Source organism: Paraburkholderia sp. JHI869, from assembly GCF_038900775.1.
Taxonomy (GTDB): domain Bacteria; phylum Pseudomonadota; class Gammaproteobacteria; order Burkholderiales; family Burkholderiaceae; genus Paraburkholderia.
The window spans coordinates 113,599-171,269 of the sequence record NZ_JAYMSC010000008.1; the positions used below are offsets into that span (position 1 = coordinate 113,599).

The 57,671-nt window shown below is 63.4% G+C and carries 50 protein-coding genes, 1 tRNA gene and 2 pseudogenes (1 of these 53 running past the window's edge); 31 read left to right on the forward strand and 22 right to left on the reverse strand.

Annotation, left to right across the window (positions count from 1 at the left end):
• The 3 genes in view from leuD to VSR72_RS16145 are tightly spaced (at most 35 nt apart) and all read right to left on the reverse strand, a layout consistent with a single transcriptional unit that may run on beyond the window.
• Positions 1-533: the 5' portion of a 3-isopropylmalate dehydratase small subunit gene (gene leuD / locus VSR72_RS16135; protein WP_342953339.1), read on the reverse strand. The gene continues 106 nt to the left of window position 1, outside the view; the window shows 533 of its 639 coding nt (coding positions 1-533); its start codon is at positions 531-533; its stop codon lies beyond the left edge, outside the window.
• Complete coding sequence (leuC, locus tag VSR72_RS16140) at positions 526-1,944, reverse strand: 3-isopropylmalate dehydratase large subunit (protein WP_342953340.1); 1,419 nt, start codon at positions 1,942-1,944, stop codon at positions 526-528. Before leuC ends, leuD begins: the two co-directional genes overlap by 8 nt.
• Positions 1,945-1,979: 35 nt before the next feature.
• A complete protein-coding gene (locus VSR72_RS16145) occupies positions 1,980-2,858 on the reverse strand; it encodes an alpha/beta hydrolase (RefSeq protein ID WP_342953341.1) in 879 nt (292 codons plus the stop codon).
• 116 nt (positions 2,859-2,974) lie between these two features.
• Between VSR72_RS16145 and VSR72_RS16150 the strand changes: the two genes are divergently transcribed.
• The 3 genes from VSR72_RS16150 (at position 2,975) to VSR72_RS16160 (ending at position 6,564) form a co-directional block, all read left to right on the forward strand.
• A complete protein-coding gene (locus VSR72_RS16150; protein ID WP_342953342.1) occupies positions 2,975-3,883 on the forward strand; it encodes a LysR family transcriptional regulator in 909 nt (302 codons plus the stop codon).
• A gap of 266 nt (positions 3,884-4,149) precedes the next feature.
• A complete protein-coding gene (locus VSR72_RS16155; RefSeq protein ID WP_342953343.1) occupies positions 4,150-4,974 on the forward strand; it encodes an alpha/beta hydrolase in 825 nt (274 codons plus the stop codon).
• A gap of 291 nt (positions 4,975-5,265) precedes the next feature.
• The gene (locus VSR72_RS16160) at positions 5,266-6,564 is read left to right on the forward strand and encodes a TAXI family TRAP transporter solute-binding subunit (protein WP_342953487.1); all 1,299 of its coding nucleotides are present in this window, start codon (positions 5,266-5,268) and stop codon (positions 6,562-6,564) included.
• Between the two features lie 15 nt (positions 6,565-6,579).
• Here the strand turns inward: VSR72_RS16160 and VSR72_RS16165 are convergent, their stop codons facing one another.
• Both VSR72_RS16165 and VSR72_RS16170 read right to left on the reverse strand, forming a co-directional pair.
• Complete coding sequence (locus tag VSR72_RS16165) at positions 6,580-6,828, reverse strand: hypothetical protein (RefSeq protein WP_342953344.1); 249 nt, start codon at positions 6,826-6,828, stop codon at positions 6,580-6,582.
• A 61-nt stretch (positions 6,829-6,889) separates the two neighbouring features.
• Entirely contained in the window at positions 6,890-7,306 is a 417-nt protein-coding gene (locus VSR72_RS16170) for a MarR family winged helix-turn-helix transcriptional regulator (RefSeq protein WP_342953345.1), read from the reverse strand.
• 432 nt (positions 7,307-7,738) lie between these two features.
• Here VSR72_RS16170 and VSR72_RS16175 point away from each other — a divergent pair, with 432 nt between their 5' ends.
• Complete coding sequence (locus VSR72_RS16175) at positions 7,739-9,982, forward strand: NADP-dependent isocitrate dehydrogenase (protein ID WP_342953346.1); 2,244 nt, start codon at positions 7,739-7,741, stop codon at positions 9,980-9,982.
• Positions 9,983-10,117: 135 nt separating this feature from the next.
• Here the strand turns inward: VSR72_RS16175 and ilvD are convergent, their stop codons facing one another.
• Positions 10,118-11,977, reverse strand: a complete 1,860-nt coding sequence (gene ilvD / locus VSR72_RS16180) for a dihydroxy-acid dehydratase (protein WP_342953347.1) — start codon at positions 11,975-11,977, stop codon at positions 10,118-10,120.
• Positions 11,978-12,251: 274 nt separating this feature from the next.
• On the opposite strand from ilvD, the gene VSR72_RS16185 reads away from it, so the two are divergent.
• Positions 12,252-12,470, forward strand: coding sequence for a hypothetical protein (locus VSR72_RS16185; protein ID WP_342953348.1), 219 nt, complete (start codon positions 12,252-12,254; stop codon positions 12,468-12,470).
• A gap of 102 nt (positions 12,471-12,572) precedes the next feature.
• Entirely contained in the window at positions 12,573-13,961 is a 1,389-nt protein-coding gene (locus tag VSR72_RS16190) for an alkaline phosphatase family protein (RefSeq protein ID WP_342953349.1), read from the forward strand.
• 15 nt (positions 13,962-13,976) lie between these two features.
• Here the strand turns inward: VSR72_RS16190 and cynR are convergent, their stop codons facing one another.
• Positions 13,977-14,873 (reverse strand): transcriptional regulator CynR, encoded by an 897-nt coding sequence (gene cynR / locus VSR72_RS16195; protein ID WP_342953350.1) that lies wholly within the window; start codon positions 14,871-14,873, stop codon positions 13,977-13,979.
• A 192-nt stretch (positions 14,874-15,065) separates the two neighbouring features.
• Here cynR and VSR72_RS16200 point away from each other — a divergent pair, with 192 nt between their 5' ends.
• On the forward strand, positions 15,066-15,365 hold the full coding sequence (locus VSR72_RS16200; RefSeq protein WP_342953351.1) for a hypothetical protein: 300 nt from the start codon (positions 15,066-15,068) through the stop codon (positions 15,363-15,365).
• Here the strand turns inward: VSR72_RS16200 and VSR72_RS16205 are convergent.
• From VSR72_RS16205 to nirB, 3 genes are all read right to left on the reverse strand, one after another.
• Positions 15,319-19,515: a bifunctional nitrate reductase/sulfite reductase flavoprotein subunit alpha gene (locus tag VSR72_RS16205; RefSeq protein WP_342953352.1), complete on the reverse strand. Its 4,197-nt coding sequence runs from the start codon at positions 19,513-19,515 to the stop codon at positions 15,319-15,321. The genes VSR72_RS16200 and VSR72_RS16205 overlap by 47 nt on opposite strands.
• A gap of 72 nt (positions 19,516-19,587) precedes the next feature.
• The gene (gene nirD / locus VSR72_RS16210) at positions 19,588-19,935 is read right to left on the reverse strand and encodes a nitrite reductase small subunit NirD (RefSeq protein ID WP_342953353.1); all 348 of its coding nucleotides are present in this window, start codon (positions 19,933-19,935) and stop codon (positions 19,588-19,590) included.
• A gap of 29 nt (positions 19,936-19,964) precedes the next feature.
• The gene (gene nirB / locus VSR72_RS16215) at positions 19,965-22,529 is read right to left on the reverse strand and encodes a nitrite reductase large subunit NirB (RefSeq protein WP_342953488.1); all 2,565 of its coding nucleotides are present in this window, start codon (positions 22,527-22,529) and stop codon (positions 19,965-19,967) included.
• Between the two features lie 656 nt (positions 22,530-23,185).
• Between nirB and cobA the strand changes: the two genes are divergently transcribed.
• The 3 genes from cobA (at position 23,186) to VSR72_RS16230 (ending at position 26,254) form a co-directional block, all read left to right on the forward strand.
• Positions 23,186-23,983: a uroporphyrinogen-III C-methyltransferase gene (cobA, locus tag VSR72_RS16220; RefSeq protein ID WP_342953354.1), complete on the forward strand. Its 798-nt coding sequence runs from the start codon at positions 23,186-23,188 to the stop codon at positions 23,981-23,983.
• Between the two features lie 513 nt (positions 23,984-24,496).
• Positions 24,497-25,219 carry a response regulator gene (locus tag VSR72_RS16225; RefSeq protein WP_342953355.1) on the forward strand — a complete coding sequence of 241 codons (723 nt, stop codon included), beginning with the start codon at positions 24,497-24,499 and terminating at the stop codon, positions 25,217-25,219.
• 51 nt (positions 25,220-25,270) lie between these two features.
• Complete coding sequence (locus tag VSR72_RS16230; RefSeq protein ID WP_342953356.1) at positions 25,271-26,254, forward strand: zinc-binding dehydrogenase; 984 nt, start codon at positions 25,271-25,273, stop codon at positions 26,252-26,254.
• A 33-nt stretch (positions 26,255-26,287) separates the two neighbouring features.
• Here the strand turns inward: VSR72_RS16230 and VSR72_RS16235 are convergent, their stop codons facing one another.
• Both VSR72_RS16235 and VSR72_RS16240 read right to left on the reverse strand, forming a co-directional pair.
• Positions 26,288-27,682 (reverse strand): MFS transporter, encoded by a 1,395-nt coding sequence (locus VSR72_RS16235; RefSeq protein ID WP_342953357.1) that lies wholly within the window; start codon positions 27,680-27,682, stop codon positions 26,288-26,290.
• 23 nt (positions 27,683-27,705) lie between these two features.
• Positions 27,706-28,455 carry a type IV pili methyl-accepting chemotaxis transducer N-terminal domain-containing protein gene (locus VSR72_RS16240; protein WP_342953358.1) on the reverse strand — a complete coding sequence of 250 codons (750 nt, stop codon included), beginning with the start codon at positions 28,453-28,455 and terminating at the stop codon, positions 27,706-27,708.
• Between the two features lie 493 nt (positions 28,456-28,948).
• Between VSR72_RS16240 and VSR72_RS16245 the strand changes: the two genes are divergently transcribed.
• From VSR72_RS16245 to VSR72_RS16275, 7 genes are all read left to right on the forward strand, one after another.
• On the forward strand, positions 28,949-29,317 hold the full coding sequence (locus tag VSR72_RS16245) for a hypothetical protein (protein WP_342953359.1): 369 nt from the start codon (positions 28,949-28,951) through the stop codon (positions 29,315-29,317).
• Between the two features lie 339 nt (positions 29,318-29,656).
• Entirely contained in the window at positions 29,657-30,760 is a 1,104-nt protein-coding gene (locus VSR72_RS16250; RefSeq protein WP_342953489.1) for an AI-2E family transporter, read from the forward strand.
• Positions 30,761-30,824: 64 nt separating this feature from the next.
• Positions 30,825-32,354, forward strand: a complete 1,530-nt coding sequence (locus VSR72_RS16255; protein WP_342953360.1) for a TolC family protein — start codon at positions 30,825-30,827, stop codon at positions 32,352-32,354.
• On the forward strand, positions 32,351-33,469 hold the full coding sequence (locus tag VSR72_RS16260; RefSeq protein ID WP_342953361.1) for an HlyD family secretion protein: 1,119 nt from the start codon (positions 32,351-32,353) through the stop codon (positions 33,467-33,469). Before VSR72_RS16255 ends, VSR72_RS16260 begins: the two co-directional genes overlap by 4 nt.
• 9 nt (positions 33,470-33,478) lie before the next feature.
• A complete protein-coding gene (locus VSR72_RS16265; RefSeq protein ID WP_342953362.1) occupies positions 33,479-34,525 on the forward strand; it encodes a DUF2955 domain-containing protein in 1,047 nt (348 codons plus the stop codon).
• Between the two features lie 162 nt (positions 34,526-34,687).
• Positions 34,688-35,620, forward strand: coding sequence for a hypothetical protein (locus VSR72_RS16270; RefSeq protein ID WP_342953490.1), 933 nt, complete (start codon positions 34,688-34,690; stop codon positions 35,618-35,620).
• A 36-nt stretch (positions 35,621-35,656) separates the two neighbouring features.
• The gene (locus VSR72_RS16275) at positions 35,657-36,046 is read left to right on the forward strand and encodes a hypothetical protein (RefSeq protein WP_342953363.1); all 390 of its coding nucleotides are present in this window, start codon (positions 35,657-35,659) and stop codon (positions 36,044-36,046) included.
• A 50-nt stretch (positions 36,047-36,096) separates the two neighbouring features.
• On the opposite strand, the gene VSR72_RS16280 is transcribed toward VSR72_RS16275, so the two are convergent.
• Positions 36,097-36,873 (reverse strand): NAD(P)H-dependent oxidoreductase, encoded by a 777-nt coding sequence (locus VSR72_RS16280; RefSeq protein ID WP_342953364.1) that lies wholly within the window; start codon positions 36,871-36,873, stop codon positions 36,097-36,099.
• A gap of 84 nt (positions 36,874-36,957) precedes the next feature.
• Between VSR72_RS16280 and VSR72_RS16285 the strand changes: the two genes are divergently transcribed.
• From VSR72_RS16285 to VSR72_RS16295, 3 genes are all read left to right on the forward strand, one after another.
• Entirely contained in the window at positions 36,958-37,854 is an 897-nt protein-coding gene (locus VSR72_RS16285) for a LysR family transcriptional regulator (RefSeq protein WP_342953365.1), read from the forward strand.
• A gap of 97 nt (positions 37,855-37,951) precedes the next feature.
• Positions 37,952-38,773, forward strand: coding sequence for an AraC family transcriptional regulator (locus VSR72_RS16290; protein ID WP_342953366.1), 822 nt, complete (start codon positions 37,952-37,954; stop codon positions 38,771-38,773).
• Positions 38,774-38,873: 100 nt separating this feature from the next.
• Complete coding sequence (locus tag VSR72_RS16295) at positions 38,874-39,296, forward strand: cupin domain-containing protein (protein ID WP_342953367.1); 423 nt, start codon at positions 38,874-38,876, stop codon at positions 39,294-39,296.
• Between the two features lie 269 nt (positions 39,297-39,565).
• Here VSR72_RS16295 and VSR72_RS16300 read toward each other — a convergent pair whose 3' ends face one another.
• On the reverse strand, positions 39,566-40,078 hold the full coding sequence (locus tag VSR72_RS16300) for a hypothetical protein (protein ID WP_342953368.1): 513 nt from the start codon (positions 40,076-40,078) through the stop codon (positions 39,566-39,568).
• Between the two features lie 222 nt (positions 40,079-40,300).
• Between VSR72_RS16300 and VSR72_RS16305 the strand changes: the two genes are divergently transcribed.
• From VSR72_RS16305 to VSR72_RS16320, 4 genes and pseudogenes are all read left to right on the forward strand, one after another.
• Positions 40,301-41,203, forward strand: coding sequence for a DMT family transporter (locus tag VSR72_RS16305; protein WP_342953369.1), 903 nt, complete (start codon positions 40,301-40,303; stop codon positions 41,201-41,203).
• Positions 41,204-41,358: 155 nt separating this feature from the next.
• Positions 41,359-42,081: a YafY family protein gene (locus tag VSR72_RS16310; RefSeq protein ID WP_342953370.1), complete on the forward strand. Its 723-nt coding sequence runs from the start codon at positions 41,359-41,361 to the stop codon at positions 42,079-42,081.
• 32 nt (positions 42,082-42,113) lie between these two features.
• Complete coding sequence (locus tag VSR72_RS16315) at positions 42,114-42,488, forward strand: VOC family protein (protein WP_342953371.1); 375 nt, start codon at positions 42,114-42,116, stop codon at positions 42,486-42,488.
• 172 nt (positions 42,489-42,660) lie between these two features.
• Positions 42,661-43,092 (forward strand): annotated as a pseudogene (locus VSR72_RS16320) (YSC84-related protein); the annotation flags it as partial.
• A 315-nt stretch (positions 43,093-43,407) separates the two neighbouring features.
• Here the strand turns inward: VSR72_RS16320 and VSR72_RS16325 are convergent.
• The 3 genes from VSR72_RS16325 to VSR72_RS16335 form a co-directional block, all read right to left on the reverse strand.
• Entirely contained in the window at positions 43,408-43,734 is a 327-nt protein-coding gene (locus tag VSR72_RS16325) for a DUF3303 family protein (RefSeq protein WP_342953372.1), read from the reverse strand.
• Between the two features lie 791 nt (positions 43,735-44,525).
• Entirely contained in the window at positions 44,526-44,882 is a 357-nt protein-coding gene (locus tag VSR72_RS16330) for a hypothetical protein (RefSeq protein ID WP_342953373.1), read from the reverse strand.
• 52 nt (positions 44,883-44,934) lie between these two features.
• Positions 44,935-46,728: a radical SAM protein gene (locus tag VSR72_RS16335; protein ID WP_342953374.1), complete on the reverse strand. Its 1,794-nt coding sequence runs from the start codon at positions 46,726-46,728 to the stop codon at positions 44,935-44,937.
• 858 nt (positions 46,729-47,586) lie between these two features.
• Between VSR72_RS16335 and VSR72_RS16340 the strand changes: the two genes are divergently transcribed.
• The 4 genes from VSR72_RS16340 (at position 47,587) to rpsU (ending at position 49,392) form a co-directional block, all read left to right on the forward strand.
• A complete protein-coding gene (locus tag VSR72_RS16340) occupies positions 47,587-47,790 on the forward strand; it encodes a cold-shock protein (RefSeq protein WP_133186543.1) in 204 nt (67 codons plus the stop codon).
• Positions 47,791-48,068: 278 nt separating this feature from the next.
• On the forward strand, positions 48,069-48,293 hold the full coding sequence (locus tag VSR72_RS16345) for a hypothetical protein (RefSeq protein ID WP_342953375.1): 225 nt from the start codon (positions 48,069-48,071) through the stop codon (positions 48,291-48,293).
• Positions 48,294-48,800: 507 nt separating this feature from the next.
• Entirely contained in the window at positions 48,801-49,070 is a 270-nt protein-coding gene (gene infA, locus VSR72_RS16350) for a translation initiation factor IF-1 (protein ID WP_342953376.1), read from the forward strand.
• Between the two features lie 109 nt (positions 49,071-49,179).
• On the forward strand, positions 49,180-49,392 hold the full coding sequence (rpsU, locus tag VSR72_RS16355; protein WP_133186547.1) for a 30S ribosomal protein S21: 213 nt from the start codon (positions 49,180-49,182) through the stop codon (positions 49,390-49,392).
• A gap of 322 nt (positions 49,393-49,714) precedes the next feature.
• Here the strand turns inward: rpsU and VSR72_RS16360 are convergent.
• Positions 49,715-49,984, reverse strand: a pseudogene (locus VSR72_RS16360) (SDR family NAD(P)-dependent oxidoreductase); the annotation flags it as partial.
• A gap of 254 nt (positions 49,985-50,238) precedes the next feature.
• Here VSR72_RS16360 and VSR72_RS16365 point away from each other — a divergent pair.
• The 3 genes from VSR72_RS16365 to VSR72_RS16375 all read left to right on the forward strand — a co-directional run bounded on the left by VSR72_RS16365 (position 50,239) and on the right by VSR72_RS16375 (position 53,168).
• Positions 50,239-50,315, forward strand: a tRNA-Met gene (locus VSR72_RS16365).
• A 194-nt stretch (positions 50,316-50,509) separates the two neighbouring features.
• Complete coding sequence (locus tag VSR72_RS16370) at positions 50,510-50,791, forward strand: hypothetical protein (protein WP_342953377.1); 282 nt, start codon at positions 50,510-50,512, stop codon at positions 50,789-50,791.
• Between the two features lie 163 nt (positions 50,792-50,954).
• Positions 50,955-53,168, forward strand: a complete 2,214-nt coding sequence (locus tag VSR72_RS16375) for a transglycosylase domain-containing protein (protein ID WP_342953378.1) — start codon at positions 50,955-50,957, stop codon at positions 53,166-53,168.
• A gap of 41 nt (positions 53,169-53,209) precedes the next feature.
• Here VSR72_RS16375 and VSR72_RS16380 read toward each other — a convergent pair whose 3' ends face one another.
• From VSR72_RS16380 to VSR72_RS16395, 4 genes are all read right to left on the reverse strand, one after another.
• On the reverse strand, positions 53,210-53,551 hold the full coding sequence (locus tag VSR72_RS16380) for a carboxymuconolactone decarboxylase family protein (protein WP_342953379.1): 342 nt from the start codon (positions 53,549-53,551) through the stop codon (positions 53,210-53,212).
• Positions 53,535-53,978, reverse strand: coding sequence for a MerR family transcriptional regulator (locus VSR72_RS16385; protein ID WP_342953380.1), 444 nt, complete (start codon positions 53,976-53,978; stop codon positions 53,535-53,537). Before VSR72_RS16385 ends, VSR72_RS16380 begins: the two co-directional genes overlap by 17 nt.
• 211 nt (positions 53,979-54,189) lie before the next feature.
• Positions 54,190-55,689 (reverse strand): SulP family inorganic anion transporter, encoded by a 1,500-nt coding sequence (locus VSR72_RS16390; RefSeq protein ID WP_342953381.1) that lies wholly within the window; start codon positions 55,687-55,689, stop codon positions 54,190-54,192.
• Between the two features lie 257 nt (positions 55,690-55,946).
• Complete coding sequence (locus VSR72_RS16395) at positions 55,947-57,341, reverse strand: MFS transporter (protein WP_342953382.1); 1,395 nt, start codon at positions 57,339-57,341, stop codon at positions 55,947-55,949.
• Positions 57,342-57,671 lie beyond the last annotated feature (330 nt).

Genomic DNA, 57,671 nt, shown 5'->3' on the forward strand with positions numbered 1-57,671 from the left:
CCAATCATGTCGAGCCCTTCCACGAACATCTGCTTCTGTCGCGCCGGCAGCGAGAACGCATAGCGCTGTCCAGAAGGCGCGATCACGACTTCGTTTTCGACATCGATCGACACGTGCTTGTCGTCGCCGCTTGCGATCTCCGCGACCAGCGCTTCGACCTGTTCCGGCGGCAACGTGACGAGCAGCAGCCGGTTGTTCGTCGAATTGAAATAGAAAATCTCGCCGTAACTCGGCGCGATGACCGCTTCATAACCCGCCTGCTGCAGGCCCCACACAGCGTGCTCGCGGCTCGATCCGCAGCCGAAGTTCGAGCCGCCGATCAGCACCTTCGCGCCACGATATTCCGGGCGATTCAGCACGAAAGCCTCACGCGCGCGGCCATCGGCATCGAAACGCAAGTCGTATAGCAGCCCGCGCGCGAGCCCCGATTTATCGATGCCGAGCAAAAACTGCTTGGGCATGATCTGATCGGTATCGAGGTTGTTGACCGGCAGCGGCGCGGCGATGCCCGAGATCATGTACGGCTTAGCCATGTGCAAGCTCCTTGCGAATGTCGACGATGCGGCCCGCAATCGCCGCGGCGGCGGCCATCGCGGGGCTCATCAAATGCGTTTTGCTGTCGCGCCCCTGGCGCCCTTCGAAATTGCGATTCGTGGTCGAGGCGCAGCGCTCGCCCGGCGCGAGCACGTCGTCGTTCATCGCCAGGCACATCGAGCAGCCCGGCTGACGCCACTCGAAGCCCGCGTCGATCAGCAGTTGCGCAATGCCTTCACGTTCGGCCTGGTCGCGCACCATGCCCGAACCCGGCACGACCATCGCGCGTACGGTCGCCGCCACCTTGCGGCCGCGCACGACCTGGGCGACGGCGCGCAGATCCTCGATGCGCGCATTCGTGCAGGAGCCGATGAACACACGGTCGATAGGCGTGCCCTCGATCGGCGCGCCGCCGGGCAAGCCGATGTAATCGAGCGCCTTGTGCAGCGTCGCGGCGTCGAGACCCGCGCCATCCGCCGCTTCGGGAATGCGGCCGTCCACGGGCACCGCCTGGTCCGGACTCGTGCCCCATGTCACGTAAGGCGCGACGCGCGCGGCGTCGAAGCGATGCTCCACTTCGAAATGCGCGTCGTCGTCGGAGCGCAGTTTCGACCATGCATGGCACGCGGCGTCGAGCGTTTTTGCATCGAGGTCGCGCACTTTGCTGGCCACGTAGTCGAGCGTCGTGCGGTCCGGCGCGATCAGCGCGGCGCGCGCGCCGGCTTCCACAGTCATGTTGCACAGGGTCATGCGCGCCTCGGCGGAAAGCCCGGCGATCGCTTCGCCCGCGTATTCGACGGCGTAGCCGCGCGCGCCCTGCGCGCCGATCTTCGCAATGATGTGCAGCACGAGATCCTTCGAAGTCGTTCCCGGCGGCAGCGCGCCGTCCACGACGATGCGCATGTCCTTCGCCACGCGATAAACGAGCGTCTGCGTCGCCAGGACGTGCTCGACTTCCGAGGTGCCGATGCCGAACCCAAGTGCGCCCAGTGCACCGTAGGTCGTTGTGTGGCTGTCGCCGCACAGCACGACCATGCCGGGGCGAGTCAACCCGATCTCGGGCGCGACCACGTGCTCGATGCCCTGCATGGGGTCGTGGATATCGAACAGATGAATGCCCTGCTCCACGCAGTTGCGCGTGAAATTTGCGGCCTGCTTCGCGGCGTCGACGATCTCGATCGTGCGCGCGGCCACGGGCATCGGCTTGCTCGGAATCACGTGATCGACCACGCCCATCTGCTGGCGCGGACGCCGCACGCGCAGGCCCTTCTCACGCAGGCCCGCGAAGGCTTGCGGGCTCGTGTATTCGTTCATGATGTGCAGATCGGCGTAGAGCAGAACGTGCTCGGCGTCGATGATCGATACGGTGTGCGAATCAACCAGTTTCCGGTAAAACGTGTGTGAGGACATGATGAAGCCCGACTGAAAAATGACTAACGAACGAATCAGCGCTGAAGGAATGGCAGCACGCGTTCGAGGAGCAACTGGGGCGCTTCTTCCGCGAGGTAGTGACCGCACGGCAGCGCCTCGCCGCTCACGCTGGCGCTCCAGCTACGCCATTCCGCCAGCGGATCGAAGCACTGGCCCACCGTGCCGTGCGCACCCCACAACGCGAGGAACGGACACTGAATGCGCTTGCCCGCCGCCAGATCCGCGCGGTCGTGTTCGAGGTCGATGGTGATCGACGCCCGGTAGTCCTCGCAGATTCCGTGTGCCGTCGCCGGGTCCGAGAGGCAGCGCAAATATTCCGCGTAGGCCTCGGGCGCGAACGGCGCAAGCCCCGCACTGCGTGCGCCCATGGTCTGCTTCAGATACAGATCGGGGTCGGCGCGGATCAGCGTTTCCGGAAACGGCGCCGGGCGCACGAGAAAGAACCAGTGCCAGTAAGCGCGCGCGAATTCGAACGACGTCTGCTCGTACATCGCGACGGTTGGCGCGACGTCGAGCGTGATGAGCTGCGTGAGCGCGTCGGGATGATCGATCGCCATGCGCGCGGCGACGCGTCCGCCCCGGTCGTGGCCCATGACGGCGAACGACGTGAAGCCGAGGCCGCGCATGAGCGCAACCTGATCGAGCGCCATGCGGCGCTTCGCGTAGTTGGCGTGGTCGGGAGTGCCCTGCGGTTTGCCGCTGTCGCCGTAGCCGCGCAGGTCGGCGGCGACCACCGTGAAGTGCTCGGCCAGCGTGGGCGCGACCTTGTGCCAGATGGCGTGCGTTTGCGGATGGCCGTGCAGGAGCAGGAGCGCGGGGCCGCGTCCGCCCTGGATTGCGTGAATGCGAACGCCTTCGATGTCTGCCGAAGCGTCCTTGAAACCGTCGAACATGCTTGCCTCCCGAGGTTGCATGCAGTCTAATTGATGCCCTGGGCGATTGGGTTTCCGCAAAAGCAATCCGGTCGTAACTTTCAGGAACGAATCGCGCAAGACACCGGGGCGGCGCCATGGATGCTTTTTCCGATCTGAATCTCTTTGCGCTCGTGGCGCGCAACCGCAATCTGGCGGCAGCCGCGCGCGAGCTGGGGGTCACGCCGCCTGCCGTGAGCAAGCGGCTCGCGCAACTGGAGCAGCGCCTGGGCGTGCGGCTCGTGAACCGCACCACACGGCGCCTTTCGCTTACGCCGGAAGGCGAGCTCTATCTCGCGAACGGTTCGCGCATCCTCGACGAACTCTCGGAACTGGAACAACTCGTCACCCGTAGCCGCGGCGAACCGGCCGGGCTGCTGCGCGTGAACGCGTCGTTCGGTTTCGGCCGCGCCCATGTCGCGCCCGCGGTGTCGGCTTACGTCGAGCGTTTTCCGTCGATGAAGATTCAGCTGCAATTGACAGAGCGGCCGCTCAGCCTGCAGGAAGAAGGCTTCGATCTCGGCATCCGCTTCGGCGAGGTGCCAGACGCGCGCATCAATGCGCGTTTGCTGCTGAAGAACCGGCGCGTCGTGTGCGCATCGCCCGCGTATTTGAAGCGGCACGGCAAGCCAGCAGCGCCGCACGATCTGACGCGCCACGCGTGCATCGTGCTGCGCGAAAACGACTCGGCATACGGCACGTGGCACTTTTCGCGGGGCAAGCGCGTGGAAACCGTGAAGGTCGACGGCGCGCTCTCGAGCAACGACGGCAGCGCCGTGCTGCGCTGGGCACTCGACGCTCGCGGCATCGTCGTGCGCTCGCAGTGGGAAATCGGCGAGCATATCGAGCGTGGCGAGCTCGTGCCGCTGCTCACGGACTGGGCGCTGCCGAACGCCGATATTCATGCGATCTATCTCGAGCGCAACAAGCTCTCGGCGAAGCTGCGCAGTTTCGTCGACTTTCTCGGCGATTATTTGCGCGATGCGGTCGGCGCGGAAACGGCTTAGCCGTGCACATGCACAGAAGTTCAGGAGCCGTCTGCAAACATCCGCAGCGCAGGGCCGCACACCCTCGCGTCATCGCTCAAGCGTTCTCTCTATACTGAGCCACGTGTCTCCTGCCTCGTTCCATGACGCGCAGGTTCCGGCACGTTCCACACGCAATGCCCATCCCTGGACGCCGCCATCATCCGCCGCACGAAGCGCGACTGTGCGCGAATGCGCCGGCGTCCGTCTGCTTCGTGATGCTGTAGATAGAAACTGGAGCGTTTCCTATGAGCACCCTCACCACCCGCGATGGCACGTCGATCTACTACAAGGACTGGGGCAGCGGCAAGCCCGTCGTTTTCTCCCACGGCTGGCCGCTCACCGCCGACGCGTGGGACGCCCAAATGCTCTTTCTCGTGCAAAACGGCTTTCGCACGATCGCACACGACCGCCGTGGCCACGGCCGCTCCGATCAGCCCGCCAAGGGCAACGACATGGACACCTGGGCCGACGACCTCGCCGACCTGCTCGACAAGCTCGACGTGAAGGACGCCACGCTCGTTGGCCACTCCACCGGCGGCGGCGAAGTCGCGCGCTACATTGGCCGCCACGGCACGAAGCGCGTGTCGGGCGCGGTGTTGATCGGCGCGGTGCCGCCCATCATGATCAAGAGCGAGAAGAATCCGGGCGGCCTGCCCAAGGACGTGTTCGACGGCATCCGCAAGGGCGTGATCGACGACCGCTCGCAGTTTTTCAAGGACCTCGCCACGCCGTTCTACGGCTACAACCGCAGCGGCGCGAAGGTCTCGCAAGGCGTGATCGATTCGTTCTGGCAGCAGGGCATGTGGGGCGGCATTCTCGCGCTGCACGACTGCGTGCATGAATTCTCCGAAGTCGATTACACCGAAGACCTCAAGAAGTTCGACGTGCCCACGCTGATCCTGCACGGCGACGACGACCAGATCGTGCCGATCGACGACGCGGGCAAGCTCTCCGCCAAGATCGTGAAAGACGCGACACTCAAGATCTACCCCGGCGGCCCGCACGGCATGTGCACGACGATGGCCGACCAGGTCAACGCCGATCTGCTTGCGTTCCTGAACCGCGCTTGAGCGTGAGGTTACGCGTGGCGCCTGGCGCGGGCTTTCGCTCAGCGCCTCGGCCACGCGTGCCGGCACCCGATCATCCGTTGATCTTCGACGCGCTTCGTCTTTCGCGGATTTCCGTTGTGCGCACAATCATCTGGCGTTCCAGCGTGATAAGGGCAGCCACGGCGCCTGCGCTTGCGCCACCACCCAGTTCGATTCGTTGGTATCGTAAGCGCATCTACTACGGCGAACCTGGAGGCGTGGGTCACGATGCCCAGACACAATCCAGCGCTGCACCGCAGCCAGAAAGCGCCCATGTCGAGGGCGAGGCGGCGCCTTGCGATCATCGGCGTAATCGTTCTGTTAGCTGCCGCTGGCTGGCTGCTGACTATCGTGGTCGAACCGGCGTTCCAGCGCACCATCGTCATGACGAGCGGTGCGGACAACGGCATCTATCGCGGCTTTGCCGATCGCTATGCGCCTATCCTGAAGCGCGCGGGCATCAAACTCGTCATCCGCAGCTCGTCCGGCTCGGTGGAAAATTATGAGCGCCTGAGAGACCCGAACAGCGCCTACGAAGTCGGCTTCATCCAGTCGGGCACCACCACCCCGAAGGATACAGACAATCTCCAGACCATCGCCGCCGTCTCGTATGAACCGATCTGGGTGTTCTATCGCGGCGACGCCACGGTCGACCGGTTATCGCAACTCCGCGGCAAGAAGATTTCGATAGGCGTGCCAGGCAGTGGCCTGCTTAACGTTGCACAGGTATTGCTCAGCTATAGCGGCATCACGAGCCAGAACTCCACATTGCTGCAAATGGATGCCCCCGCGGCGTATCAGGGGCTCGAAAGCGGCCGGATCGACGCAGCGTTCTTCATCGGCAGGCCCGACGCCGACATGCAGAAGACACTGCTGAACAGCCCGCTCAAGTTGATGAGTTTTGCGCAGGCCGATGCGCTGGTTCAAAAATTCCCGTCACTTTCGAAGATCGTCCTGCCGCGTGCGTCGACAAGTGTCGCTGAAGATCTGCCGCGCACCGACGTCACGCTGCTCGCGGCAACGGCGCTGCTCGTATCGAAGAACACGATGCATCCCGCGCTCGTCTATCTGCTGCTCGACGCGGCCCATACGGTTCACGGTGGCGAAGACTACTTCACGCCGCTCGGCACATTCCCCAATCTGAAGACGGAAGAATTCCCGATTTCCGATGAAAGCGTGCGCTACTTCAAGTCAGGCCAGCCATTCCTTTACCGCTATCTGCCGTTCTGGCTCGCGAGTCTGATCGAACGGCGGCTGCTGATCCTCGTGCCGTTCGCAGCGCTCCTGATCGGCCTGATTCAGGCATTGCCACGCCTCGTCGAAGCGCGGACGAAAAAACGACTCGTAGTCTGGTACCGCGAAATCAAGGCGCTCGAAGACGAAGTCTGGCAGAACCGCGAGCCGCCCCAGTCGCAGATCGCGCAATGGATCGACGAGATCGAAAACATCGACGCGAGCGCGAGCCAGATACGGATCCCGTATCGCTATTTTCAGGACGTATACGCGCTCAAGCAGGCGATTGGCGTCGTGCGGGACCGGATAGAGCATGTCGCGCAGCGAGCGAAGGGATAGCGGCGGCGCGCCCGTTTAGCGCGAGCACGCCGTAAGCGCCTCGACGTAGTGCGCCTGCCACGCCGGGTCTTGCGCGAACGCGGCGAGATCCGCGTGCAGATCGTTGGCGTAAGCCGTGACGCACGCGCGGTTGTTCGCCTCCATGGCACGCGGCATCGCGAAAATTGCCGCAACCACGCCGCCCACCGCCAGCGCGGCGATCGCCACACCGATCGCCCAACGCCAGGTTTCTCCGCCCGTCCCTTTTAGCGCCGCTTCGTTCATCGCTGCTCTCCTTTTTGATTAGCAAGGCAACCATTTGATCTTAAAAAAAGGCGCGAACGCCTTACGCGAGTCCCTTGCGTATCTTGCGCATGCCGGTCACCGTCGACTCGAACAGGTCCGGGCCCACCTGCGCGCGCAGGCGGCGCGCCACGTCGGCGCTCGCGCCGTTGATCGGTCCGTCGAGCGCCGCGCCGCTCGCCGTGGGAAAGAGCCCCCATTCGCGGCCGTCGGCCTCGCCCTGGCGGCGCTCGAGCAAGTCCTTCTCGCACAGGTTGTCCACCAGCCGCGTCGCCGTGGGCCGAGCGATGCCGAGCGTTTGCGCGACGTCGCTCGCGAGGCACCCAGGCTTCGCAAGCACGACGCGCAGCACGAAGCCTTGCGCGGGCGTCAGGCCGAACGGCGCATAGGCGGCGCTCCACTCGCGCTCGACCAGGCGGGCGAGCGCCGACGAATTGAAGTAAAGGCAGTGATCGAACATGAGGGAATGAGACCACGAATTGATTAGCAAGGCAACCGTTATTGCGGACTTCGGAGGACCTTGAGGAGCAAAATTCTTATATAAGACTCCCCGATTCACTTCTCTTTTCACAAGGGTCTTTACCAGCTTGACAGCCAATCAAGGGTGCGATCAATAAAACCTCGGAGTGGGGGTCATATTGGCCGCCACGCCCCGCAAAGCCTTATACAAAGGGCCTCCGGCGCGGAAACGTTTTCAGCGCACGGCCGGCCGATCAAGGCAAACGCGCCGATTTTCTTGTCAATTAACATTGCGCAAGCGCTTTCCACGATGTGAAATACATGCACGGTTGGCCCCCGGCCCGCTGCAAATTGAGGCAAAATCCAGGTGTTTCGCCGACTGCGCGCAGCCGGTGGTGTTATCACCCCGTTTTTGAACCCCGCCAAGAAGCCGATGAGTACCCAGCAACCCACCATCATCTATACCCTGACCGATGAAGCGCCGCTGCTCGCCACCAGCGCGTTTCTGCCGATCATCCGCACCTTCGCTGCGCCGGCCGGCGTGAACGTCGAGACCAGCGATATCTCCGTTGCGGGCCGTATCCTCGGCGAGTTCCCGGAATTCCTCACGGAAGACCAACGCGTGCCGGACAATCTGGCCGAACTGGGCCGTCTCACGCAGTCGCCGGAAACGAACATCATCAAGCTGCCGAACATCAGCGCATCGGTGCCGCAGCTCGTCGCCGCGATCAAGGAACTTCAGGGCAAGGGCTACAAGGTCCCTGACTTCCCCGAAGATCCGAAGACCGACGAAGAAAAGGCTATCCAGAAGCGCTATTCGAAGTGCCTCGGTTCGGCCGTGAACCCGGTGCTGCGCGAAGGCAACTCGGACCGCCGCGCACCGCTCGCAGTCAAGAACTACGCGAAGAAGCACCCGCACAGCATGGGCGAGTGGAGCATGGCTTCGCGCACCCACGTCGCGCACATGAAGCACGGCGACTTCTACCACGGCGAAAAGTCGATCACGAACGACAAGGACCGCGAAGTCCGCATGGAACTCGTGACGAAGAGCGGCGAAACCATCGTCCTCAAGCCGAAGGTCAAGCTGCAAGCCGGCGAAATCGTCGACAGCATGTTCATGAGCAAGAAGCACCTGCTCGCGTTCTACGAAGACCAGATGGAAGACGCGCGCAAGACCGGCGTCATGCTCTCGCTGCACGTGAAGGCGACCATGATGAAGGTCTCGCACCCCATCGTGTTCGGCCACGCCGTGCGCACGTTCTACAAGGATGCGTTCGCGAAGCACGCCAAGCTGTTCGAGCAACTGGGCGTGAACGTCAACAACGGCCTCGTCGATCTCTACACGAAGATCGAAACGCTGCCGGAATCGCAGCGCGAAGAAGTCATCCGCGACATGCACGCCTGCCACGAGCACCGTCCGGCGCTCGCCATGGTCGACTCGGCCAAGGGCATCTCGAACCTGCACGCACCGAACGACGTGATCGTCGACGCTTCGATGCCGGCCATGATCCGCGCAGGCGGCAAGATGTGGGGCGCCGACGGCCGTCCGGCCGACACGAAGTGCCTGATTCCGGAAAGCACGTTCGCGCGCATCTACCAGGAAATCATCAACTTCTGCAAGACCAACGGCGCATTCGACCCGCGCACGATGGGCACGGTGCCGAACGTCGGCCTGATGGCGCAGAAGGCTGAAGAGTACGGTTCGCACGACAAGACGTTCGAGGTCACGCAGGACGGCACGGCGCGCATCGTCGACAACGCCACGGGCGAAGTGCTCGAAGCGCTCACGCAGCCGGTCGAGCAAGGCGACATCTGGCGTATGTGCCTCGTGAAGGACGCGCCGATCCGCGACTGGGTCAAGCTCGCCGTCACGCGCGCGAAGAACTCGAACACGCCTGCCGTGTTCTGGCTCGACCCGTACCGTCCGCACGAAAACGAAGTGATCAAGAAGGTCGAAGAGTACCTGAAGGATTACGACACGAAGGGTCTCGACATCCAGATCATGTCGCAAGTGCGCGCCATGCGTTACACGCTCGAGCGCGTGATCCGCGGTCTGGACACGATCTCGGTCACGGGCAACATCCTGCGCGACTACCTCACCGACCTGTTCCCGATCATGGAACTGGGCACCTCGGCGAAGATGCTCTCGATCGTTCCGCTGATGGCGGGCGGCGGCATGTACGAAACGGGCGCGGGCGGTTCGGCTCCGAAGCACGTTCAGCAGCTGGTTCAGGAAGACCACCTGCGCTGGGACTCGCTCGGCGAATTCCTCGCGCTGGCCGTGTCGCTGGAAGACCTCGGCATCAAGACGAGCAACGCGCGCGCCAAGCTGCTCGCGAAGACGCTCGACGCCGCCACCGGCAAGCTGCTCGACAACAACAAGGGCCCGTCGCCGAAGACCGGCGAGCTGGACAACCGCGGCAGCCAGTTCTACCTCTCGATGTTCTGGGCGCAGGAACTGGCCGCGCAGAAGGACGACGCGGAACTCGCCGCTCACTTCGCGCCGCTCGCGAAGGCGCTGGCCGAAAACGAGCAGAAGATCGTGGGCGAGCTGGCCGCTGTTCAGGGCAAGCCGGTCGACATCGGCGGCTACTACAAGCCGGACTTCGCGAAGCTCGCTGAAGTCATGCGCCCGAGCGCGACGTTCAACGCCGCACTCGCAGCCGCTGCGAAGTAAGTGATGGAAACCGCCCCCGTGCGTTGCGCGGGGGACGTGCACCACAAATGAATCGAGCCTCCCATGGGAGGCTCGATTTTTTTTCGCCCTGCTTCTGAGAGGCGAGCCGCGCGGCCCGCGTCTTACCTAAAAGGCTCAGTCGTCCAGCAGCGAGAGATCGCGCACGGCGCCCTTGTCTGCCGACATCACGAGCTTGGCGTAGGCCTTCAGCGCCGCCGACACCTTGCGCGGACGCGCTTTCGCCGGCTTCCAGCCCTTCGCGTTCTGCTCTTCGCGGCGGCGCGCCAGTTCCTCATCGGACACCAGCACGTTGATCGTGCGATTCGGAATGTCGATGCGGATCTTGTCGCCGTCGCGCACGAGGCCGATTGCGCCGCCCGCCGCCGCTTCCGGCGAGCAGTGGCCGATCGAGAGGCCCGAAGTGCCGCCCGAGAAACGGCCGTCGGTCAGCAGCGCGCACGCCTTGCCGAGGCCCTTCGACTTGATGTAGCTGGTCGGGTAGAGCATTTCCTGCATGCCGGGGCCGCCCTTCGGGCCTTCGTAGCGCACAATCACCACGTCGCCGGCCTTGACCTTGTCGGCGAGGATATTTTCGACCGCTTCGTCCTGCGACTCGGTCACGTGAGCCGTGCCTTCGAACACGAGAATGCTGTCGTCCACGCCTGCGGTCTTCACCACGCAGCCGTCGAGCGCGATGTTGCCCGTCAGCACGGCGAGGCCGCCTTCCTTCGAAAACGCGTGCTCATACGAGCGGATGCAACCCTCGGCGCGGTCCGAATCCAGGCTCGGCCAGCGCGTGTTCTGGCTGAACGCCACCTGCGACGGAACGCCTGCGGGGCCGGCCATGTAGAACGTCTTGACCGCTTCGTCCTGCGTGCGCTTGATATCCCATTGCTCGAGCGCGTCGCCGAGCGTCGGCGTGTGCACGGTCGGCACGTCGGTGTGCAGCTTGCCCGCACGCTCCAGCTCGCCGAGGATCGCCATGATGCCGCCGGCGCGGTGCACATCTTCGATGTGGTACTTGTTCGTGTTCGGCGCGACCTTGCACAGCTGCGGCACGACGCGCGAAAGGCGGTCGATGTCGGTCATGCCGAAGTCGATGCCCGCTTCCTGTGCGATGGCCAGCAGGTGGAGGATGGTGTTGGTCGAGCCGCCCATGGCGATGTCGAGCGTCATGGCGTTTTCGAATGCCTTGAAGCCCACCGAGCGCGGCAGCACGCGCTCGTCTTCCTGCTCGTAGTACTGGCGCGCGAGTTCGACGATACGGCTGCCAGCGCGCTTGAAGAGCTGTTCGCGGTCCGCGTGCGTGGCGACCACGGTGCCGTTACCCGGCAGCGAGAGACCGAGCGCCTCGGTCAGGCAGTTCATGGAGTTGGCCGTGAACATGCCCGAGCACGAACCGCAGGTCGGGCAGGCGGAGCGCTCGACTTCGGCCACTTCGGCGTCGGAGTACTTGGTGTCGGCCGCGATCACCATGGCGTCGATCAGGTCGAGCTTCTTGACCTCGATGGCCTTGGTCACGGGATTCGCGAGGCGCGTCTTGCCCGCTTCCATCGGGCCGCCCGAGACGAAGATCACGGGGATGTTCAGGCGCATGGCGGCCATGAGCATGCCCGGGGTGATCTTGTCGCAGTTCGAGATGCAGACCATGGCGTCGGCGCAGTGCGCGTTGACCATGTATTCGACCGAATCCGCGATGATGTCGCGGCTCGGCAGCGAATACAGCATGCCGTCGTGGCCCATGGCGATGCCGTCGTCGACGGCGATCGTGTTGAATTCCTTGGCCACGCCGCCCGCGGCTTCGATTTCGCGCGCAACGAGCTGGCCGAGGTCTTTCAGGTGCACGTGGCCGGGCACGAACTGGGTGAACGAGTTGACGACGGCGATGATCGGCTTGGAAAAATCTTCGTCTTTCATGCCGGTGGCGCGCCAGAGGGAACGCGCACCTGCCATGTTGCGGCCGGCGGTGGAGGTTTTGGAACGGTATGCGGGCATTGTGGCTGTAGAAGAAAAATCGCAGAAAGTAAGCGGGCCACGGGAATAAAGGCCCCACGCACGCCCTTGCGAACAACCTCTTGAGCTGTGCTCTGGGCAGAACTTGTAATTATCCCACAGGCATGGGCGCCCCGCTGCCCACGGCGGTTTCATGCGCGTTTGCATGCGCCACCGGCTCCACATTATTGACGGCAGATGTCGCGGGAAATCTGGCGGCGTATCGTGCCCCTATGGCGCCTCGTACGGGCGCCAAGGCAAACACAGCGGGGGCATTATGAAGAATGGACAGCGCTCGTGGCGCCACACGAACCTGGCGATCATCGGCCTCACAATCGGGCTCGTCGCGACAGGAGCCAGCGTGCGCCTGTGGCTGCGCGCCCTGGGAGGCAATGCGGGCTCGGGGTACGAGTCGGCTGCGGTCGTGGCGATGTTGTTCGGCGTTTTTGTGGCGACTTGCGCCGCCCACGAAATCTGGCGCGCGAGGGTGCGGTAGGCGCGCCAGAAGCATCGGCAGGTTCTCTCAGGGTTCCCGCACCTTGCCGAAAGCGTGCGGCTGCACCAATACTCTGCGTCAGCCCCCGAGACGGAGAAACCCATGTCCCTGCAGAACATCAAACACGTTGTTGTCGTGATGTTCGAGAACCGTTCGTTTGACACGATGCTTGGCGGCTTGTACACGAACGGCAGCAGCCCCGCGCATTTCCTGCCCGCCGCCAGCGCGGAACAGCCATTCGATGGACTCAAGGCGGGCCTGAGCAACCCAACGAAGGCAGGCGGCACCATCGCCGCCACCACACCCGCCTCCACAGCCACGCTGCCCGACCCCGATCCGCAGGAGACGTTCGCAAACGTGCGCGTTCAGCTACTCGGCAACGCAGCCGGGGCATCGCCCATGTCCGGCTTCGTACAAGACTACGAAACGACCACGACGACGGACGCAAGCCAGGTCATGCAATGCCACAGCCCCGACCAGTTGAAGGTGCTCGCGACGCTCGCGCGCGAATACGCCGTCTCGGACGCCTGGTTCGCGAGCGTGCCGAGCCAGACCTGGCCGAATCGCGCGTTCGCCCACGCGGGCACCTCGAACGGTCACGTGGACAACGGCTCGCCGCCCGATCCTTTCGACTGGCAGGTGCGCACCATCTTCAACGTGCTGGGCGACGCAGGCGCGAGCTGGGCCGTGTACAGCGCCGCGCTCGTCGCGCCTTCGCTCACGCTCACGATGTTCCCGACGTTATGGGATGCGAAATATAAGGCGAACTTCCAGCGCTTCAGCAACTTCGTCTCGGACTGCCAGAACAACACGCTGCCGCAGTATTCGTTCATCGAGCCGCGCTTCCTGCTCGACCCCAACGACCAGCATCCGCCGCACGACGTCTATGCGGGGGAAAGCTTTCTCTACGACATCTGGCACGCACTGAGCACATCGCCTGCGTGGCCCGAAACGCTGCTCGTGATCACCTACGACGAGCACGGCGGCACCTACGACCACGTGCTGCCGCCCGCGAACGCCGTGGCGCCCGATGCCGCAAGCAGTCCGGGCGACCAGAACTTCGCCTTCGACAGCTTTGGCGTGCGTGTGCCGGCGGTCGTCGTTTCGCCATATATCGCACGCGGCACCGTGTTCCGCTCGCCCACCGACACGCCCTACGATCACACGTCGATTCTCGCCACGCTGCGCGACTGTCTCGCCATCGCGCCTGCCGACATGCTCACGAGCAAGCGCGTGGCAGCGGCGCCCACGCTCGCTCCGTTACTCACGCTCGATACGCCGCGCGCCGACCTGCCAGCCATCGCAGCACCGCCCGCCTCTGGCTTTATCGCGACGAATCTCGCGCGCCCGCTCAACGACCTGCAACAAAGCCTCGTGAGCGGCACGGCACGACGCACGGGGCTCGATCCGGCGGCCACGCTCGGGGCGATGCCGACCCGCCAGCACGCGGTGGACTTCTTTCACAACCTGCTTTCGTCCGATCAACCCTGAGGGCCGCGAGGCGCCTCAAACTTCGCCCAACCCTTCCCGCGAAATCAACTCGAGCAGCAGATCCGAAAACGCATTGGCGGCGAGCGTGCTCGACGCATGCCGCCGCTTGAGTAGCGCGACGGTACGCTGTGGCAACGCGGGAACGACGGGCAGCGTGACGAGCCCGCGATGCTCGCGCAGCACCGCCGACGGCAGCAGCGTGGCGAGCGTGCCCTCCTTCACGAGCTTGAGCACCGTGCCCACCGAGTTGGCCTGCAGCATCACGCGCGGAATCAACTGGTGCGCGCGGAAATAGGCATCGGCGAAACGCCGCACCACGAAGTCGGGGCTCAGCAGCGCAAGCGGCATCGCGGCGAGCTGGTCCGCCGTGACCTCCGCGCGGCGCCGCGCGAGCGGATGGCGCGTGGCCACGAGCAGCGCCATATGCTCGGCGAAGAGCGGCCGCACTTCGATTTCGTCGGAGCGCACATCGGTAAAGCCAATGCCGAGATCGAGTTCATCGCGCTCGAGTCCGCCTTCGATATCTTCCAGCGGCCGCTCGCTCACGTCGAGCGCGATTGCCGGATGCGCTTCGCGAAAGCTGCGCAGCGCGGGGCCGATCAGATACTCGGCGAACGTGGGCGTATAAGCGAGCCGCAGCAGGCCGCGCGTGAGGTCGCGCACCTCGTGCAGCGCGCGCTTGCCGGCGTCGAGATGCGCGAGCGCCTGGCGCGCGTGTTCGATGTACACGCGCCCGAATTCGGTGAGGCTGATGGCGCGTCCGCTGCGGTCGAACAGCGCGCCGCCAAGATCGTTTTCCAGTTGGCGGATCTGCTGTGAGAGCGCCGGCTGCGAGACGTGCAGCACTTCAGCCGCGCGCGTGAAATTCTTCAACTCCGCCACGGTGAGCACGTAGCGTATCGAGCGAAGCATCAAGATGGCTGCCTCCCGAATGTCCCCGGATTGTCTCCGGATTTTTTCATAAGGCGCGCTTATCGTGACGATCCGAATATCGTCTTGGACGTGGGCGCGCGCCCTGCGCAAAATGGATTGCGATGGCGGCGACGCGGTGCGCAGTGCGCGCGGCGTCGGCCGCCGGACACCATTCTAACGGGGAGCAAGCGGATGTTCGAGTCGATCTCGATGAGCGTGGTGGCGGTGTTCGCAGGCGCGTGCCTGACGTTTCTGATCGCCATCCTGCTGCCCGAACCCGTCGTGGCCAAAGGCGCCGAGGGCGGCCTTTATGCCGGGCTCGGCAATGAAGATGAAAGTCTGGCGCGGGCGGACCAGGCGCGCACGCGGCGCTTTCGTGCGCTGAAAACATGGCGCGCAGGCGGGCGGCCTTCGCAGAGCCGGCCCGAAGTCGCGCCGCGCCCCATCAATAGACGTCGCGCACGTAGCGTTTGTCCCGTCCGAGTGCACTGACGTAGTCGTGCGCGGCCTCGGCGCTCATGCCGCCATGGCCCGCCACCACGTCCCTGAGCGCCGCATCCACGTCCTTCGCCATGCGGCTCGCATCGCCGCACACGTAGAGGTGCGCCCCTTCCTGCAGCCACGCCCATAGCTGCGCGCCCTGCTCGAGCATACGGTCCTGCACGTAGACCTTCTCGCTCTGGTCGCGCGAGAACGCGAGATCGAGCCGGTCGAGGTGGCCGTCCTTGCGCATTTGCTCCAGTTCGTCGCGATAGTAGAAGTCGGTGGCCGCATGCTGCTCGCCGAAGAACAGCCAGTTGCGGCCCGTGTCGCCGCGCGCCTGGCGCTCGTGCAGGAAGGCGCGAAAGGGGGCGACGCCCGTGCCGGGGCCGACCATGATCATCGGCGCGTCGCCATTGCGCGGCGGCCGGAAATGCGTGCTCTTCTGCACGAACACGGGCACGCTGCCCTCCTGCGCGCGGTCGGCGAGGAAGGTGGAGGCCACGCCCTTGCGCTCGCGGCGGCCGTTGGTGTAACGCACGGCCGAAACGGTCAGATGCACCTCGCCCGCATGCGCCTTCGGGCTCGACGAAATCGAATAGAGCCGCGGCTGCAGGCGTTTGAGCATGCCGAGCAGTTCGGGCGCGTTCATGTCGACGGGATATTCGTGGAGCACGTCGGCGAGCTGCTGGCCCCAGAGCCAGTTGCGCAGATCGCCTTTGCGCGTTTCGTCGAGCATTTCCGCGAGGCCCCGCGAGCGCGTGCGGGACGCAATGAACGCAAGCGCATCGGGGTTCGGGCGCGCGATCTCGTAGTGCTTGCTGAGCGCCTCGCCAAGGCGCATCTCGCCGTGACCGCTCACGGCAACCGGTGTGTCGGCCGCGAGACGTGTGAGCCCGAGCAATTCGTCCACGAGCGCGGGACAGTTGGTGGGCCACACACCGAGCGCGTCGCCCGCTTCGTAGTCGAGGCCCGCTTCGCCTGTGGCGAGCGAGAAGTAGCGCGTGTCTTTCGTCGCGCCCTTCATGTTCAGGCGCACGTTCTTCAAGAGCTTCGAGACGGCCGGGCGCGCCTTGGTCGCCGCGCAGCCGGGCAGCACCTCGGGAATGGAACCGTCGGCGGGCACCGCGTGCAGTGCCGCATCTTCCTGCTTGATGCGCACGACGATGCGATCGAGCCACGCGTCGGCCGCGCTCTGGTATTCGCTGTCGCAATCCACGCGCTCCATGAGGCGCGTCGCACCCAGCGCTTCGAGGCGCGCGTCGAGCTTGCGGCCGTGGCCGCAGAACGCGTCGTAGTTGCGGTCGCCGAAGGCGAGCACCGAGAAGCGCAGCGAGGCGAGACGCGGCGCGTTTTCTGCTGCCAACGCGCCCCAGAACGCTGCGCCGTTGTCGGGCGCGTCGCCGTCGCCGAAGGTGCTCGTCATCAGAAGGACGTACTGCGCCTTTGCGAGGTTCGTGAGCGAATAATCCGCCATGGAAGCCGTGCGAATCTCGAAGCCCGATTCCATCAGCTGCGTCGCGTATTGCTCGACGAGCGACTCGACGTTGCCCGTTTGCGAGGCCCACAGCAGCACGACCTTCGGCCGCGTATGCGCGATGCGCACGCCGTGCGGCTTTTCCTCAGGCGCGCCCGGCACGGCGAGTGCAGCCGTACGCGCGACGGGCTCGCCGCGGCTGAACAGGCCCGCCAGCAGGCCGTCGAGCCAGACGCGCGTGTCTGCGGGAAACGGCGCGTGCGCGGGCAGCATGGGCACGCCGACGGGCTCGGCCGCCCTCAGCGAGCGCAGGCCGCCAACAAAGCCCGCGAGGTACTGACGCTCGGCGTCACCCAGTTGCGGCGCGGCGACGTCGTCGAGACCGAGTAGCGTCGAGAAGGCATCGATACGGGACATGTCGAGTTCCTGAGACGGGTTGACGGCTTGCTGCGCGCTGGCGTCGAACGTGGCCGAAGCGGCAAAGGCATCGGCGGCGTCCGGCGTGCGCGTGGTCTCGCGCGGCGCAGATTGCGGGGCGACGCGCGAAAGCGCCACCGCGCAGAATTTCAATTCGGGCTGCTGGGATATCGGGTCGACCGCATCGCTCGTGACGGCGTTCACGCAAAGTTCTTCGCCATACACGTCGTTCCAGTGCATGGGCGCGAAGCAATTGCCGGGGCGCACGCGCTCGGTCACCACGGCGGGCAGCACCACGCGCCCGCGGCGCGAGCGCACCTCCACGCGATCCTTCGCGGCGATACCGAGCGCAGCGGCGTCCTCGGGATGAATCTCGACGAAGGGGCCCGGATTGAGCTTGTTGAGCATCGGCACCTTGCCGGTCTTCGTCATGGTGTGCCACTGGTGCTGCAAGCGACCCGTGTTGAACACGATCGGGAACGTGCCGTCGGGCAGCTCGGCGGGCGCGACGTGTGGTCGCGCGAAGAACACGCCCTTGCCGTGCGCCGTGGCGAAAACGATGCGCGGGCGCGTGCCATCCGCGTTTTCCTTGAGGGACTGGCTCACGCCGTCGTTCACATAACGCAGCGGATTGCGATCGCTCGCGGCATCCGGCGCGATGGGCCATTGCAGCGGCGTTTCGCGCAGCTTCGCATGGCTCGCGCCGCGCAGGTCGTAGCCCGTCTTCGGGTTCGCGAAGCGCGTGATTTCGTCGAACACTTCGGCGGCGCTTGTGTAGCTGAACGCCTCAGCAAAACCCATCTCACAAGCCACGCGCGCGATGATCTGCCAGTCGGGCAGCGCCTCGCCCGGCGGCTCGACGGCCTGCTGCGTGAGCGTCATGTTGCGCTCGGAGTTGATCATCACGCCCTCGGCCTCGGCCCAGAGCGCGCCGGGCAGGAGCACGTCGGCGTACTGATTCGTTTCGGTGTCCAGAAAAGCGTCCTGCGAGATCACCAGCTCGGCGGCCCTCAGGCCCGCCACCACCGTTTGCCGGTTCGCGACGCTTGCCACCGGGTTCGTGCAGATGATCCAGCACGCCTTGATCTCGCCCGCCGCCATGCGCGAGAACATGTCGATGGTGCCGCCGCCCACTGTCACGGGCAACGTGCCGGGCGCGACGCCCCACGCCGCTTCCACGAACGCGCGGTCGTCCTCGGCGAGCACCGTGCGCTGGCCGGGCAGGCCCGGTCCCATGTAGCCCATCTCGCGCCCACCCATTGCGTTGGGCTGCCCCGTGAGTGAGAACGGCCCGCTGCCGGGGCGGCAGATCTTGCCCGTCGCAAGATGCAGGTTGCAGATCGCGTTCGTGCTCCACGTGCCGTGCGTGCTCTGGTTCAGGCCCATCGTCCAGCAGCTCATCCACTCGGGCGCGTCGCCTATCATCTGCGCGGCGCTGCGAATGTCCTCGACGGCCAGGCCCGTGATCTCAGCGACCTTTTCCGGCGTGTAATCTTCGAGGAACGCCGGCATCGCGTCCCATCCTTCGGTGTACTGTGCAATGAAGGCTGGGTCGGTGTGGCCATTCTTGTGCAGCAGGTGCAGCAGGCCGTTGAGCAGCGCGAGATCGGTACCCGGCGCGATCTGCAGAAAGAGCGACGCCTTCTCCGCCGTCGTCGTGCGGCGCGGGTCCACCACGATGAGCTTCGCGCCCGCCTTCACGCGGTCCATCATGCGCAGGAACAGGATCGGATGGCAGTCCGCCATGTTCGCGCCGATCACGAAGAACAGGTCCGCCTTATCGAAGTCCTGATAGGAACCCGGCGGGCCGTCCGCACCGAGCGAAAGCTTGTAGCCGCTGCCCGCGCTCGCCATGCACAGACGCGAGTTCGACTCGATGTTGTTGGTGCGCACGAAGCCCTTGGCGAGCTTGTTCACGAGGTACTGCGCCTCGATCGACATCTGCCCGGATACGTAGAACGACAGCGCGTCGGGGCCGTGCGCGTCGAGCGTCGCGCGCAGACGGCGCGCCGTATCCGCAATCGCCTGCGCGAGCGGCAGCGGCGCCGGGTCCTCGTCGCGCGCATGGCGCACGAAGGCGCGCTCGAGGCGCCCCGATTTGCGCAGCGCCACGTGCGCCGACGAACCCTTCGTGCAGAGGCGGCCGAAGTTGGTCGGATGCTCGGCGTCGCCGGAGATCTTCGCGACCTGGCCGTCCTCGACGTGCAGGATCATCCCGCAGCCTACGCCGCAGTACGGGCAAACGCTCTTTACGGTCTCGCTGCTCATGCGGTCGATCGATATCAGATTGAAACGGATTCATTGCGCGCGGCGCTTCATGCTCGCCGCGCCTTCGTCATGTCAGGCGGCAACCCAGACCTGACCGTTTTCCACGCGCGTCTGGAACGCGTTGACCGAATGCTGCGGCGCTTCGATGCACTCGCCGGTGGAGAGATCGAAGTGATGCTTGTAGATGGGCGAGGCCACCACGATGCGCTCACCGAAGCTGCCCACGAGCCCGCGCGAAAGCACCGCCGCGTGCGAGTTCGGGTCGTAGTTGCCGATGGCATACACGCGCGCGTCGCCGTCATCTACATGGAACACGGCGACCTGTTCGCCCTTCACGAGTGCGCACACGCCGGTGTTCGGCACGATGTCGCTGAGCGTGCAGACGGGAATCCAGTTGCCTTGATTGCGTTCGTTGCTCATTTCGTACTCCTCGGTTCGATGAAAGGGAATCAGACGGTTTCGACGACTACGGGAATTTCGCTCAGTGCTTCATAACGCGCCGCTTGCGGAACCTGCGTGCGCTCTTCGGGCGTGGCCGGGCGAATCTGGCCGCGCTCCTCGATGAAGGTCACGTGCTGGTCGCCCGCGTCGCTATTGACGAAGTGGCGGAAGCGGCGGCGCGTTTCAGGATCCGTCACGGCCTTCTTCCATTCGCATTCGTAGGTGTCCACCACGAGCTGCATTTCCGCTTCGAGTTCGGCGCCAAGGCCCAGCTTGTCGTGCACGATCACGTCGATCAGATAGTCGAGGCCGCCTTCGAGGTTGTCGCGCCACACGCTCGTGCGCTGCAGGCGGTCGGCCGTGCGCACGTAGAACATGAGGAAGCGGTCGACGTAACGCACGAGCGTGGCCTGATCGAGATCGGAAGCGAGCAGTTCCGCATGGCGAGGCTTCATGCCGCCGTTGCCGCACACGTAGAGATTCCAGCCCTTTTCGGTCGCGATGATGCCGACGTCCTTGCCCTGCGCTTCCGCACATTCGCGGGTGCAGCCCGAGACGCCGAACTTGATCTTGTGCGGCGCGCGCAGGCCCTTGTAGCGGTTTTCGAGTTCGATCGCGAAGCCCACCGAGTCGCCCACGCCGTAACGGCACCACGTGGAGCCCACGCACGACTTCACCGTGCGCAGTGCCTTGCCGTAGGCATGCCCCGATTCGAAGCCCGCTGCGATCAGCTCTTCCCAGACGAAGGGCAGTTGCTCGACGCGCGCACCAAAGAGGTCCACGCGCTGGCCGCCCGTGATCTTCGTGTAAAGGCCGTACTTCTTCGCCACCTGCCCCACGGCGATCAGCCCTTCCGGCGTGACCTCGCCGCCCGGCATGCGCGGCACCACCGAATACGTGCCGTCGCGCTGAATGTTGGCGAGGTAGTAGTCGTTCGAATCCTGCAGGCTCGCGTGCTCCTTCTTCAGCACGAATTCGTTCCAGCAGGAAGCCAGAATCCCGCCCACGGCCGGCTTGCAGATATCGCAGCCCAGTCCCTTGCCATGCTTCGCGAGCAGTTCGCCGAAGGTCTTGATGCCTTCCACGCGCACAATGTGATAAAGCTCCTGACGCGAATAATGGAAGTGCTCGCACAGGTGATTGTTGACGGCGAGCCCCTGGCGCTTCATTTCCGACTTCATGACCTGCGTGACGAGCGGCACGCAGCCGCCGCACGACGTGCCGGCTCCGCACGCGCCTTTCACCGCGGCGATGGTCGTCGCGCCTTCACGCACGGACGCGCAAATTTCGGCCTTCGAAACGTTGTTGCACGAGCAGATCTGCGCGGCGTCGGGCAGCGCTTCCACGCCGAGCGCAGGCTTGGCCTTGCCGTCGGCCTGCGGCAGGATCATGAATTCAGGCGACTCAGGCAGCTCGATCCCGTTGAGCATCATTTGCAGCAGCGTGCCGTATTCGCTCGCGTCGCCCACCATCACCGCGCCGAGCAGTTTCTTGCCGCAATCGGACACCACGATCTTCTTGTAGACCTGGCGGCGTTCGTCGGCGTAGCGATACGAGCGGCTGCCGGGCGTCTTGCCGTGCGCGTCGCCAATGCTCGCCACGTCCACGCCCATCAGCTTGAGCTTGGTGCTCATGTCGGCGCCCGCGAAGGTCGACGCCTCGCCCGCCAGCGCCTTGGCGGCAATGCGCGCCATGTCGTAGCCCGGCGCGACGAGGCCGAAGATCTGCCCTTGCCAGAGCGCGCATTCGCCGATGGCGTAGATGTTCGCGTCGCTCGTGCGGCATTGATCGTCGATCACGATGCCGCCGCGCGCGCCGATGTCGAGGCCGCAGGCGCGTGCAACTTCGTCGCGCGGGCGAATGCCGGCCGAGAAAACGATCATGTCGGCGTCGAGATGGGTGCCGTCGGCGAACTGCATGCGGTTGGCAGCCGTTTCGCCATCCACGATCGCCTGGGTGTTCTTCTGCGTGTGAACAGTCACGCCGAGTTCTTCGATCTTGCCGCGCAACATGCGGCCGCCGTCGTCGTCCACCTGCACCGCCATGAGGCGAGGCGCGAATTCCACCACGTGTGTGACGAGGCCCAGATCGCGCAGCGCTTTGGCGCATTCGAGCCCGAGCAGGCCGCCGCCCACCACCACGCCCGACTTCGCGTGCGCGCCGCGCGCCTGCATCGCCTCGAGGTCGGCAATGGTTCGGTAGACGAAGCAATCGGCGCGGTCGTTCCCCGCAATCGGCGGCACGAACGCCGAGGAGCCGGTGGCGAGGACGAGCTTGTCATACGAAAGCGTCTCGCCGTTGGACACCGCGATGGTGCGCGCTTCGCGATCGATCGACACCGCCTTGGCGTTCAGCACGAGACGAACGTTCTCGCGATCGAAGAAGCCGGGCGCCACGAGCGAGAGGTCGTCCGCAGACTTGCCCGCAAAGAATTCGGAGAGGTGCACGCGGTCGTAAGCGGGACGCGGCTCTTCGCAAAGCACGGTCACGCGCGCGTTGGGCGCGCCGTCCGCGAGGATGCATTCGAGAAATTTGTGACCCACCATGCCGTGGCCGACGACGACGATCTCCATCGCGGCCGTGCTGTTCACTGCGTTCGTTGCTTGCACCATGCTGAGCCCCTGCCAATAAAAAAGGCGTCCCGCGATTCCAGCCTTCGTGAAGAAGCCAGATTCGGGGGACGCCGTTGCCCTGAATACGAAACCCTTGTGCGCTGCGTTACCGCTTGCAGCCGAATCCCCATTGATCCGCTGTGGCACTTGCTGCGACCTACTATGCAAGCACTGTGCCAATTTGCGCGCATCCCGCGCAACGCCCCGACCGGCGGACTTCCGCGGCTTGCGTGCCGGGCGTGCCGCACCGCGCCTGCGCGCGCATCGTGATGCAGGCCAGCACAAGATTGGTGCCGTGCAGCACATTCGCTGTGCGCTATGGATGTGCACATTGCGATGTTGTCAATTGGGGCGACCGGCTAGAGGCGCCCGGCAAGGGCCGGGCGGCGCGAGCGAGCGCGCGTTGGTCTGGAACTTGCGTGAGCCTGAGCGTCCGGCAACGATGCCGGGCAATGCAACCTGGGGCCGCGCGTTGGCTTACCTCGCGCGCACCTCGAATCGAGCAAACCGGACAATGGCGTCCCCTCGTCGCAAGCGGCGAGCGGACGCCTTTTGTTTTATGGCGCTCCCCGCGCGGGTAGGCGCACTATGAGAGCGAAAGCTAAAGGAAGACGACGATGACGACGGGCAACGAAGGCAAGGTCACACTGGTGAGCGCAGGTCCGGGCGATCTCGACCTCCTCACGCTGAAGGCGGCGAAAGTGCTCGCGAGCGCCGACGTCGTGCTGCTCGACGATCTGGTGAACCCGGAAATCATCACGCTCGCGCCCCAGGCCCGGGTGATCCGCGTGGGCAAGCGAGGCGGCTGCCGCTCCACGCCGCAAGCCTTCATCGAACGCCTGATGCAGCGTTACGCGCGCCGCGGCCTGCACGTGGTGCGCGTGAAAGGCGGCGACGCGCTGCTGTTCGGCCGCGCCGGCGAGGAACTCGCGGCATTGCGCGAGGCAGGCGTGACGGTGGAGATCGTGAATGGCGTTTCTTCGGCGTTCGCAGCGGCGGCGGGGCTCGGCGTCTCGCTCACGCACCGCGACCATTGCCAGGGCGTGATCTTCGTGACGGCGCATCTGCGCGACCACAGCGAGCCCGACTGGCAGGCGCTCGCCGCGACGGGCATGACGCTCGCCATTTATATGGGCATGAGCCGCATCGAGTCGTTGTGCGCAACGCTCGCCAACGCGCTCCCGACTGCGACCCCAGCCGCAGTCGTGCAGTGGGCTGGCAGTGCGAACGAGCGCCGCGTAACGCGTACGCTCGGCACGATCGCGGCGCACGCTCGCGCAGCAGGCCTTGGCAGCCCTGCCATCATCCTCGTGGGCAACGCGATTGGCGAGGCGGCTTCATTCGCCATTTCACCGGCGTCTTTTGGTGTGCATTCGCACGACGCGGCAATCGAGGCACAACGGCTAAGTGCGTGAGCACGTCGATCACAATCTGAAGATCGCGCTTTACCGCAATGACGGAAAGCGCGCATCGCTTATTTTGAGATACACAAGCGGATATACGCGAATAGATTCGATGCGCGGAAATTTAACAATTCACAACGTTCTACCGACAGAATCCCTCTCCATTCCCTGCCGCCTTCTCTCTATCACCATTCTTTCATTTTCATGTGCCAATAGAAAAATAATAAGAAAAACAGGCGCATATCTATGTACTAAATAGTTCTGACGTTCTCCCTACTTCACTCCTACATTCCTCATGGAAATCCCCGATTAATTGGCGCGAGTCATGAAAGCGCCAGGAAGGGTTGCGTTCGCTAGAATTTACCCATCAACTGTCAGACAGCTCTGAAAAAGTAATTGAGACGTTGCTGACACTTCCCATCCAGACATTCTTTCAAGACATGACGCCACTACCTGCTTCGGCATGAGCATAGGACTCCTCTCGAAAGCAACGATAATCACAGGGCGCAGGTAAGGAACTAGAAGATGAAGTTGTTGCTTGTCGAGGAAAACACTGGGCTTTCCCAAAGGCTCGCCGACCTGCTGCGCGCCGAAAAATTCACCGTGGATTGCGTGGCCGATGGCGAAGCCGCAGATCTCGTACTGAAGTCGGAACGCTACGCCCTCGTGCTGCTCGAAATGCATTTGCCGCGTTTAAGCGGCATGAGCGTGCTGATGCGTTTGCGGCGCCGGCGCGACAACCTCCCCGTGCTGATGCTCGCGGCACATGGCTCGATCGACGACAAGGTGGCATGCTTCAGCGCCGGCGCCGACGACTACCTCATCAAGCCATTCGACACCCGCGAACTGCTCGCGCGCGTCAAGGCGCTGATCCGCCGCCAGTCGAGCGACAGGACAGAGCGCCTGACCTGCGGCGACCTGCACTATCGCACAGACACACGCGCCTTCTACCACAACGATACGCCGTTCAATTTGCGTCGCCGCGAGCACTCCATTCTCGAGACGCTCATGCTGCACCAAGGCAGGACCGTTTCGAAGCACACGCTCATGGAAAGCCTGTTCGGCCTCGACGAAGCACAGAGCCGGGATGCCATCGATATCTACATCCACCGCCTGCGCAAACACCTCGCGAACTCGAACGCACAGATCCTGACCTTGCGCGGTCTCGGGTACATCCTGCGAGTGAAGGACGCCACGCTGCCCAAACCGGATACAGACGAGCCATGCCTCCAGACAGAGACCAAGTGACTCATTCCGCAGCCGTTGTGCGCGCAGCCTGCCACTCACGCGAGACCGAACATGAAAGCCTACGTCATCGAACAACCCGGCGGCCCCGAGGTCCTGCAAATGCGCGATATTGCGCCGACCCCGCCCGGCGCGGACGAAGTACGCATTCGCGTGCACGCGTTCGGCATCAACCGCGCCGAAGCCGATCTGCGCGCAGGACGCCTCGGGCCGCTGACCGGACCAGTCGTGCCGGGGATCGAGGCCGTGGGTGTCGTCGTGGAGGACCCTTCGAAAACGCTCAGGATAGGAGAGCGCGTTGCCACTGCCATGGGCGGCCTGCAGGTCGCGCGCAACGGCAGCTACGCGGAGGAGGTCACGGTCCTGCGGCGCAACGTCGTCACGCTCGGCGCGACCAGCTTGCCGTGGGAGGAACTGGCGACGTTGCCGCTTGCGTATCTCACGGCGTGGGGCGCGGTCGCGGCGAGCCTGGAAGCCAAGGCCGGGCAGACGCTTCTCGTGCGGGGCGGAACCTCCAGCGTGGGCCTCGCTGCGATTGCCTACGCGAATGCGTTCGGGCTCAACGTGCTGGCCACGACGCGTTCTGCAGCGCACGTCGAACGCCTTTATCATGCCGGTGCGCACGAAGTGCTGATCGATTCCGGAGAAATCGCGGCCGCGGTCGCGCGTGAGTGCCTGCACGTCGATGCCGCGCTCGAGATTGTGAGCGCGGCCAACGTGATCGACACCGCGAAAATGGTGCGGCCGTTTGGCAGCGTGACCGTAGTCGGCACGCTGGCCGGGCCGCCGCTTCTCGCATCGTTCGATATGGCGCGCGATCTTCCGCCCGCGGTGCGGCTGAGCTTCTTTACGAGCGATCTGCTCGGCGCGAAAGCGCTGCCGCTCGACTATGCCCCGCTGGGCTTCATCGCTTCAGGCATCGCCGGCCGGCGCATCGCTTCACTGCACGCTTGCACCTTCGAGTTCGACGACGTCAGGAAAGCGCATTACCTGCTGGAAAGCAATCGCGCACCGGGGAAGATCGTCGTGCGGTTATAGCGGCCCGTCACTCGCGCGCGGGCCGCTACGCGCTCAATTGCTTGCGCTCGCTTGAGCACCCTGCACGACAGCCGGGGCCATCGCCGACTCCTGGGGCAGCGCCCATTCGAGCCAGCGTGCGCGATGCAGCACCACGAGTCCGAACGCGGCTGCGGCGATCACGCCGAACGTCGCGAAGCCCATCTGGTAGCTGCCGGTGCTCTCCTTGGCAATGCCCATGATGACCGGGAGATAGAAGCCGCCAATGCCCCCTGCCGCGCCGATGATGCCCGACATCAGCCCGGTGCGGCCCTGCCAGCGGCGCGGGACGAGCTGGAACGTCGCGCCGTTGCCGAGACCGAAGCACACGTAGGTGAACGCAAGCAGCGCAATGCCGGCGGCGAACGGCGGCATCCAGAGCGCGAACGCGAAGTCGCACGCCGAGATCGCGGCCAGCAGCACCACGAGCGCGCGCACGCCGGAAATGCGGTCCGCGATCAGACCGCCGAGCGGGCGCACCATCGCTCCCGTCAGCGCGAGCAGCGACATCACCACGCCGGCTTCGAGTTTCGGTACCTGGTAGAGCGAAATAAGCAGCGTCGAGATATAGGACGACATGCCGACGAAGCCGCCGAACGTAATGCTGTACACGAGCATCACGACCCAAGTGTCGCCTTCGGTGAGCACCGCGCGATAGTGGCGCGGCAGCACGGCAATGGCGAGCAGTGCGCCGAACACCGGCAGCAGCAGCACGCCGGTCTTGCCTGCGCCGAACACGCCGGCATGCACGGCAAGCACGAGCGCGATCAGGCCGGCGAGCGTGATGCCGAACGAGCGCAGTGCCTGCAGCGCACTGCCGGACTTCTGACCGAGATCGCGGGCCCAGAACGTCACGGCCATCGCGGCGAGCGCGAGCAGCGGCAGCGCCGCGCCGGTGGCGTGCGCCCAGCCGTAGTGGCTGGCGAGGCCCGGAAAGAGGAAGCCGTCGAGCACGGCGCCAATGTTGCCGGCTGCCGCGAGGCCGAGCACGAGGCCCTGCACCTTCGGCGGATAGTTGCTGCCTGCCATCGGCAGCGCCACGGCGAAGCTCGCGCCGCCCACGCCGAGCAGCACACCCAGCACGAGCAGCAAGGTATAGGACGGGGTGCCCGGCATCAACAACAGCACGGCGGCGGGTATGGCGGAGAGCGCAATGCCCATCAGCGCAACACGGCGGCCATCGTAAGCCTGATACAGATTGCCGAGCGTCACGCGCAGGATCGCCGCGCCGAGCACGGGCACCGCCACGAGCAGGCCCAGTTCGGCCGGCGTCATCGCAATGTCCTTCTGGATGAAGGGCGCAAGCGGGCCGAACATCACCCACACCGTGAAGCCGGTGTCGAAATACAGGAAGCACGCGATCAGCGCGCGCCAGTTACCGCTCTTGAGCGAACTTACCAGGTCTTTCACGAGGTTCTCCCCAATAGTGGATCTCAACCCGCAGCGCGGGCATGCATCCGTTGATTTCGGAATCCAGAATGTCTTTCGGGCGTGCTGTCATGCGTGTCGGGCTTGCCAACGGGTCTACCGACTACGCCCTGCACGAGCCGGTCCATCTCGCCAATCACGTGCGCGAGCTCCGCCGTGATGACCGCGAATTCGCGGCCGTACTGGCCGGCGCGGGCGGCCGCCACCCGTGCATTGAGCGCGACGATATTTGCGCGCAGGGAAATGGAGGCGAGTTCGTCGACGATGCCCGCCTGGCGCTTCGCCGCCGCAGCTTCTACGCTGCGCAACTCGTCCTGGTACGCCTGGGTCAGCGCTTGCAGCAGTTCGAGCAGCGGCGTGGCGGCGGCGGTGAGTTCCGTGACGGCCGCCTCGCACTCGCTGTCGGCTGTCGTTGACTCGCCCGGCGAGCGCTCGAGACACGCGCACGCGTGTGCAGCGAGCTTCATGAACGCGCGAATGCGCTCGTCGGCCTTGCGCGCGCCGAAATAGAGTTCGCGCAATGCAGTTGAGAACACGCCGGGAAAGTGGTCGTCACCGTCTACGAGCCTTGCGTGCGACGCCATGAAGGTGTCGAGGCATTCGCGTGCGACGACGAGCGCAGCGGCGTCGCCGCGCAAACCGAGCAGCGCGTGCAGGACGACGCGCTGCGAGAGCATGCGCTGGCGCCCGGCCAGATTGATGAGCTCGCCGACGATTTCCGCAGAGATGCCAGGTGTCGTTTCCCGCATGTTCATCTTTAGTAGTGCAAATCGCGTCGCCAAGGGTTTGCCGGACCGGGGCGCTTGCGCGAAGCGCAAAAAAAAACGTCCCGAAGCGCACCCGCCACGCACGCTGTGCCGTGGGGTGCTGCTTCGGGACGCCGTTGCCCCGCATGATCGAATATCCCGCGCACGGCGGGACGATGATGCAATTCATTGGAGCCTTCATTGGCCCCGGCAGTGTTAAAGCAATAGGTGTGCCACTGCGCCTCCCAAGCGGCGCGCGCGCCGGCGGACCGCCCGGCTGGCGCGGCTTTCGCCGTTCCGCAAGCGCGCGCGGCGCGGGCGGCCCAGACCAACTGCGCGCCACCAATGATGTGCTTCAGTTGACTGCTGCTGGTGCACTGCAGCGTAACCTCGCACCATCGCCGGGCACCGTCTTGCCCTTCCCGGCGGCCGCACTAAGCTGTCAATATGGATTGGAGGCCGCGCTTGCGCGTCTGCGCAAAGCCGGCGAGGGAGGTGCGTCATGAAACCCGCCGCAATCGCCCTTGCGCTCGCATGGGCAGGCGTCTGCCCTGGCTGCATCGCGTTCTCATCTGCGGCGCCCGCCTCGAACGCAGCAACGATCGCCATCGTCGCCGGCACGTTCGGCAGCAACTGCGGTGCACCGCACGGCAATGTCACGCGAGATCTGGCCGAGCACTGCGATGGTTTGCGAACCTGCAGCTATCCGGTGTCGATGATCGCCGCGCAATCGGGCGGCTGTCGCAGCGACTATCTCGCCGAGTGGCGCTGCGGCGGCCATGAATTCCACAACGCGGCACTCGCTGCCGGTGCAGGCAACGGCGATCGGCTCATTCTCAGTTGCGTGCCATCGAGCGGCCCAGGGCATTGAGGCGCGCGAATAAGAATCAGAATCGACACCCGTGCGAGACGCCATTTTCAGTGCGCTGCTAACCGGACTCCTCGCAGGCCCAAAGTAGGCCGCACGTTCATTGTCCCTTTTCACAGCGTGTAATAGACTCAACTCGACGACGCGCCCCGCACAACTCGCAAGTGATTGCAAACATCGTGCAGTTGTGCTCCCGGCCACGGGGTCGTGCTGGGAATGAGCGCAACGTCGGCGGACAGTTTCTCGTACTACCTGGGGTTCTGGCGGTCCTCGTCAGAACAAGATAGGAGCCACTGCGTGTCTATGTGATGCGCCCTGGCCAGCGAGGAGAGACAGACGATGCTGCTGCCCACACCATCAACGCAAAAAGCGCAGTCCCGGGATTTGCTCGACGTCCTGATCCGCGCCGCGCTGATTGCCATCCTGGCGATGTTTTGCTTTCGCATCTTCGCCCCATTCCTCGACCTCATGGTCTGGTCCGTGATTCTCGCGGTCACGCTTTATCCGCTGCAAACGAAACTGCTGCGCAGTTTCCCGCAGAAGGATGGCCTCATCGCCACGCTCATCATTCTCGTGGGGTTCGCGGTGATCCTCGCGCCCACCTGGCTGCTCGGCGTCGCCGTGGCGGATTCCATCGAGCGTGCGATGGCGGTGGCGAAGAGCGGAACGTTTCATATCCCGCCTCCCGCCGACTCGATCGCCCACTGGCCGATCGTCGGTCAGCGCGTGTACGACTTCTGGATGCAGGCGTCGACCGACATCACCGGTGTCGTGCAACGCTTCGCGCCGCAACTGAAGGCGGCCGGTCTCGCACTGCTCGGCACGGTCACCGGGCTCGGTGCGGCGCTGCTCATTTTCTTCGTAGCCCTGATCATTGCGGGAATCTTGATGGCACACGGCGACAAGGGCCATCGCAGCACGGTGCTGATCGCTTCGCGCATTTCCGGCCCGGAAAACGGCCAGCAGATCGCCGAGCTTTGCACGGCCACGATTCGCGCGGTCGCCCAGGGCGTGGTGGGCATCGCGTTCATCCAGATGGTGCTGATCGGGGTTGGCTTCATCGTGATGGGCATTCCCGGCGCGGGACTGCTGGCGCTGGCCGTGCTGCTGATCGGCATCATGCAGTTGCCCGCCACGCTCATCACCGTGCCCGTCATTATCTTCGTGATCATGACGCAAGGCGTGAGCACGGCGACGATCGTCTTTTCCGTCTACGAGTTCGTGGCAGGCCTCGCCGACAACGTGCTCAAGCCGCTGCTGCTGGGCCGCGGCGTGGCGGTGCCCATGCCCGTGGTGCTGATCGGCGCGATTGGCGGCATGGTCACGGGCGGCGTGATCGGCCTTTTCATCGGCCCGGTGATGCTCGCCGTTGGCTATCAACTATTCTGGCGCTGGGTGAAAGACCAGCCTCAACCCGAACGCACACGAGAAGAACAGCAGGCTTGATCCGCGAGGCCGCCCTGTGTCGCTCTGCGAGCGCCCTCATTGGCTCCCGTTCGGCGCGTGCTGCTTGAGCACGCTACTGGGCACGCTGCTGAGCGCATGCATGCGCGTGGGCCCCGACTTTCAGCCGCAACGCGAGAGCTGGAGCGAGCATTGGAGCAGTGCGTCGATCGAGCAGGTCACGTTGATCGACACACAACCTGACGCACGCCAATGGTGGCACGTATTCGGCGACGAGAATCTCGAGCAGCTGATTGCCGCGGCCGATGCGAACAACGGCGACCTGAAGATCGCCGCATTGCGCGTGATCGAAGCACGTGCCCAGCTCGGCATTGCGCTCGCCGGGCGCTACCCGCAGGTGCAGCAAGCCAACGCCGACGTGCTGGCCTCGGCGCGCAAACGCCACGATGGTTTCAACACGCATTCGGGCGCGTACGTTCAATACGGTCTTGGCGTGAGCATCGGCTGGGAACTGGACTTCTGGGGGCGCTTCAGCCGAGCGATCGAATCGGCCGATGCCTCGTTCTTCGCCGCGCAGGACAACCGCGAGGACGCGCTCGTGCTCGTTCACGCGCAGGTCGCCGACACTTATTTCACGTTGCGCACGACCGAAGCGCGCCTGCGTATTGCACGCGAAAACGCGCAGCTGCAAAAACGCAGCTACGACATCACGCAAAAGCTCTTCAAGAGCGGCGAGACCGACGAGCTCGATCTCCAGCAGGCGAAAACGCAGTATCTCGGCACGCTGAGCAGCATCCCCGTATTCGAGAGCCAGATCGCAATCGCGCGTCACGCGCTGTGCGTGCTGCTCGGGCGCCCGCCCGGCCCGCTTCCGGAACTCGACGTACAGCCGGCCAAGGCAGGGTTCGTGCCGCTCATCAATCGTGCCGTGCTTCAGGATGTGCCCGCCAATCTGCTGGTGCGCCGGCCGGACGTACGCGCGGCGGAGCAGCAGATGGCCGCGCAATCCGCGCTGATCGGCGTAGCGAAGGCCGATCTGTACCCATCCATTTCGCTGGTCGGCTCGCTCGTGTGGAGCGCCAGTTCGCTGACTGGCGCGCCTAGCACGCTTGCCGCGGTGGCTGGCCCGAGCATCACATGGAACATCTTCGATCACGGCCGCATCACGAACAACGTGCGCGTGCAGGACGCCCGCCTGCAGCAGTTGATCGTCGCCTACCAGGAGACCGTACGCGAAGCGGCGCGCGAGGCCGACGACGCCGCAACCGCGCTCAACGCGGCGCTGCAGCGCGACACGATCCTGAACGACGCGCAAGGCGCGGCGCAGCGCTCGCTCACGCTCGCCAACACGATCTACCGCGAAGGGTATTCGGACTTCCAGCGCGTGCTCGACGCACAGCGCGCGCTTTCCGCGCAGCAGGACGCGTTCGTCGTCAATCGCGGCAACGCGGCGAGCAGCCTGATTGCGCTGTACAAGGCCGTGGACGGCGGCTGGGAACCGGCGCAGCCGCTCATCGATCCCGCCACGCGCGCGCAGATGCAGCGACGCACCGACTGGGGCGACCTGCTCGACGAGCCGGCATCGTCCGCTGTTCCCCATAGTCCTGGCAATCAACCGGAAGGGCCGACACAATGAGCGCGTCCGAACCTTCGAGCCCGCGCGAGACGCCGCCGCCGGCCTCCGACTCCTCCGGCCACGCGACCAAGTGGATCGTCATCCTGATCGCCGTGAGCCTGATCTGGTATCTGCTTGCCGATCGCTTCACACCCTATACGCAGCAGGCGCGCGTAGCGGCCTATGTGGTGCCCGTTGCTGCGGAAGTGTCGGGACGCGTGACACGCGTGCTCGTGCGCAACAACCAGGAGGTCAAAGCGGGCGACGTGCTGTTCGAGATCGACAGCGAGCAATTCCGCATTGCCGCCGACCGCGCGCGCGCCGACCTCGAAACCACGCGCCGGCAGATCGGCGCGAGCACCGCCGGTATCGAATCGGCGCAAGCCTCGTTGCGCGCGGCGCTCGCCAACGAGGTCAAGGCGCGCCAGGACAGCGACCGGCTGGAACGGCTGTACCGCGAAGACGAGGGCACGGTCTCGCTGCGGCGGCTCGAAGTCGCACGCGCCACGCACGAGCAGGCGCAAAGCCAGGTCGAGGCCGCCCGCGCCGAAATCGAACGCGCGCGCGAGCAGCAAGGCGGCAACGAGGCGGAGAACGCGCAGTTGCGCAGCGCAGCTGGCGCGCTCGAAAAAGCCGAACTCGATCTCGCCAATACGCACATTCGCGCGCGCTCGGCCGGCGTCATCACCGACCTGCGCACCGAAGTGGGCCAGTTCGCGGCGGCGGGCAATCCGGTCATGACGCTCATCGCCATTCACGATGTCTGGGTGAGCGCCGACATGACGGAGAACAATCTGGGCCACCTCCAGGCGGGCACGCCCGTCGCCATTGCACTGGACGCGCTGCCGGGCGAAGTGTTCGCGGGACGCATCCGCAGCATCGGCTATGGCGTGAGCGTTGGCCAGAGCACGCCGCCCGGCACCCTGCCCACCGTGCAAAACAGCCGCGACTGGCTGCGGCCCGCCCAGCGCTTTCCCGTCATCGTCGAATTCGACAGCGACGAGCGCGCGCGGCTGCGCAATGTTCGCGTGGGCGGGCAAGCCGAAGTGATGGCCTTTCCGGGCGCGGGCAACCCGCTCAATCCGCTCGGCCGCGTGTTCCTGCGCGTGATGAGCTGGCTGTCGTACCTCTACTGAACGGCGCCTATGCAAACGCGCCCATCGCTTCCCGGCCTCCGTGCACTGCGCCTCGCCACTGGCACGGCGCTCACGCTTGCCATCAGCTTCGCGCTCGACTTGCCCATTCCTGTCATCGCACCGGTGCTCGCCGTCTTTCTGCTCGCCACGCAGAACCGGCCGCTTTCGCTCAAGACGGCACTCGCTCTCGCGCTGGTCGTTGCGGGCACAACGGGCAGCGGCCTGTTGCTCGTGCCCGTGCTGCGCTATTACCCGTTCGCTGGCGTGCTGCTCGTCGGCCTTTCCCTCTTTCTCGCGTTTCGCGCCGGACTGCGCGGCGGCAACAACCTGGTGGCGACGTTCCTCGCGGCAGGCCTCACGATGATTTCCGCGGCAGGCGTGGCCGACCAGCAACTGGCCGCCACGGTCGTCGGCGCACTCGTAAAAGGACTGCTGCTCGCGGTGGCCGTCTCGATCGTCAGCCACGCGATCTTTCCCGAGCCCGGGGCTGCGGCCGCCGGCGGCAAGCCCGCCGCGCGCGTCATGCCGCAATGGATGGCATCGCGCATCGCCTTGCAGGCCGCACTCGTGGTCCTGCCCGCGTGGCTGCTGGCGATGAACGACCCCGCGAGCTACATGCCCATCATCATGAAGTCCGTGAGCCTCGGCAGGCAAAGCTGCACGACGTCGGCACGCGGCGCGGCGCGCGAGCTCCTCGGCTCCACGGCGCTAGGCGGGCTGCTCGCCGTCGCGTTCTGGTTTGCACTCAGGCTCTTTGTGAATATCTGGATGTTCTACCTCTGGATGCTGCTGTTCGGCCTGCTTGTGGCGCGCAAGCTCCTTCGCATCGTCCCTACGCGCTACTCGCCCGGCTTCTGGCTGAACACGCTCGTCACCATGATCATTTTGCTGGGTCAGTCAGTGCAGGACAGCGTGGCGGGCAAGGACGTCTACCGCGCATTCGCGGTGCGCATGGCACTCTTTTTTGCCGTCACCGCCTACGCTTGCCTGATGCTGCAGATATTCGAGCGATTCACACAGCGTGGCGCAGCGGCGCTCGAGGGGAATACGCCATGAACCCGCGCTAGCGGGCTTAACCACGCATAGGCAGGCACAAGCAGCCATAAGCAGGCATAAGCAGGCCCAATCGGGCATCGGGGCCCGACAGGATCGAACATGACGAATACCACCATCCGTTGGCTGCAACTACGCCGCGCGCTAATGAAAACGTGCGCGGCGATGCTCGTGGCAGCGTTGCCCTTGCAGACGCACGCGCAAACCATAACGAACCAGTTGTCGAACCGCACAGTGATAGGCGGCAACATCAAGCAACATGCGGACGCCGTGCTGTCCATCATGTCCTACACCACGGTTCCGGATGTGACCACCAGTTCGCTTTCGATCAACAACGGCGCCACCGGCAACCCGGGCTTCGGCCAGACACAGCTGGGCGGCGGCTTCACGCTGAGCCGGACGTTTCCCCTGTACATGGAAGGCACGCTCGCCTATAGCCGCTACGACCCGACGTTCATCGCGAGCGATGGCGCAGAACAGCGGGCGTTGCCCACGAGGTGGAATACGTTCAGCGGCACGGTGGGGCTTGGCTGGGACTTCCGCATCACCAACGAACTCGTGTTCCGCCCGATCATCAACGGCACGATCGGACGTGTCTCCAGCGATCTGCGGGTCGGACAAACGTTGTTCAACCATGTCACGGACAGCAATCTACAGTTTCTCAACAACGGCTATCTGAATGCGTACGGCTACGGCGGCTCGCTGATGCTCGACTACGAGCACTACCGCGAAAATTACGAGATCGACGCCGAGTTGCGCGCGACCGATATCTACCTGCGCAGCTTTGGCGGCAGTGCAGAAGCCGTTCAGGGTTCCGCCACGGCGCAACAGCTGAGCCTCTGGACGCGCTGGCGCGCGCCAACGGGCTGGCACGCGCTGGACAAACCCGTGCGCTACGTGCTGGAGCTCGCCTACTCGCACTACTTCGGCGATAGCGCCGGGGTGCTCGGCTTCAACGATCTCACGTCGCTGGGCGTGGGGCTCGAACTCGACAGCAGCACGTATCCCATCATCATCACCCGCACACGGGCAATGGTGCGCTACGTGTTTGGCCACAACGTGCGCGGCGTTTCGTTCGGCCTGGCTGTGAGCTTTTAGGATGACGAATGATTCTCGGAAACAAGGAGAGCGGAGATGAGACTACGGGGTGAGCGTCAATTTGCGTCGACAGCAGGTTCCGTCGTGAGGCGTCTCCTGCTCGCAGGCGTTTGTGTCTGCCTGCTGCCACTGGCCGGATGTCCCTACTATGCCGTGCCTCCCGGCACGGTGGTCATGACGCCCGCCAGCTACGACCGGTCATTTGCCGCCGCGGCGGGCGCCATGCGCGACGAGGGACTCGCGATTACCGTGCAGGACCCCGGCACAGGCACGATTGCCGGGACGCTGGACGGCGGTACCGTGACCGCGAACGTGCACCAGCAACCCGACGGCAGCGTAGTCGTGAAGTTCGATACGACCGACGCGCGCGACCCAACGTTGATTCACCGGGTGGTGAGCAGCTACGACCGGCGCATGGGGCGCTAGGCGGCTCATTTGCGGCTCGCGCCGGGGTCCGCAAGCGCTGCCAAATCCGCTTATGCTACGTGCACGGCGAACCCCGTGCGTTCCGGCGCAACGTCTTCACGCAGCGTGAGCGCCGGGATTTCATACGCACCGCCGTTCTGCTTGCGGAACGCAATGGGGGCGGTGTGCGCCAGCGCATCGAGACGGGCGCCGAGCGCGTCGCGCGTCTGCGCATAGCGCGTCTCGTCCATGCGCCCCGTGCGATACACGAGAAACGGCGGCAGCACGTCGTAGCCGGGGTAATAGAGCACGCCGTGGTGAATCGGAAAAAGAAGGTCGTCGATCGGCCCGTTCACGCCGCGCGGCCCGTAGTGCGACGCCCAGCCGCCCATCGTCACGACGAGCATCGCGCGCTTGCCAGCCAGCGTGCCTTCGCCGTAGCGGTCTCCCCAGCGCGCTTCTGAGTGCTCGCCCACGCCATAGGCGAAACCATACGCGAAAACACGCTCCACCCAACCCTTGAGGATGGCCGGCATGGAGAACCACCAGAGCGGAAACTGCAGGATGAGCGTGTCGGCCCACATCAGCCTGGCTTGCTCCCGCGCGATGTCTTCGGCCTGAAGACCGTTCTCGAAAGCGTGCTTCGAATCGAGCGACGGATGAAACAGTGCGTCGTCCCGGCGCGCGATGCTGTCCTGCGCGTCGAGCGTCGCCTTCCAGTTCATGGCGTAAAGGTCCGACACCTGAACAGCGTGACCCGCCGCCTCCAGACGCTGGACGGTGAAGTCCCTGAGCGCGCCATTGAGCGACTTCGGTTCGGGATGGGCATAGACGAGCAGGATATTCATGTCGAGGGCTCCTTGATCTGACACGAACCCAGCTTAGTGGCCCGGCTGCTATAGTGGAAATGAATAACGGAAATACCAGCCATTATGTCCGCTAATTTGCGCAGCCTCGATCTCAACCTGCTCGTCACGCTCGACGTGCTGCTCGCCGAACACAACGTCACGCGCGCGGCACAACGTTTGAACTTCTCGCAGCCTGCGGTCAGCGTGCATCTTGCGAAGCTGCGCGAGACACTGGGCGATCCGCTGCTGCTGCCAGGCCCCCGCGGCATGCAGCCTACGGCTCGCGCACTGGCGTTGCGCGAGCCCCTGCGCGAGGCGCTCGAATCGCTCGAACGCGCGATTGCGCCCGAAAGCCCGTTCGATCCCGCCAGCGCCCGCGACACCTGGCGCGTGGCCGCGAGCGACTATGGCGAGTCCACCATCGCGTTGTCGGCGCTGCGTGGCCTGCGCGAGGCCGCGCCGCATACGCGCCTTGCCGTGGTCGAACTTGCGCCGGCGCGCGTCGCGAAGCAGGCAGCGCAAAGCGAAATCGATCTGGCGTTTCATACCACCAGCGACGCCCCCGACAACCTGCGCCGGCGCACGCTCTTCACCGAGCGCTATGTGCTAGCGGGCCGTGCAGATCATCCGCGCCTCAAGCGGCGTCCGAGCGTGAAGCAGTTCTGCGCACTGGAGCACGTCATCGTCTCGCCCGACGGCGGCGGCTTTCGCGGCATCACCGACGAAACGCTGTCGCAAGCCGGACTCGCGCGGCGCGTCGTGCTCTCCGTCCCGCACTTTCTTTTTGTCGTTTCGGTGCTCGAACGCAGCGACCTCGTGGCAATGCTGCCGTGGCGGCTCGTGCGCGAGCGCGCGGCGCTGCGCGTGGTCGAGCCGCCCATCGCGGTGCCCGGCTACGAAATGTGCATGCTCTGGCACGAACGCTCGCATCGCGACCCCGCGCATCGCTGGCTACGCGAGCAGATTGCCCGCTCGGTGTAGCGGCGTGCGGCGCCTGCGGGCGCGGCGCGCCTGTGCCACAATCCTCGTGGCGCCGTGCCGGCCCCTGGCCGCCTTGCGCCGCACCGAGACAACCACCATGAATCCGATCGATCCCCAGCGCGGCGCCGACTGGCTGCTGCGCGCCGAGCCCGTTGCGGGCGTAGAACGCATCGAAGCCTTCTTTCAGGGGAAGGCGTATGCGATGCACCGTCACGACACCTATGCGATCGGCCGCACGCTCGCGGGCGTGCAGAGCTTCAAATACCGGCGCGGTACGACCCACAGCCTGCCCGGCCACACGATGGTGCTGCATCCCGACGAGCCGCACGACGGCCAGGCCGGCACCGGCGAGGGCTTTCGCTACCGCATGATCTACGTGCAGCCTGCCGTGTTCCAGCACGTGCTGGGCGGCCGCGCGCTGCCGTTCATCGAGGGCGGCGTGTCCGACGATCTGCGTTTATGGGCGGCGACCGAAGCGCTGCTGCAACAGGTCTCGCAAGGCCTCGACCCGTTCGAGCAGAGCGACGCGCTCGCGGAACTGGCGCACGCGCTCGCCGCCGTGGCGGGTACGCCGCCGCCGCGCTCGAACGGCGACTTCACAAGCGCACAGCGCGCCCGCGAGTACCTCGACGCGCAGTGTCAGCAGGCCGTTTCGCTCGACGCGCTCGAGCAGGCCGTGGGACGCGACCGCTGGAGCCTCTCTCGCGACTTCCGCACGTTCTTCGGCACGAGTCCCTATCGCTACTTGACGCAGCGGCGCCTCGACGCCGCGCGCGCAATGATGCTGCGCGGCATGCCGCTCGCCGATGTCGCGGTCTGCGCGGGCTTCACAGATCAGGCCCACATGACGCGCCATTTCACCAAGACCTTCGGCATTGCGCCTGCGCGCTGGCTGCGGATCGCGGGCGGCGCGAGATAGCGCCGCATCACGATCGTTCAAGACACGCGCCGCCAGGGGGCGTAGTCTCGGCTTCGTCAATATCCACGACTAAGCGCAATTCAGCGCAATGGAGCCGCGAATGACAGCCACAACAGCAAGCACAGCCGCTCACCCCAACGCCCCGGCCGCACGCGGCCAGGGCCAGACCATCGATCTGCTCGGCAAGATCGCGCTGATCGAAGGCCACTGGCAGCCGCGCGTGGTTGCCGAGATGAACGACTACCAGTTCAAGGTCGTGAAGCTCGCTGGAGAGTTCGTCTGGCATAGCCACGCCGATACCGACGAAACGTTCATCGTGCTCGAAGGCGAGCTGCGCATCGAAACGCGCGAGGGCCCTATCGTCGTACGCGCGGGCCAACTGGCCGTCGTGCCGAAGGGCGCAGAGCACAAGCCCTGCGCAATGGGCGAAGTGAAGCTCCTGCTGATCGAGCCGCGTGGCGTGGCCAATACCGGTGACGGCGCGCGCAGCGAACGCACGGTGCAAAACGATCTCTGGATCTGAGTGAAGCGGCCCATGAAGCGCAGGCCGTGCCTGGACCGGCGATCTACCAACTGTAGCGCGCCGTAATGAGCACGTTGCGGCGCTGTCCGTACTGGCAACGCGTCACATTGGTGCGATCGAGCAGGTTGTTCGCCGAGAGCACAAAGCGCCAGGTGGAGTGTCGTAATGAATCGCCGCGTCGACGCGCGTGAACGAGCCCACTGGCTATGTGTTCGCCGTATCTGTGGGTCGCAGGTCGATCCAGGACGCGGGCGATCAGTGCCGGCGGATCACTGCACCTTTTCCGGCTCCGCCCGATACTTGTCTTGTATTGCAGAAAGGCAGTTCGTGAACTGCGTTCGAAGCCCAACAGAGTTATCACTTGGTGCGGTAAGGCCGTCTGTCGTGACGGACCATCCGCCTGGCGTGCGGGAAACATCGAGTTCAACGTACGCGGCCGATGCACTATCCAGTACCACGGATTCGTGGACATTGCCGCCTGGCGAATGAATGATCGCCTCGCAGCCCTGTTGAAGTCCCGCTGAACCATGAGCGTACGTTCCGCTCGAACCGTCGCGTTGGGGAACTGCGCCGTACATGCGGAACGCGTCGATCTGCGGCGGCATTGCGGCTGTGACGAACTGGATGTCCGAATCGGATATGCCGTTGCTGCATCCGGCGAGGATGCCGACAAACACCACCAGCGTCATGCGAGCGCAATCGCCCCAGATAGTGAACTCGCGCTTCTCACGCCGAATGGTCTCTTCAGCCCGTGGTCTCTGCGCAAACGTTAGCGTTTTCATGTCCTACGGGCCGTCCCCCATGTAAGAACCCTGTATTACGGCGTGCGTTTTGCATATTTTTATAGGTGTAAACGCTATATTGTTGCGCGTTGTTTATTCGAAGCAATCGGACGGCTACCTGCTCGATATGTCGAAGAAAAATGCGGCAAGCCGCCGTGAGATCGATTGGCCGATAAAGCAATATGCGATGATGCCGATTCCTGTTCTTGCCAATGTGCCGTCATGCCCTCTTCCAGCGCTACAAGGATCACCTCGTTTGCGCTGAACAGCGTCGGCAACATACTCGCATCCATGTTCTGCTTCGCCGTAGTCGATGCATTGGCGAAGACAGTCGCGCTGAAATATCCAGCAAATGAAGTGACGTTCTTCCGAATGCTTTTCGGCCTGGTTCCGGCAGTAGCGATGTGCTGCCGCGGACGTCGTTCACTCATTGAGCGACTAGCCAACATCGATATTCGAGGACAGACTGCGCGCGCGCTGACACTCCTTGGCGCGTCAGCGCTATTCTTTGCCGGCTTACCTTATGTCCCATTGGGAGAAGCGGTCGCACTCGCGTATTCGGAGACACTGATCGTCATCTTGCTCGCGCCGCTGCTTCTGCGAGAGCGGTGGACGATTAGCGGAACCTCCGCAGCGCTTGTCGGGTTCTGCGGCGTACTGCTCGTGGCGCGCCCGGGCGGTGGTCAATCGAGCTGGCTCGGGCCCGCGTTTCTTCTCCTGAGTGCCTTCTTCGGCGCACTTTCTATCGTTCAGATCAAGCGCATCAAGCCAGCCGACGACTCAGCAACGACGGTTTTGTTTTTCACCCTGGTTGGGACGGTCATTACCGGCCTTACTCTGGTATTCAATTGGCGCACGCCGTCTTTAGGATCACTATTGATCATGGCGCTCCTCGGCGTATTCGCGACCGCCGGGCAAATCTTGATGACAATCGCTTTTCGCCAAGCGGACGCCGGGAAGCTTGCACCGTATAACTACACAAGCCTGATATGGGCAGCCCTATTCGGTTACGTCATATGGGGTGAGACGATTCAACCACTGTCGCTCATTGGAATTGCGCTCATCGTCGGCAGTGCCATTACGGTCGCGGTCGGCCGAAAAGATGAGGAGGGCCCGCTCGCCTGAGGCGTTGATTTTCTTCGTTCGCCATAGTGAAGCGTTCGACAAGGCCGCATAGATCGTGAACAATGCAATGCCTGCCGGAACGGACCAATTGCATTCGGTCTGAAGTCACGGATCGTGGCGTCGATTTCCTTCAGTATCGATATCAGGATTCACGTATGTCCCGTGCCGAACGTCTGCTTCAACTCCTGCAAGTGTTACGTCGTTATCGACGTCCCGTGAGCGCCCAGGCCCTCGCTGAAGAGCTCGGTGTGAGCATCCGCACGCTATACCGGGACATTGCCAGTTTGCAGGCGCAAGGCGCCATGATCGAGGGGGAGCCAGGCGTTGGCTACGTGATGAAACCGGGTTTCATGCTTCCCCCCATCATGTTCAGCTCAGAGGAACTCGATGCCTTGGTGCTTGGCATGCGCTGGGTGGCCGATCGCTGCGACAAGACGCTATCGTCCGGTGCGCTCAGCACGCTTGCGAAGATAGCCGCCGTACTGCCCGCTGAATTGCGTCGCGAACTGGAGGAATCTTCGCTGCTGGTCGGCGCGCCATTGACGAGACCTGATCACACAATCTCGCCGGACCTCCTGCGTACCGCGGTCCGTGCGGAGCGCAAGCTCGATATGACTTACGTGGACGGCGCGGGTATTCAGTCCCGGCGTGTCGTTTGGCCTTTTGCCCTGGTGTATTTCGACCAGGCGCGAGTACTGATGTGTTGGTGCGAGCTTCGCGCTGATTTTCGCAATTTCCGGTCGGATCGGATCATGAGCGTCGAGCAAATGGAGGAGCGCTACCCAAAGAGGCGTTCCACACTGCTTCGTGAGTGGCGCAAGTCCAATCAGGTCGCCAGTCGCACCATACTGCCAGAATCTGACAGTATGGATCATTAGACTGAAGCTCTTTTCTTCGCGAGGAGCTCAGAATGAAGTTCGCATCGGTTCGAGTTGTTACCCCGGATATCGAAAGGCTGGTCGGGTTTTATCAGAGGCTTTCCGGGATCGAGGCTGTACGTCTGGCTGATGGGTTTGCCGAAATGCGATTCGAGGGCGCGACGCTCGCGATTTCATCTGAGCACCTGATCAAGCTTTTCAATGCCGGCGCTGCCACTGCCGCGGCCAATCAATCGGCAATTCTGGAGTTCGAAGTTGAGGACGTTGACGCGGTGTTCGAACGGATGAATGCGTCCGGAACAACCATCGTGATGCCGGCGACATTGATGCCTTGGGGCAATCGCTCGCTCCTGATGCGCGACCCGGATGGGAATCTCGTCAACCTGTTTTCTCGACCCGGCCGTTGAGAAAACCCGCCGTCACGGTGACCCGCGGCTTCCCTGTACCATATTTGACCTAAGTCCTATTGCGTAACGCGCAAGTCTGCTAAATATTGTTGGCACGGCGACGCACCAGCAGCCCGGTTGGATTAGATTGATCGATATTGCTGCATCGCCGGACGGAGAGGCCTGGCCTGGCTCGCGGCTGTACGAGACCGTCAAAGGCTCAAAAGAACTTGTCTCCAAGGCGAATGGCGTACTCGTGTTCCCGTCGGTGATCAAGGCTGGCTTCGTCGCCGGCGGAGAATACGGTCAAGGCGCTTTACGGGTAGGCGGGAAAACGGTCGGCTACTACAGCACGGCGGCGGGCTCATTCGGCTTGCAGGCAGGTGCGCAATCCAAGGCCGTCATCTTTCTCTTCATGACCCATGATGCGCTTGCCAGCTTCCGCAACTCGAAAGGCTGGTCAGTCGGCGGCGAAGGATCGGTTGCGCTGTTGAAGGTTGGTGCGAACGGCCAGATCGATACGACAACGGCTACCGCACCTGTTCAAGCCATCGTGATGACCAACGCCGGGCTGATGGGCGATGTGACGCTATCCGGCGCCAAGATTTCCCGACTGAAAATCTGACGTCGCTCGCACCAGCGTAGTCAGCATCCCCGCCATCATCATGCAGGCAAGAGCCCGCCAACCTCGGTGGACAAAAGTAACGGAGTCGAGCTCTCGGCGCTTTCATATACTGCCCATACAGGCGGTTCAGGCAGGTACGGGGGTTTGATGGAATCGCTCAGCCGGTGTGTCGAAGCTTAGTGCTTTTCCGGGACGTTCGTCGAGTCGCCCGGCTACAGCATTGATGGCGGACCAATCGACGGCAAGGCATGACGCGTATGCCCTGAGCGCGCCCCCCGACGCGCTCCAGGCCCGGCCGTCCAACGCTTGTGGATTTCAGTTTGCCGGTTGTTGTTGAGCCGCCAAAACAGCGCCGAGTTCCTCGTCAGTTAGCGCCGGCGTCGTTGTGAAAGAGAAGATATCGCTCCATTGCATCACCATCGCTGCGACTGCGCTGGCGTCCGCCGCTTCAACGATTGCAACGCCTCTAAACTCTCCGCCTGCATGCCAGCGTCCCAACATCTTGACGTTATCGGGCGGCTGACCGCCTGTTTTCATGAAGCGCTCAATTGCAGCCTGCTGCATTGCTGGCTCGCCTTTCCATTGAACAATAAATTTCATGGCGAATGTCCCCTCCACGATAACGATGTCGGCTCGTGGCACGCCCACTCTCCGTGGTGGACGCCTCGACATCGCGACGATTCGTCGCCCAAGTGCCGGCATGGCGTCTTCACATCGTCCATGCCGTCGGGCGAAGCCACGAGATACCATCGAGGATAGGTCAACCAGATACGTCAGGGCTCCAACCGGGTCAGCGTAGTGTGCGGTGCCGCACATACGAATTCGATGACTTGCCGGGCGATCGGACGATGACTGTCGGGTAAGACTGAAAACTTGTCACGAGTGCCGGTATGCAATGACCGTTCCACTCAGATGCACGCCCTCGCAATACCGACTGCACAGGCTGCCATCTCAGGCCGTTCACCTTCGCCTACGGAAGGACTTTCGAATGGCTATTCCACATCATTTTTTGACGACGCTACTTCTTCGGATTCGTCTAATTCCACGATTAACCCAAGTAAGCAGGTAGCGACATTTTTAATGTCAATAAACCACTTAAACTTCAGTTTAATCGATACGTAAACGACGCATCCTAGACTATCTGAATAAATTAGGATGACAAATTATTAACTAATCGTTGTATGTACAACGGTAAATTATCGTCAGACAATAGAGGTTGTCTCTCCCAATCGTTGCCAATGCAGTTAATGGCGAATAATCCGCCGAGGGAGTCTACCGTGAACATCCAGATCAAGCGTAGGCGGTCTTTTTCAGGCCCCTGCCCTTTTAGCCATCTCTCGATTAAGATCGCTGCTCGAATAATGTTAGCCGCGCTGTGCCTCAGTGGTAGCTCTGCGTTTGCCGCCTGTGAAAAGGAAGCCGCGGCACTCTGCTCACATGGTGATCCGCAGTGCCTTGACGGTGCGGCGAAATCCGTTGCGCAAGCAGCCAACGATTGCAAAACTCCGGAAGGGCGGATTCAGAATGCCTCCTTGTGGCAGGCGACGCCCAGTTTCTTCGACAATGCGCCGCACGAGCACGAGTTCTGGCGATGCGTGGCGCGGCAATGCGACTCGCCCCAGCAACCCGGACAATAAAGTGGTGAGTATTTGTCCGGGCAGGAGCGCGTGCGCATTTTTGGCGACGCCTGGCCGATCCAACGCTGGAACCGAAGTTTGAAAGCGAACAGGTCGGCGAGCGATCGCTTGCCGGCCGGCTTCGGCCCTGCGCTGATTGCGGTCAACCGTCATTCGAGCGATTCATGCGCTCCCTTTCCGTTTCTCTGTTTCAACGCCAGCGATATCACGCTGCAGTCGGGCCAGATGACCGGATGGCAATACGCCGGTGGTGGACAGCCAGCGCGGCCTCGCCGCCGCTCGTGGCGTGAAAGAGTCCGAGCTGCTCGAACTCCTCTTCCTGCAGCGGCGTGATGGCGATATCCGTGTAGGTGTAACGGTCCGGTGCCTTCATGACTGCCCTGAGGGTAGCCTCTGTCCTGAGGTAGAAGCGCAGATATTTGGTCATCTTGACAACAGTCTCACTCCAGAAGCGCGGATAGAAGCGAAGTGGCGATTCGACCGGTAGCCCCCAACGGCGGTCACGGCGGCGTTTCATTCGCAGGGCTCCCCCTTCGAGCGGATGCACACCCTCGTGTTCGATCATCAGTCTGAACCACGCGATTGTGCGCATGATCGTCTTCGGTCGGCCGTTCGGGATCTGCGCTGCCCGCTTGACGATCGTGCGGATGTGCTCGTACGAGTAAAACGCGCTCCAGGCGCACCGATACGCTTCTTCCCATTCAGCGTCCGACATTTTCGGGTGGTGCGTGACCCGGTGGTTGGTGTCGTATTTGTTGATGTCCGGGTCCATCCATTCACCGTTCCTCACCATCGTCTGATGATCCTCGGAGCCTGGAAGCGGGGTGAGCATGAAGAATTCGAGAATGTCGATCGGCAATTCACGCTTGATGATCTCGATGTCGCGCAGGATCGATTCTTTCGTGTCTGCCGGGAATCCGATGATATAGCCAGCGTAGGTAATCGCGCCGTGGGCGCGCCACTTCTGCAGCATGGCGCGGTATTCGGTGATCTTGTTCTGCCGCTTCTTTGCCGCGATCAGATTCTCGGGATTGATATTCTCAAGCCCGATGAACACGCGACGCACACCCGCGCGCGTTGCCTTCTCAATGAAGTTTGGAATCTTGTGACAGAGCGTGTCGACCTGGATCGTGAAGCCGCAGTGAATGCCTTCCTTTTCCCGAAGTTCGATGACGCGGTCGAGAAGGATTTCCCAGTCGTGGTTGCGGGCGAAATTATCGTCCGTGACGAAGAACCGGTCGATGCCCTGCTTTGCGTTCTCGCGGATGATCTTTTCGAGATCGTCGGGGGTGCGAAAGCGGCTCTTGTGCCCCTGCACGTTGATGATGGTACAAAACGAGCACTGATACGGGCAACCACGGCCGAGGTCAACCGAGGTATAGGTGCCTGCCGTGCGTTCGATATGCTTGCGCGGCAAGAACGGCTGGGGAGCACCTTCAAGCGTGGGTAAGTCGTCCATGAAATTGTACAAGGGCTTCATTGCACCATTCCACGCGTCGAGAAGGACCTCATCAAAACGCCGTTCCTCGGCCTCCCCAGCGAAGAGCGCCACACCCATTGCTTGCGCTTCCTTAAGCTCAGCGGGCATCTCGGGCAGCATGGAGATGCAGCCAGAAACATGGAAGCCGCCGATCGCAACCGGCAAGCCTGCAGCACGGAACTGGCGGGCGAGGTCGAGCGCGCGCGGGTACTGGTTCGACTGGACACCGACCAGACCAATCATCGCTCTCCCGCCCTTTGCCTTCAGGTCACGAATGATGCGCTCTGGCCACACCCGCTGGTTGGTTTCGTCGCATGTTTCGATTTCAAAATGGACGCCCGGGCCCAGCAAGCTTCGCTTTCGCGCGTCATCAGCGAGCGCATACATACAAGCGAGCGTATTGGAAGGCATGACCGAGCGCAGCCACTGGATCGGGTAGCCGTCGTCGTCGTAATGGGTCGGCTTGATGAGGACGAGAGAGAATCGGTGACCGTCAGAAATCGGGTTCATCGTGTCCATGGTCTGCTCTGTAGCCCTGTCTGGAATTCACAAAACCGTTAAGGTCGGCCGTCTTCCAAAAGTTGGAGACGGATCGTGAACCGGCATGCAGTACATCAACGCGCATCCTACCCGTCTGGCCCCCTGCTGTGTTTACAATTCCGCAGGCGCCAGGTTTCGAGGATCGGGATCCTGCTGGGGCCAACAGGAACTATGACACGGCTGGCTTCGTGGCGGGCCGCCTCGCGAATCGTTTGATGCCGCATGCGGCGCAAAACGACAGCCGCTTATCGTGTCGGCATAAATCGGTAGGCGACGAATACGCGTAGCGCCGACGTGACCTTCGCCGAGCACTCGAATAGCGGGATGACGCACCGGTCGTCGTCTCCGCGAGCGAAGCCACCGTCGCCGACGGGAAGGTGCCGCGATGCGTCCATGGCCATTGCAGGAGGAATGGCCGCTTCAATTCTGGATGAGGCGATGATGTTCGTCGCTCCGCCAGCCGGCTCAGGACTGGATACGGGCACGGTAGTCGGCCGTGAAGTCCGCCACCTGGAACGCAGCCGGCCAAGTGCGCCGCCGCCTCGGGCTTGCGCCTGGCCGCCACCTCTGTCCAGCCTGCGCGCCATACCAGGCAAGGGGCGCAGCCGGGCAGGGCCGCATCGCTTCGTCGCTGGAACGAGCCGACTGGAGAATCAGTTACAAGATAAGTGTTGACGCTGACCCGACTGACGGGTAATGTGCCGGTCGAAGTTCAAGAAGTTCGATTGCTGTTCATCAATTGCTCGCTCCCCAGCGGTATTCGTTGTCCTCTCCCTCCTTGAAGCTTCACGCGCTCCTTAACAGAGCAACTCTTCGTTTATTTCTCAGGGATTCTTCATGGAAACCGGTACCGTTAAGTGGTTCAACGACAGCAAGGGCTTTGGCTTCATCACCCCGGACAAGGGCGGCGACGACCTGTTCGCTCACTTCTCCGAGATCCGTGCCGACGGCTTCAAGACGCTGGCTGAAAATCAGAAGGTGAGCTTCGAAACGAAGCAAGGCCCGAAGGGTCTGCAAGCGGCTAACATCAAGCCGCTGTAAAGTTTGAAGGACCCGGCATCCGACGACGGACGCCGGGTTGCAGCGACACCCTCGCGGAGCTTTGTCTCCCAAAGTTGGCGCCATCGCTCTACGCTGCACCTGTTTGTTCAGCAGCTTGCCAAGCGCCATACGCCTCGTTGCACCTCATTCTCCCCTCTGGCTTCAACGCCCCTTTTTCGCGTTCCGACTGCTTCAGATTCGGCTTGCAATGGCTTTGAATCGGCGCACCCGTGCACTTTTCGCACGGCACGGACGCACTCAAATATCATTAAAATAAAATGCAAAGCAAACAGATTCAACATTACAACGGCTATGCCGTTCAATCCTCGGCGCATCGATTGCCCGACGGTAGCTTTTCATCCAACCTGCTGCTTGAACGCATCGATAGCGCGAGAGCCGAAGGCCGCTACTGGTTCTATTCGCTCGATTACTTCAAGAGTGAAGAGCAGGCGTTGCAGCACTCGACCGAGTGGGCACGCAACTGGGTCGACACACGCGGTTAAAGACGCGCCACGGTTCGAAGCACCCAACGTATCCAAGGCACCAGGGCGGCTGCAAAAACGCGCCCAAAGATCACGCTGGATCCCGAACTGCCCATGGTTGACACTACCCCTTCCTTCTGACCCCGCCGATAGCGGCCGAGCAGATGGCAGCCTTCGGTTATAATGGAAGGCTGGTTCGCTTCGCACAGCACCGAAACGACGCGTTTTGGTTAGTCGCGAATCTTTCCCTGATTGATAGTCCAGTGAGGCCAGCAATATCAGTGCTCGCTGGACTGCACGCTCCGACTCGCATCGCAACGGTTTGACGTGCGCCCGCGTCGGACCAATCCCCTCGCGTGCCTGATTCGCCGCCCGGACACAGCGGTGTCCATGACTTCCAGGGCGCAAGGGCCGCCCAGTTGTTTTCATGCCTCCCACTCCCGCGCGAGCCCGTGTCGATCAACGTTCGCGGCTCTTCCTCAACGCGGCGTCCGAGCCCATGTCCCGCCAAATGATAAGGAACCTTGAATGGCCAAAGAAGAACTGCTGGAACTCGACGGTATCGTTGAAGAAGTGCTCCCGGACAGCCGCTACCGTGTCACGCTCGACAATGGCGTGGTGGTGGGGGCGTACGCGTCCGGTCGAATTCGCAAGAATCACATCCGCATCCTTGCCGGCGATCGGGTGACACTGGAACTCTCGGTGTACGACCTGACGAAAGGACGAATCAATTTTCGACATAAGGATGAACGCAGCAGCGGCGGCGCAACACAAAGACCCGCATTTCGTCGTCGTTGACGGCGCGACATGCGAGCATCGGCTGTGACCCTCACCTGCGCCACGGCGCTGCATGCACCTCCACGTCACCATTCGCCATTGCTGCCAGATCTCAACCAGGGGAAATAAATTGACTACCGTAATTCTGAAACCCGACGAGCCCATGGAAGTTGCTTTACGCCGGTTCCGTCGCGCGATCGAGCGCAACGGCTTGATTCCGGAGCTTCGTGCCCGGACAGCCTATGAAAAACCTACCACAGAACGCAAACGCAAAAAGGCTGCTGCAGTGGCACGCTTGCGCAAACAGATCAAACGCTCGTTGCCGCCGAAAAAGCGCTACTGAGCCCGCATGACCAGGTCGCCGTGTTGAGGCGGCCGTCTAGTGCCGAGCCGGGTGTCTCGCGTGTCTCCCACATGGGAACCCGGTTCTGATCTGGGGTGAGTGGCCGGTTGAATCCTTTGTGAGATCGATAGACCGCTTGCGGGTCGACTACCGCCGACCACATCAAGCGGCGGTCGGCCAATAATCGCCCCGCGCAACGGACTTGCAGATGACAAATTCCACGAACGGTCACTCTGCATTCCACACAGTCGGTCAAGATCATTTCTCCTTGCGCTTCGGCCCGTCCGCGTGCGCAACCAGGTTGGGCCGGATTGAAAACCACCACGAACGATGTATTGAGGATGACTGAGGAACCCTCTCGCAAGTCCGGCAGCACCGCTTGAAGCGTGAACACCACGCCCTTGACGTTGATGTCCACAATCTCGCTGTAGAGTGTTGTCGTCGATGTCGTTGACTGCGGAGGGGCAAGCTAGCCGGCGTTGGCGAACACGACACCCAGGCCACCGAATTTCTCTTTTATCTCAGCGGCAATCGCCCGCATGTCTTCGACTGAACGTATGTCGCCCTGGAGAACAAGCGCGTTCGGCCCGAGGCGCCTCAGCGCTTACTGGTGGTCGCGCGCAAGGATGCCGGCCGTACAGGCGTGCCGTCAATCGCGTCAACGTCGCTCCTCCTTACCTGGTCCGCTCCAGAACAATAATCAGGATTCCTTTCTGTATGCTGCGTAATGAGAAAGCATCCTGATTCGGCACGGGGTCAACGAGCGTCACTGCGGCGCCTAGCACGAGACCTGCGCCGAGCGCGCCGGCGATTGACCCGCCTTGATGGTCCGAGTACACTTTGCGCCGCGGGGTGGAGCAGTCTGGCAGCTCGTCGGGCTCATAACCCGAAGGTCGCAGGTTCAAATCCTGCCCCCGCAACCAAAGCCCAGTAAGGCTTTGCGAGACTCAGGAAGGTTTTGGGCAATGTCTTCGTTTCCCGAGTTCGGGCAACAGGTGGGCAAAACCCGGGCGAATCCCGCAAGAATCCGTCGTGCCAAAGAACCCGCCTTCGAGTGGGTTTTTTGTTGTCCAGTGAAACCGATCCGGGCACCCGTGCAAAATTGGAGGACTGTTCCATGAAGAAACAAGCACTCGCACAACTGGCATTCGCTGCCGCTGCATTCGGCCTGACCGGCGCGGTACACGCCACCGACGTCAACGTCGGCATCAACGTGGGTGCTCCTGTCGTGGTCGCGCCGCCACCGGCTCCTGCCGCCATCGTCGTTACGCCGGGTTGGCATGGCGACCGCTATTGGGATGGCCACCGCTACTGGGAACGCGACGACTGGGAAAAGCATCATCATCACGATAAGGGTTGGCACTGCCCGCCCGGACACGCCAAGAAAGGCGAGTGCTGATCGGACTCCCGGCACTCTGGCGGCCCGCGCGCCATACGCGCGGCCCCACAGATTCGAAACAAGTGTAATCATCTGTTAGCAGCAGGCGCGTGGGCCCGTTTTGCCGCCGGAACCGCGCCTGCGCTTTGGTACGATCCGACCTTTCGTCCATTGCGCTGCTACTGTGAACCACCCGTATGTGTCGCTGTTTCGTGAACTCTGCGCACGCTGGGTGAGCCGTGCCCGCTCGCTTTTCGCCACGGCGGGCGCAAAGGCACGCCGACTTGTCTGCACATTGCTGCACGGCATTCGCCACCCGACGCGTCGGGGCATCGTATTGACGCTCGCCGCAATACCGGTGCTGTCGCTGGCATACACGCTGGCCCTGATTCCATTCACCCCTCGCCTCGGTGACATCCGCAAGGCCCGCGTCGATCGTCCCGCGCTGATCCTCTCCGCCGATGGCAATGTGCTCGCCGAGTTCAAGCCGGTCAATCGCGAGTGGGTCACGCTCAACCAGATCTCGCCGCATGTCGTGGACGCCCTGATTGCGACCGAGGATCACCGGTTCTACGAGCATCACGGGATTGACCTCCAGCGCATTGGGGCGGCCGCACTTCATACATTCACAGGTAGTCGCCAGGGTGGTTCCACCATCACCCAGCAGCTCGCACGCAATCTGTATCCAGATGAAATCGGCCGCGCACCAACGTTGACGCGCAAGCTCAAGGAAGCGATCACTGCCCTCAAGATCGAATCCGTGTACAGCAAGGACCAGATCCTGGAAACGTACCTGAACACGGTGCCCTTTCTGTACAACGCATATGGCGTGGAGATGGCGGCCCGCACGTACTTTGGAAAGCCCGCCGCGGAACTGAATGTCCTCGAGAGTGCGACGCTCGTGGGAATGCTCAAAGCGAACAGCGCCTACAACCCGGTGCTCAATCCAGATCGCGCGCGGGAGCGCCGCAACACGGTGCTCCAGCAGATGGTGAAGTTCGGCAAACTCGAACCGGGTGCCTACGCGTGGCTCATGCGCCAGCCGCTCAACGTCAACTTCGAGCCACAGTCCGAGGCCGTTGGCTCCGCTCCGCACTTCGCCGCGCAGTTGCGCAGGTGGCTGACTGCATGGGCCGATCGCAACGGCTACAACATCTACTCCGACGGGCTCGTCGTGCGAACGACCATCGACTCCCGGCTTCAGACAATGGCGACACAGGCAGTAGCGTGGCAGACCAGCCGGTTGCAGTCGATCGCCAACGACGGGTGGAACACGCGCACAGGCTGCTGGCCGGGCAACGCGCTATTCCAGGCGTTCATCAGACAAACCGCGGAGTACCGCAATGCACGGGGTGCCGGACAGTCGGATGAAGACGCCATCAGGAAACTCGCAATGGACGCATCGTTTGTCGATGGCCTTTGCCACAGCAAGACGCAGATTCAAGCGGGATTCGTCGCCATGGATCCTCGCAACGGAGACATCAAGGCATGGGTCGGCAGCCGCGATTTTCATGACGAGCCTTTCGATCACGTTCAGCAGGCGCGACGGCAGCCTGGCTCCACGTTCAAGGCCTTCGTCTATGGCGCCGCCTTCGCGGACGGCGCGCAGCCGGGTGACACGATCGTCGATCGCAACGTCTCGATCCCATTGAAAGGCAATGCGGTATGGAAGCCGACCGACCCGGAGCCACCGACTGGCCGGCCCATGTCGCTGCGTGACGCCCTTGCCTTTTCGCGTAACCGAGTGACCGCCCAGCTCATGCAGCGCGAGGGGCCAGCCAAGGTTGCCGCGCTCGCGCGCGCGATGGGTGTGCGCGAGAGCCCGCTTGATCCGGTGCCGTCACTCGCCCTGGGCACGAGTCCTGTCACGCTAAGGGAGATGGTCTCGGCGTACTGCACGATCGCCAACCGTGGCGCCTACGTCGAGCCGCGCATGGTGACGAGCATCGAGGATCGCAACGGCAACGTACTCGCCGAATTTCCGGTCGCGCGACCGGAGCAGGCGCTGCCCGCCGCTGCGGCATTGAAGCTGGTCGAAGTGATGCGCGACGTCGTCAGCCGCGGCACCGGCAAAGACATCCGGACACGTTTCGGGATTCGCGCCGACGTCGCAGGCAAGACGGGGACGACGCAGGACAGCACGGATAGCTGGTTCATCCTGATTCACCCCGAACTGGTTGCAGGCGCATGGGTGGGATTCGACGACGCACGCGTGACGTTGCGCGACGACTACTGGGGTGAGGGCGCGCATAGCGCCCTGCCAGTGGTCGGCGCATTCTATGACATGGCGCTGCGCGCCCGGGTGATCGATGCACACGAGCAGTTGGCCCCAGTGAGTCCTACGCAACGCGCACCTCATCCGCGTAAGCGCCACCATTTCCTCTTCTGGAGTTTCTGAGGCACGCGCGAAGCGGCGAGCCGCCGCGCGCGTCGAGCGCCTCAAGCCTCGCGGGCGAACACCTCGCGCGCCGCGAAGAGACCGTTGAGCGCCGCCGGAAAGCCTGCGTACACGGCCATCTGCATGATCGTTTCGACGATCTCCTCGCGCGTGAGCCCCACATTCAGGCCCGCAGCAATGTGGACCTTGAGCTGCGGCTGCGCGTGGCCGATGGCCGTGAGCGCCGCGATGGTGGCGATCTCGCGCGAGCGCAGGTCGAGACCCGGCCGCGAGTAGATGTCGCCGAATGGGAATTCCAGCAGATACTGCGCGAAATCCGGCGCGATATCGGCAAGCGAGTCGACCACGTGCTCGCCGCCGCTGCCGTCAATCGCCGAGAGCATGCGCTTGCCTCTTGCGAGGCGACTTTCCTGCTGGGCGGCGCTGACCTGATTCATCGTTTCGTGCATTCTCGTTCCTTTGCATGGCGTGGGAATAACCTTCGATCTTTTTGTCGAGGACGAGAAGACACGCCTTGAGTTCGGCCACCTGCGCACGCACCGCTTCGCGATGCGCCGCCAGCAATTCGCCGCGCTCGCGCTCGGTTGCCTTGCCCGCCGCGCGCAATTGCGCGTAGCGCAACATGCCCTGGATCGGCATGCCCGTGGTCTTCAGACGGCCCAGGAACTCGATCCATTCGAGCACCGAGCGGTCGTAAGCGCGTTGGCCGGTTTCGTCGCGCACCGCATAAGGAATCAGCCCGATGCGCTCGTAATAGCGGATCGTGTGGGCCGAAAGGCCCGTGAGCGCGGCCAGTTCACCAATCTTCATGCGCTTCTCCTCATCGACGTTCTGAATGGTGGGACTTCGAGTGCACTCCAGGTCAAGCTTTTTTTGGCGTGGACCCCGGGCCACGAAACCGTGCCGGCAAGCCGTGTGTTGTTAGCGTATCAGCGCAGGCTGGAAGCGGTGCACTTGGGCGCATACATCGCGTCGTGCAAGCCCAAACAAAAAAGGCGGGGAATCCCCCGCCTTCGGCCCATCACGCGGAAACCCGCACCTCCACATCCGCCCGCGTCAGCAACCCGCTGCAGCGCGGCGAAAGATGTGCGAACACGACCTCTTTGCCCGCGCGCTCGTAGCGCTCCTGCACCGCCTCTAGCGCGGCGATGGCCGAATGATCCGCCACATGCAGATGCGCGCAGTCAATCGTGACGTGCACAGGATCGTTCAGCGGATCGAACAGCGTTTGGAAGTGCGCGGCCGACGCGAAGAATAGCGTGCCGCGCGGCACGTACACGCGATTGCCCGCAGCGGTGTCGCGAGTGTCGCAGCGGAATTCGCGCGCATGCTGCCACGCAAAATTGAGCGAGGCGATCACGATGCCGCAGAGCACCGCCGTCGCGAGGTCCGTGCACACAGTGATGATTGTGACCGCAACGATCACCACAGCGTCGTTGCGCGGCACCTTGTGCAGCACGCGCAGCGAGCCCCACGCGAAGGTCTGCGCGGCGACCACGAACATCACGCCCACGAGCGCCGCGAGTGGAATGCGCTCGATCAGCGGCGAAAGGAACAGGATGTAGAGCAGGATCATCACGCCGCTCGTCACGCCCGAGATGCGCGCGCGACCGCCCGAGCCGAGATTGATGACGGTCTGGCCGATCATGGCGCAGCCGCCCATCGCGCTGAACAGGCCCGAAGCGACATTCGCCGCGCCGAGCGCCACGCACTCGCGGTTGGGGCGGCCGCGCGTGGCCGTCACGTCGTCGGTGAGGTTGAGCGTGAGGAGCGTCTCCAGCAGACCCACCATCGCCATCAGCACGGCGTAGGGCAGCACGATCTTCAGCGTGGAGAGATCGAACGGAACGGCGGGCAGCGCAAACGCGGGCAAGCCGCCCGCGATATGCGCCATGTCGCCGAGCGTGCGCACCGGCAAGTGCAGCAACTGCGCGGCGAGCCCCACGCCGACGATCGCCACGAGCGCAGGCGGCGCGGCCTTCGTCACGCGCGGCAGCACGAACACGATTGCCACGGTGAGCGCGACGAGCCCCGCCATGAGCGCGAGCGCCGCGCCGTGCATCCATTGCGGCCCCTGCGGGCCGGGTACCTTGAAGTGCTCGAACTGCGCGCGCGCGATGATGATCGCGAGGCCGTTGACGAAGCCGAGCATCACCGGATGCGGCACCATGCGGATCAGCTTGCCAAGGCGCAGCGCGCCGAACAGCATCATGACGATGCCGCTCAGCACGACCGTGGCGAACAGATATTGCGGGCCGTGCTGAACCACGAGCGCGACGATCACCACGGCCATCGATCCTGCCGCGCCCGAAATCATCCCGGGCCGGCCGCCGAACAGCGCGGTGATCGTGCAGATGAAGAACGCGCCGTACAGGCCCGCGAGCGGATTGACGCGCGCGACGAGTGCGAAGGCGATGCACTCGGGCACGAGCGCGAACGACGACGTGATGCCCGCGAGCAGTTCGCTACGGAGCAACGAAGAACGGGAAGAGCGGCGCGAGCCGGAACGGTCGGATTCCATGTAGCGGTATGGATTTGCAGCGGATTGGCTGGATGTCGTTGCCACGCCCCACGCATCGCGTTGGCTGAAAGGGGGCGGAGAAGATCGGGGCGCGAAGCGGCGGCCTGGCACCGCTTCGAAGCGGCCCGCGCGCGTGCGCGCGCCATCATCCAGACGGACGAAAGGGCGCATCCTAGCATGATTGCTGTAAGGTTGCCGGGGAGCGCGCGGGTCGGGAAGTTGGCCTTGAAGTGACAGTCCGAATTTCGCAGGCCCGGCTAGCTGCGAGAGCGACGCGCCACCTCATCACCGGCGTTCGCCGACAGGTGACGCATGAAGGGAATCGAGCCGAACGATAAAAGGCCGATGACCAGGAACGCTGGCCAGAAGTCGGATGGCATGACGTGCGTATGCCCGGTCACGGTACGGGTGAACTGCAGGACAATGCCACCGATCGCCACTCCCAGTCCCAGCGACATCTGCTGGACGACGCTACCCAGACTCGTGGCGCGGCCGGCGTCCTGGTGCCTGATATCGGCATAGATCAGTGAATTGAGGCAGGTGAACTGCAGCGCAGAGAAAAATCCGCCCACCAGAACCACGAGCCAGATATACAAGCTGGATACGCCGGAGAAGAACGAGCCGCATAAAGCAATCGCGATACCCGAAAATCCCGCGTTGTAAACGAGCACGGTCCGGAATCCGAGCCGGCTCAGCGTAGTGGAAACGAACGGCCTCATGAACAGGCTCCCCACCGCGGAAGCGCAGGTAATGAGGCCTGAACGGAATGCCGTCATGCCCAGCCCTTCCTGCAGCAACAGCGGCAGAAGAAAGGGCACGGCACCGAATCCCATGCGAAAGAGCGATCCGCCGAGTACGCTCGCGCGGAAGGTCGGAACCTGAAAGAGGCGCAGTTCGAGCACCGGCGATGCCGTGCGACGTGCGTGTAGCACGTAAAGCCAGAGCAGAAGCGCCCCGGCAATCGTCATCTCCCATGCAGTGCGGTCGCCGATAATCTGGCTGCCGATCAATGAAAGTCCGGTAAGCATCAGCGTTGCGCCTGACCCCGACAACATGAAACCCAACCAGTCGAGCGGGCCCGGATGCGGTTCACGCGTATTGGCGATGTGGCGGCTGGCCAAATAAATGCCCAGTAGGCCGAGCGGGACATTGATGAAGAAAATCAGGCGCCAGTGGAGATAGGTGGTGATGAATCCCCCAAGCAGCGGTGCCATGATCGGGGCGACGATCCATGTCACGCTGAGCAGGTTCATCGCCCGCAGGAACTCGTTTTTCGGCAGCGCGCGTACCACGATGATGCGGCCGACCGGCACCATCATTGCCCCGCCAATTCCCTGCAGGAAGCGGGCGATCGTCAGGAAATAGAGCGAAGGCGAACAGGCACAGAGCAGCGAGCCCGCGACGAAGATGCCAATGGCGGTCCGGAATACTGAACGCGCGTTGAAGCGGTCGGCCAGCCATCCGCAGATCGGAATAAAGACGCCAAGACTGACTACATAGCTGGCGATGGCTATCTTCAACACGACTGGATCCGCGTGGAAGTCGCGCGCCATCGAGGGAAGTGCCGTCACAAGAATGTTTGCATCCGCGCTTTCCATGAAAAATGCGCATGCAACGATGAGGGTCGAAATATAGGCAGGTGTTAGCGGCATGTCGATGTGCTGCGACTCTCGCTCGGGCCCGGCGCATCCGAACATAGTGCCGGTTGCCCGCAAGTGTGGGCAGGCGTGCTTTTTTGTGAAACGCGCGGACGCGCGGGACCACTGCTATTGAACCGCCGTCGACCTTCTCGGCGAGATCAAATAAACCGCGCATAGGGCCGGAGTTGCAGCCAGCTTCAGACATCGCCGTCGCCAAGGTTCCCTTCAATTGCATGTCCTTGGTGAACATCCTGGCCTCGCTATGACTGCGGCTCCGGCCATGATGGCAAGTAGCGTGTCGCCATGATATGACGAAATACTCTGTAGCAGCCACTGACTGGG

Coding starts and splice junctions, on each gene's coding strand:
- VSR72_RS16395 (WP_342953382.1), bottom strand. CDS start 57,341: ATGCCGCTAACACCTGCCTATATTTCGACCCTCATCGTTGCATGCGCA.
- VSR72_RS16270 (WP_342953490.1), top strand. CDS start 34,688: ATGCTCGTGGCAGCGTTGCCCTTGCAGACGCACGCGCAAACCATAACG.
- VSR72_RS16370 (WP_342953377.1), top strand. CDS start 50,510: ATGAAGAAACAAGCACTCGCACAACTGGCATTCGCTGCCGCTGCATTC.
- cynR (WP_342953350.1), bottom strand. CDS start 14,873: ATGCTTCGCTCGATACGCTACGTGCTCACCGTGGCGGAGTTGAAGAAT.
- VSR72_RS16285 (WP_342953365.1), top strand. CDS start 36,958: ATGTCCGCTAATTTGCGCAGCCTCGATCTCAACCTGCTCGTCACGCTC.
- VSR72_RS16190 (WP_342953349.1), top strand. CDS start 12,573: ATGTCCCTGCAGAACATCAAACACGTTGTTGTCGTGATGTTCGAGAAC.
- VSR72_RS16310 (WP_342953370.1), top strand. CDS start 41,359: ATGTCCCGTGCCGAACGTCTGCTTCAACTCCTGCAAGTGTTACGTCGT.
- VSR72_RS16185 (WP_342953348.1), top strand. CDS start 12,252: ATGAAGAATGGACAGCGCTCGTGGCGCCACACGAACCTGGCGATCATC.
- cobA (WP_342953354.1), top strand. CDS start 23,186: ATGACGACGGGCAACGAAGGCAAGGTCACACTGGTGAGCGCAGGTCCG.
- VSR72_RS16275 (WP_342953363.1), top strand. CDS start 35,657: ATGAGACTACGGGGTGAGCGTCAATTTGCGTCGACAGCAGGTTCCGTC.
- VSR72_RS16175 (WP_342953346.1), top strand. CDS start 7,739: ATGAGTACCCAGCAACCCACCATCATCTATACCCTGACCGATGAAGCG.
- VSR72_RS16300 (WP_342953368.1), bottom strand. CDS start 40,078: ATGAAAACGCTAACGTTTGCGCAGAGACCACGGGCTGAAGAGACCATT.
- infA (WP_342953376.1), top strand. CDS start 48,801: ATGGCCAAAGAAGAACTGCTGGAACTCGACGGTATCGTTGAAGAAGTG.
- VSR72_RS16155 (WP_342953343.1), top strand. CDS start 4,150: ATGAGCACCCTCACCACCCGCGATGGCACGTCGATCTACTACAAGGAC.
- VSR72_RS16315 (WP_342953371.1), top strand. CDS start 42,114: ATGAAGTTCGCATCGGTTCGAGTTGTTACCCCGGATATCGAAAGGCTG.
- leuC (WP_342953340.1), bottom strand. CDS start 1,944: ATGTCCTCACACACGTTTTACCGGAAACTGGTTGATTCGCACACCGTA.
- VSR72_RS16280 (WP_342953364.1), bottom strand. CDS start 36,873: ATGAATATCCTGCTCGTCTATGCCCATCCCGAACCGAAGTCGCTCAAT.
- VSR72_RS16380 (WP_342953379.1), bottom strand. CDS start 53,551: ATGCTCTCGGCGATTGACGGCAGCGGCGGCGAGCACGTGGTCGACTCG.
- VSR72_RS16305 (WP_342953369.1), top strand. CDS start 40,301: ATGCCCTCTTCCAGCGCTACAAGGATCACCTCGTTTGCGCTGAACAGC.
- VSR72_RS16290 (WP_342953366.1), top strand. CDS start 37,952: ATGAATCCGATCGATCCCCAGCGCGGCGCCGACTGGCTGCTGCGCGCC.
- nirD (WP_342953353.1), bottom strand. CDS start 19,935: ATGAGCAACGAACGCAATCAAGGCAACTGGATTCCCGTCTGCACGCTC.
- nirB (WP_342953488.1), bottom strand. CDS start 22,529: ATGGAGATCGTCGTCGTCGGCCACGGCATGGTGGGTCACAAATTTCTC.
- ilvD (WP_342953347.1), bottom strand. CDS start 11,977: ATGCCCGCATACCGTTCCAAAACCTCCACCGCCGGCCGCAACATGGCA.
- VSR72_RS16260 (WP_342953361.1), top strand. CDS start 32,351: ATGAGCGCGTCCGAACCTTCGAGCCCGCGCGAGACGCCGCCGCCGGCC.
- VSR72_RS16330 (WP_342953373.1), bottom strand. CDS start 44,882: ATGACGGTTGACCGCAATCAGCGCAGGGCCGAAGCCGGCCGGCAAGCG.
- VSR72_RS16265 (WP_342953362.1), top strand. CDS start 33,479: ATGCAAACGCGCCCATCGCTTCCCGGCCTCCGTGCACTGCGCCTCGCC.
- VSR72_RS16205 (WP_342953352.1), bottom strand. CDS start 19,515: ATGAGCAGCGAGACCGTAAAGAGCGTTTGCCCGTACTGCGGCGTAGGC.
- VSR72_RS16340 (WP_133186543.1), top strand. CDS start 47,587: ATGGAAACCGGTACCGTTAAGTGGTTCAACGACAGCAAGGGCTTTGGC.
- VSR72_RS16385 (WP_342953380.1), bottom strand. CDS start 53,978: ATGAAGATTGGTGAACTGGCCGCGCTCACGGGCCTTTCGGCCCACACG.
- VSR72_RS16295 (WP_342953367.1), top strand. CDS start 38,874: ATGACAGCCACAACAGCAAGCACAGCCGCTCACCCCAACGCCCCGGCC.
- VSR72_RS16145 (WP_342953341.1), bottom strand. CDS start 2,858: ATGTTCGACGGTTTCAAGGACGCTTCGGCAGACATCGAAGGCGTTCGC.
- VSR72_RS16240 (WP_342953358.1), bottom strand. CDS start 28,455: ATGAACATGCGGGAAACGACACCTGGCATCTCTGCGGAAATCGTCGGC.
- VSR72_RS16165 (WP_342953344.1), bottom strand. CDS start 6,828: ATGAACGAAGCGGCGCTAAAAGGGACGGGCGGAGAAACCTGGCGTTGG.
- VSR72_RS16200 (WP_342953351.1), top strand. CDS start 15,066: ATGTTCGAGTCGATCTCGATGAGCGTGGTGGCGGTGTTCGCAGGCGCG.
- VSR72_RS16230 (WP_342953356.1), top strand. CDS start 25,271: ATGAAAGCCTACGTCATCGAACAACCCGGCGGCCCCGAGGTCCTGCAA.
- VSR72_RS16345 (WP_342953375.1), top strand. CDS start 48,069: ATGCAAAGCAAACAGATTCAACATTACAACGGCTATGCCGTTCAATCC.
- VSR72_RS16170 (WP_342953345.1), bottom strand. CDS start 7,306: ATGTTCGATCACTGCCTTTACTTCAATTCGTCGGCGCTCGCCCGCCTG.
- VSR72_RS16335 (WP_342953374.1), bottom strand. CDS start 46,728: ATGGACACGATGAACCCGATTTCTGACGGTCACCGATTCTCTCTCGTC.
- VSR72_RS16150 (WP_342953342.1), top strand. CDS start 2,975: ATGGATGCTTTTTCCGATCTGAATCTCTTTGCGCTCGTGGCGCGCAAC.
- VSR72_RS16160 (WP_342953487.1), top strand. CDS start 5,266: ATGTCGAGGGCGAGGCGGCGCCTTGCGATCATCGGCGTAATCGTTCTG.
- VSR72_RS16225 (WP_342953355.1), top strand. CDS start 24,497: ATGAAGTTGTTGCTTGTCGAGGAAAACACTGGGCTTTCCCAAAGGCTC.
- VSR72_RS16390 (WP_342953381.1), bottom strand. CDS start 55,689: ATGGAATCCGACCGTTCCGGCTCGCGCCGCTCTTCCCGTTCTTCGTTG.
- VSR72_RS16245 (WP_342953359.1), top strand. CDS start 28,949: ATGAAACCCGCCGCAATCGCCCTTGCGCTCGCATGGGCAGGCGTCTGC.